Raw genomic sequence first — 57,671 nt, forward strand, 5'->3', positions numbered from 1 at the left:
AGGTGGACGGCGGCGCCGTGGAGAACGTCTACCGCATGCAGGTGATGAACGCCGCGGAATCGGCGCAGACCTACACCGTCACGGCCGAGGGACTGCCGGGGCTGGCGCTGGCCGAGCCGGTGGTGCTCAAACTCGGCCCGGCCGAGGCGCACTGGGCCACCATCGCGCTGCGCGTACCGCCGGAGACGGCGGCCGCCACGCCACCCGGCGCGCACGAGATCCACTTCACCATCGAGCGCCAGGCGCACGGCGGCGAGGCCGTGCACAGCGTGGTGGAGAAGTCCACCTTCATGCTGCCGCGCTGAGTTGCCATCGCGACCAAGAGTGCGGCCATGCCCGCGAAGGCGGGCCTCCACGCGGACCGCGACGCCGCCCAGGGCCCCCCGTGGACACCCACCCTCGCGGGTATGACGGCGTTTTCAAGTCACTTTCCTGGATTGGAGTCAGGGCGCCGCAGGCGCCCTTTTTCCTTGGCCGAGCCCAGCCACGGGTTCCGGGCATCTCCCGGGGCCTTCGAGCATGCTGCAGGGCACAACGTTTGCCGCACTTGCTGACTACAAACAGGAGAGCACATGCCGGTAAACGATCTTGCGCGCACGCTTGAATTGCCCAAGCGGGCGGTGGCGCTGGTGTTGGCAGGCGGCCGGGGGACGCGGCTCAAGCAACTCACCGACCGGCGTGCCAAACCGGCCGTGTACTTTGGCGGCAAGTTCCGCATCGTCGATTTCGCGCTCTCCAACTGCCTGAACTCCGGTATCCGCCGCATCGGCGTCATCACCCAGTACAAGAGCCACAGCCTGCTGCGCCACCTGCAGCGCGGCTGGGCCTTCCTGAAGGCGGAGATGAACGAGTTCGTGGACCTGCTGCCGGCGCAGCAGCGCATCGACGAGGAAAACTGGTACCGCGGCACGGCCGACGCGGTCTACCAGAACCAGGACATCATCGACAGCTACCGGCCCGACTACGTGGTCGTCCTCGCCGGCGACCACGTCTACCGGATGAACTACGCCGTGATGCTGGCCGACCACGTGGCCAGCGGCGCGGAGTGCACGGTGGGCTGCATCGAGGTGCCACGCGCCGATGCCAGCGGCTTCGGCGTGATGGCGGTGGACAACGACTGGCGCATCACGGACTTCGTCGAGAAACCCGCCGACCCGCCGCCCATGCCCGGGCAGCCCAACACCGCGCTGGCGAGCATGGGCATCTACATCTTCAACCGCGAGTACCTTTTCAAGGAGCTGGAGCGCGACGTGCAGGACGAGGCCTCCGGGCACGACTTCGGCCATGACGTGATCCCGCGCGCGGTGCGCCAGGGCGTGGCGATGGCGCATCCCTTCAGCCGCAGCGGCGTGGTGGGCGGCGGCGGCGAGCCCTACTGGCGCGACGTGGGCACCATCGACGCGTACTGGGACGCCAACATCGACCTCACGGCGGCGCGCCCGCTGCTGGACCTGTACGACCAGCGCTGGCCGATCCTGACCTTCCAGCCCCAGCTGCCGCCGGCCAAGTTCATATCCGAGGGCCGCCCGGACTGTGGCAGCGCCACGGACTCCCTGGTGTCCGGCGGCTGCATCGTGGCCGGGCGCGTGACGCGCTCGGTGCTGTTCTCCAGCGTGCGCATCGACGCCGGCGCCCAGGCCGAGCACAGCGTGATGCTGCCCTATGTGCAACTCGGTCGCGACGTGCGCCTGAAGCGCGTGGTGATCGACCGCGGCTGCGTGATTCCGGACGGCATGGTCATCGGCGAGGACCCGGCGGAAGACGCGCGCCGCTTCGAGCGCACCGACCAGGGCATCACGCTGGTGACGCGGGAGATGCTGGCGAGGTTGTGAGCTCACGCCCGAGCACTGCGGCGGAAGCCGGCCTGCAGGCCCCCTCCCGCCACCATCGGCCTCACTCCCTCATCGCTGCCCGCGCCTTCCCTTCCAAGTGCACCGCCGGCACCCGTGTCGCCATCCAGGCGCCGAAAGCCACGCACACCGCCAGCACGCCATAGACGACGTGAAAGGCGCGCGTGAGCGCCTGCGGCGGCAGGTCCACTGACAGCGCCGCCGGCGCCGCGCCCTCGCCGCCCGGCGCCACGCGCAGGAGCACGAAGGCCAGGCCACCGAAGATGGCGGTGCCCAGCGAGGCGCCCAGCGAACGCGTGAGCGCCACCAGCCCCGCGGCGGCGCCCAGGCGCGCGGGGCCGGCCAGCACCTGCGTGGCCAGCTGCGCGCTGGCCATCACGGTGCCGAAACCCAGCCCCACCACCCCCGAGGCCGCGGCCAGCAGGTGCGGCGATGGCGGTGCCAGCGCCAGCACGCCCAGCGCCACGGCGGCCAGCGCCAGCCCGTAAGGCGGCGTGCGCGTGGGCAGCGCGGTGCGCGCGGTGATGCGGCCGTTGAGCGTGGAACCAACCACCAGCCCCATGGTCAGCGGCAGCATCTGCAGCCCGGCATCGGCGGCGCTGGCGCCATGCCCCAACTGGAGCTGGATTGGCAGCAGGAACACCAGCGCGAACATGCTCGCGGCGAACACCAGCACCGTGCCGCAGAGCCAGCCCACGCCCGGCAGCCGCAGCAGGTCCAGCGGCAGGAACGGCGCCGGATGGTGCCGCTGCTGGCGCAACAGCAGCGCGCCCGCGACGAGGCCGCCCAGCACCAGCGCCACGCTGGTGGCCGACAGCCAGTGGAAGCGGTGCCCCGCCAGGCTGAACCACAACAGCGCCGCCACGGCGGTGAGCACGAACAGCAGCACGCCCCAGGGGTCGGTGGGCGCGCCGCGCAGCGCCAGGTGCGGGCTGGACGGCAAGCGCCACACGCGCCAGGCCGCCAGCGCGCACAGCGGCACGTTGGCCAGGAACAGCCAGCGCCAGTCGGCGTGGTGCACCACCAGCCCGCCGATCACCGGCCCGCCCACGCTGGAGGCGGTGAAGACGATCGCGAAGTAGGCCTGGTAGCGCGGACGCAGGCGCGGCGGCACCAGCTCACCGATGAGTGACTGCGACAGCACCATCAGTCCGCCACCGCCCAACCCCTGCAACAACCGCGCCGCCACCAGCTGGCCCATGCCCCGCGCCAGGCCGCAGGCCAGCGAGCCCAGCGCGAACACCGCCAGCGCGGCCAGCAGCATGTCGCGGCGCCCGAAGCGGTCGCCCAGCCGGCCGTACACCGGCGCCATCACGGTGGCGGCGATGAGGTAACCGATGGCGATCCAGGCCGAGTCGCCCAGATCCTGGAAGTCCGCGGCGATGCGCGGCGTGGCCGTGGCCAGCAGCGTTTGGTCCACCGCGGCGAGGAACATGGGCAGCATCACCGCGCCGAACAGCGCCAGCACCGCCTGCCGCGACGGTGCCCCGTCGGGCGCGGAGGGGGCCAAGGCGGGCGGCTGCGGCGGGTTCAGCGTGGGGGGCATGCGGGCGTGGTTGCAAGCCACATGCCGGGGCCACGGGCATGCGCTATTTCCCGTCACGGTGCCGCCATTCAAATGTCCACGGCCATTGAACGCGGGTTGCCGAAGCGCCCCGGCCCGGCCAAATCGGCATGCAAGGCCAATTAGCGCGCAGTTTTTCACTGCATGCGCCGCGCTTCCAAACGGCCCGAACACTGTTGATGCACGTCAAGCGTGCCGGCCGTGCCACGCCTCAGCATGCGGACCGCCGCACCCCGGACCGGCCGCGCGCCTCGCGAGCTCGGCTGCGGCATCAACCGAATATTCCCGGCGGCGCATATGCCAAGCATTGCACCGCAACATGAAATTGGCGGCATTTAGCGGGCATTTTGACTTTTTGCTCTCCCGCAATGCATTCATAGTCCCGCCACCGACCCTTTCGATATTGATCGATGTCCAGACAGCGACGAACGATGCCCGAACAACAGCAATCCCCTGGCAGCAATACCGCCGCGATCCTGCCCACGATCCAGGCACTGGCCACGATGCCCCTCCCGGCGAAGGCCGCGCCCGCGGCGCAGCCGGCCGGCGCGAGCCCCGGCAAGGCTCAACTGGCCGCGCAGCAGCTCGACGAGACGGCGCATGCGCTGCTGTCGCGGGCAGCGCTGGGCCTGTCGCCCATCAGCCTGGCGCTGGCCTGGGCCGACTGGGCGATGCACCTGGCGGTCTCGCCGGGCCGGCAGTCCATGCTGGCGCAGCAGGCGGTGCGGCTGACGGCCGATTTGTTGCCGTCACAACCCGGCACCGCCCAGGCACCCGAACGCGACGACCGCTTCCGCGACCCGGCCTGGCAGCAGTGGCCCTTCCAGCAGCTCAAGTCCGGCTACCAGGCCGCCTGTGCATGGTGGGAGCAGGCGGTGAAGGTCGAGGGCGTGGCGAACCACCACGCGCACCTGGTGAACTTCTTCACCCGCCAGTGGCTGGATGCGGTCTCTCCCTCCAACTTCGCCCAGACCAACCCGCTGGTGCTGCAGGCCGTGCGCGAGACCGGCGGCAGCAACCTGGCGCAGGGCGCGCAGCTGCTGGCCCAGGACCTGGCGCGGCAGGCCGCCAAGGGCGCGCAGGCCGACGCCCCGCTGCAGCCGCTGCCCTACGCCGTGGGCGTGGACGTGGCCGTGACGCCGGGCAAGGTGGTCTATCGCAACCACCTCATCGAGCTCATCCGCTACGAGCCCACCACCGCCACGGTGCATCCGGAGCCGGTGCTGATCGTGCCCTCGTGCATCATGAAGTACTACATCCTGGACCTCTCGCCCGGGAACTCCATGGTGCGCTACTTGGTGGGCCAGGGGCACACGGTCTACATCATTTCCTGGCGCAACCCCGACACCGCCGACCGCGACCTGGGCATGCGCGACTACTTGCGCAGCGGCGTGATGGACGCCATGGCCGCGGTGGCGCACACCAGCGGCGCGCGCCGCGTGCATGCCGCGGGCTACTGCCTGGGCGGCACCTTCCTGGCGATCGTGGCGGCGGCGCTGGCCGGCCAAGCGGCCGCCGCGCCGGCCGAGGCGCACCCGCTGCGCCGCCATGGCGACATCGCCGACCTGCCCGCGCTGGCCAGCATCACGCTGTTGACCACGCTCACCGACTTCAGCGAGCCTGGCGAGCTGGGCGTGTTCATCGACGACGACCAGCTGCGCACGCTGCGCGAGGAGATGGCGCGCACGGGCTTCCTCAGCGGGCGCCAGATGGCCGGCACCTTCCAGTTCATCGGCTCGCGCGACCTGATCTGGACGCGCAACGTGCGCCGCTACCTGCTGGGCGAGCAGGAGCGTCCCAACGACCTCATGAGCTGGAACTCTGACGCCACGCGGCTGCCCGAGCGCATGCACTCGGAGTACCTGCAGTCGCTGTACCTGAACAACGCGCTGGCCACGGGCCGCTACCGCGTGGGCGACGTGGCGGTGGCGCTGTCGGACATCCACGCCCCGCTGTTCGTGGTGGGCACGGCGCGCGACCACGTGGCGCCGTGGAAGTCGGTCTACAGGATTCACCTGCTCACCGACACCGACACCACCTTCGTGCTGGCCAGCGGCGGGCACAACGCGGGCGTCGTCTCCGAGCCCGGGCATGCGCGGCGCAGCTACCAGATGGCCCAGCGCGCGCGCGGCCAGGGCTACGTCACGCCCGAGGACTACGCCGCCACGGCGCCCATGCACGAGGGATCGTGGTGGGAGGCGTGGAGCGCCTGGCTGGCCGAGCATTCCGGGCCGCGTGTGGCCGCCGAGCCCATTCCCGCCGACATGGCATTGGAGGATGCCCCGGGCCAGTACGTGCACCAGCGCTATGCGGACTGAGGCCCACACCGCGCTGCTGGGCGAGCGCCCCGACACCGACCTCGTGCACCGGCTGGAGGCCGAGCTGCGCACGCTGCAGGGGCGCATCCAGCAGCTCGCCCTCGCGCTGCGCGCGCCGCTGCAGACCGACGCCGACGTGGAACGGATCCTGCAGCGCGCGCCCGCGCCGCCGGTGGCGGTGGAGCGGCGCAGCGAAGGCGGCGCACGCAACTATCGCGGCCCCGAGCGGCGCACGGCCCACCTGTGGGACGAGCTGCGCGCGCTGCTGGTGCTGCGCTACCAGCTGTGCAGCCGCCTGGTCGCCGCGGTGGGCGCGCCCGCCGTGCGCGACCTGCTGTCCGCCGCCGATGCCCAGCTTCAACGCGAAGGTTTCAGCGGCACCCCGGCGGGCATGGCGCTGTAGCCCAGGGCTCACCTTCACCGACCCGGGAATGCCGGCCGCGCGCCGCGCGGCCGGCATTCCGTGTTCGACCACACCGTTTCCTTCCGGGAACCCTCAACCCAACTATTACGAGGACACCATGGACCAAGCCATCAACACCGCCTCCCTCACCAACGACGTGACCCAGCGCCTGTCGCGCCTGGGGCTCGCGGGCAAGAAGGGCCTCGTCGTGGGCGTCGCCAACGAGCACAGCATCGCCTGGGGCTGTGCCGAGCTGGCCAAGCTGCAGGGCGCCGAGGTGGTGGTTTCCTGCCTCAACGAAAAGGCCATGCGCTTCGTGTCGCCGCTGACCGAGCCCGCGGGCATCCCGCTCAAACCCTGCAACGTCGAGAACCCCGGCGAGCTGCAGGCGCTGGTGGACTTCGCCATCGAGAAGCTGGGCCGGCTGGACTTCATCGTCCACTCCATCGCCTGGGCGCCGCTGGAGGATCTGCACGGCCGCGTCATCGACAGCTCCTCCACCGGCTTCGCGCGCGCGATGGAAGTTTCCTGCCACTCGCTGGCCGAGCTGGCCAAGCTGTGCGCGCCGCACATGACGCGGGGCGGCGCCATCGTGACCATGAGCTACCTGGGCGCCGACGAGGCCGTGCCGCACTACGGGCTGATGGGCCCGGTCAAGGCGGCGCTGGAGTCGCTGGTGCGCTACATGGCGGTGGAGCTGGGCCCGCAGGGCATTCGCGTGCACGCGGTCTCGCCGGGCCCGATCCACACCCGCGCCGCCTCGGGCATCGCCGGCTTCGACGAGCTCATGGCCAGCGCCGTGGCCAAGTCGCCGCTGGGCCGCGCCGTGACGCTGGACGAGATCGCGCAGCTCACGAGCTTCCTGTGCAGCGACGCGGCCTCCGGCATGACGGGCCAGACCATCTACGTGGACGCCGGCTGCCACGCGGTAGCTTGAGCAACTTGTTTCCCCGTTCGCCCTGAGCCCGTCGAAGGGCCTGCAGCCCCGCCGTGCGGCAGGGCTTCGACAGGCTCGGCCCGAACGGGATACAGAACAACGATCAACAGGACATGAACCCATGAACGCCCTGCACGACACCGAGTACATCGAGAACGTCACCTACGACGAGATCAGCGTTGGCCAGACCGCCAGCCTGACGCGCACCATCACCGGCGAGGACATCCAGGCCTTCGCCGCCGTCTCCGGCGACACCAACCCCGCGCACCTCAACGCCGAGTACGCCGCCGACACCCTGTTCCACGGCGTCATCGCCCACGGCATGTGGGGCGGCTCGCTGATCTCCGCGCTGCTGGGCACGGTCTTCCCCGGCCCGGGCACCATCTACCTGGAACAGGACCTGCACTTCACCAAGCCCGTGCGCATCGCCGACACGCTCACCGTCACGGTGAAGGTCGCGACCAAGGACGACGCCAAGAAGCGCATCGAACTCGACTGCGAGGTCGTGAACCAGAAGGGCGCGTGCGTGCTCTACGGCAAGGCGCGCGTGCTCCCGCCCACCGCCAAGGTCAAGCTGCCGCGCGACAAGGCGCCCAAGATCCACCTCTTCGACGCCCAGGCGCGGCTGCGCGCGCTGCTGGCGCTGGGCGCGGACATGCCCGCGGCCAAGTGCGCGGTGGTGCACCCCTGCGACGCCGACTCGCTCTCCGGCGCCATGGACGCGGCCAAGCTCGACCTGATCGACCCGGTGCTCATCGGCCCGGAGCTGCGCATCCGCCACGTGGCGCAGGAGGCCGGCATCGAGCTGGGCGACGTGCGCATCATCGACACGCCCTACTCCGAGGCCGCGGCCGAGAAGGCCGCCGAGCTGGCGGCCAAGGGCGAGGTGGAGATGCTGATGAAGGGCAGCCTGCACACCGACGAGCTCATCCACGCCGTGCTGGGGCAGAAGGCGCTGCGCACGGGCCGGCGCATGTCGCACGTGTTCCGCTTCGACGTGCCGCTGTACCGCAAGCCCCTGCTCATCACCGATGCGGCGCTCAACATCCAGCCCACGCTGCTGGAGAAGAAGGACATCATCCAGAACGCCATCGACTTCGCGCGCACCATGGGCGTCGAGAAGCCCAAGGTCGCCATCCTGGCGGCGGTGGAGACGGTCAACCCGGCCATGCCCTCCACGCTGGACGCCGCGGCGCTGTGCAAGATGGCCGACCGCGGCCAGATCAACGGCGGCGTGCTCGACGGCCCGCTGGCCTTCGACAACGCGATCTCGGCGCAGGCCGCGTCGATCAAGCACATCGAATCGCCCGTGGCCGGCGACGTGGACATCCTGGCCGTGCCCGACCTGGAGGCCGGCAACATGCTCGCCAAGCAGCTGGAGTACCTGGCCGGCGCCAGCGGCTCCGGCGTGGTGCTGGGCGCGCGCGTGCCCATCGCGCTGACCAGCCGCGCCGACGGCCCGGACGCGCGCGTGGCCTCGGCGCTGCTGGCCAAGCTGGTGGCGCACAACGCGCGGCGCGACCACGCGCGCAAGAACTGGCACAAGGAGGGCTGAAGCGATGAGCGTCCTTTCCGTCAACGCCGGCTCCTCGACGCTGAAGTTCGCCGTCTATCCGCTGCACGACGGCGAGGTGCAGCCGGCCCTGATGAGCGGCAGCTTCGAGGGGCTGGAGCCCCAGGGGCAGCTGCGGCTGAGCTGGAGCGTGGGCACGCGGCGCCAGCAGCGCGAGCTCTCCGCCGGCGCCGACCCGTTCGCGCAGGCGCTGGTCAGCTTGAGCGAGCTGCTGGAGACCGAGACCAGCGCCGGCTCCACGCTGCGCATCGAGGCCGTGGCGCACCGCGTGGTGCACGGCGGCGCGCACTACCGCGAGAGCGTGCTGGTCGATGAGAAGGTACTCAAGGCGCTGGAGCCGCTGTGCCCGCTGGCGCCGCTGCACCAGCCGCACAACCTGGCGGGCATCCGCAACTTCATGCGCGTGCTGCCCGGGCTGCCGCAGGTGGCCTGCTTCGACACCGCCTTCCACGCCCAGCTGCCCGAGGTCGAGTACAGCTTCGCGCTGCCCAAGGCGCTGCGCGAGCAGGGCGTGCGCCGCTACGGCTTCCACGGCCTGTCGTACCAGTTCATCCTGGGCGAGCTGCTGCGCCACGGCGCGCCGGCCCAGGGCCGGCTGTTGATGGCGCACCTGGGCAACGGCGCGAGCCTGTGCGCCGCGCGCGAGGGCCGCAGCATCGCCACCACCATGGGCTTCTCCGCGGTGGAGGGCCTGATGATGGGCACGCGCTGCGGCACGCTCGACCCGGGCGTGCTGCTGTACCTGATGGAGCAGGGCTGGACGCACGACCGCATCCAGAAGCTGCTCTACAAGGAAAGCGGCCTGCTGGGCGTCTCGGGGCTGACGGCCGACATGCGCCGGCTGCACGACAGCGACAGCGCGGACGCGCGGCTGGCCATCGACATGTTCGCCTACCACGTGGTGCGCGAGGCCGGTGCGCTCACGGCCTGCCTGGGCGGGCTGGACGTGCTGGCCTTCAGCGGCGGCATCGGCGAGCACGACGCGCGGCTGCGCGCCGGCGTGGCCGACAAGCTGGCTTACCTGGGCGTGAAGCTGGACGCGCAGGCCAACACCCGCGCCACGGGCGAGGAAGCCATGGCCATCCACGCCGACGACAGCGCGGTGCAGGTGTGGGTGGTGCCCACCGACGAAGGCCGCGTCGCCGCGCAGGACGCGGCGCGGCTGGTGGCGCTGCCGGCCAACGGGTGAGCCAGCGCAGCGCTGGCGCCGGGCCCGGGGCCCGGCTTGCGCGGCTCGCCTGCAAGGTTCTTGCAGCAGCCGAAAGCCGACACGCCGCGCACCCAACTCCATCATGCCCGCGAAGGCGGGCATCCACGCCAGCCGGGATGCCGCCCGGCGTTCGTGGACACCCGCCTTCGCGGGTGTGACGAAGTTATTTCAGTGAGCAGGACAAGCGGAGATCAAGCCTCCACCCCCGCCGCCTTCCCCTGCTCCACCTTCACCCCGGCCAGCACGAACTCCAGCATCCCGCGGTCCACGGTTTCCTTTTCCAGCAGCAGCTGCGCCAGGGCTTCGAGCCGGGATCGGTGCTCGGTCAACGTGGCGCGGACGCGGACGCGCGCCTCCTCCAGCAGCCGCTGCACCTCCGCGTCGATGGCCTCGGCCGTGCGCTCGCTGCACTCGCGCTGTTCCGGCGCGCCCGGCACGCCCAGGAAGGCGGCGCGCGGCGAGGCCTCCCAGGTCGCCAGCCCCAGCGCCTCGCTCATGCCGTACTGCGTCACCATGTGCCGCGCCATGTCGGTGGCGCGCTGCAGGTCGTTGGCGGCGCCGGTGGAGATGTCGTTGAAGACCAGTTCCTCCGCCACCCGCCCGCCCAGCAGCACGTCCAGCCGGTCCAGCAGCTCGCTGCGGCGCAGCAGGTAGCGGTCCTCGGTGGGCGACTGCTGGGTGTAGCCCAGCGCGCCGATGCCGCGCGGGATGATCGACACCTTCGCCACCCGGTCGGCGCTGGCGCGGTACTCGGCCACCAGCGCATGGCCGGCCTCGTGGTAGGCCACGAAGCGGCGCTCCTCGGGGTTCATGACGCGGTTGCGCTTCTCCAGGCCGGCCACGATGCGGTCCAGCGCCTGCTCGAAGTCCTGCATGTCCACCGCGTCCTTGCCCCGGCGCGCGGCGTGCAGCGTGGCCTCGTTGACCAGGTTGGCCAGGTCCGCGCCGGCGAAGCCGGGGGTGCGCGCGGCCATGGAGTCCAGGTCCACCGCGGGCGCGAGCTTCACGTTCTTCACGTGCACGTCCAGGATCTGGCGCCGGCCCTTCATGTCGGGCTTGTCGATGGACACGTGCCGGTCGAAGCGCCCCGGGCGCAACAGCGCCGGGTCCAGGATCTCGGGGCGATTGGTGGCGCCCATGATGATGACGCCGCGGTTGCTGGTGTCGAAGCCGTCCATCTCCACCAGCAGCTGGTTGAGCGTCTGCTCGTGCTCCTGGTGCCCGCCGCCCATCAGCCCGGGGCTGCGCGCCCGGCCCAGGGCATCGAGCTCGTCGATGAACACGATGCACGGCGCCTTGGCCGCGGCCTGCTCGAAGAGATCGCGCACGCGCGCGGCGCCCACGCCCACGAACATCTCCACGAACTCCGAGCCGCTGAGCGAGAGGAAGGGCACGCCGGCCTCGCCCGCCACCGCCTTGGCCAGCAGCGTCTTGCCGGTGCCCGGCGCGCCCACGATCAGCACGCCCTTGGGGATCTTGCCGCCCAGGCGCCGGTAGCGCTCGGGCGTCCTGAGGAACTCCACCACCTCCATCAACTCGTCGCGCGCCTCGTCGATGCCCGCGACGTCCTTGAAGGTGACGCCGGTTTCCTGCTGCAGGTAAACCTTGGCCTTGCTCTTGCCGATGGACATCAGCCCGCCCGCGCCGCCGGGGCCGCCCATGCGTTTCATCAGCAACCACCAGATGCCGAAGAACACCAGCGCCGGCGCCACCCACGACAGCAGCAGCGGCAGCAAGGTGCTGCGGCGCACGCTGCCGTAGCGCACCTTAGCCGCGTCGAGCTGCGGCACCAGCGTCGGGTCATCGACCAGCACGGTGACGAAGCGCTGTTCGCCGCCGTCGGTCCGCAGGCGTTCGAGCTTGTCCGGCGGCAGCACCTTCTCCAGCGCGTCGGGCTTGAGCGTGCCCTCGGCCATGCCCTCGGCCAGCACCAGGTCCTGCACGCCGCCGGCCACGACGGCCTGCTTGAACTCGCTGTAGGAGAGCGTGAGCGTGTGGCGCGCGCCGATGACGTCCTGCAGCAGGCTGATGAGGAACAGGGCGCCGAGCAGGTACCAGATGGAAAAGGTTTGCTTCTTGTCCAGGACAGGGGTGGGCATGGCCGGGCCTCCGGGCGGTGCAGGGACGCGGCCTGATTTTGCAAGCCGCGCCCGGCAACGGCGGGCGTGGCGGCTTGACCGGCATCAGCCGGCACCGGCGTCATGCCGCCGCGACGCTTGCACGTGGTGTTCCCGCCCGCTGCGTCAGAGCGCATCGCCGGTTGTCGCAGCTGCGCCGCGTGGCGACGGCGCCTGTATGCGCGGCTGCGCACAATGGCGGCGCATCGGGCCGGCCGCCGCCGGCACCGCCGCGACAAGAGGACAGCATGAGCACGAACACCGGCACCGCCACGGCATTCCTGAACATCGGCGAGGCCGCCGCGCGCTCGGGCGTGTCGGCCAAGATGGTGAGGCACTACGAATCGCTGGGCCTGCTGCCGCACGTGCGGCGCACCGAGGCCGGCTACCGCCAGTACGGAGAGACCGAGGTCAACACGCTGCGCTTCATCCGCCGCGCGCGCGACCTGGGCTTCAGCATGGCCGAGATCGCCGAGCTGCTGCGGCTGTGGCAGAACCGCCGGCGCAGCAGCGCCGAGGTCAAGCGCATCGCGCAGGCGCACGTGGCGGACCTGGAGCGGCGCATCGCGGAGATGGCGGCCATGAAGCAGACGCTGCAGCAGCTCGTGAGCTGCTGCCACGGTGACCAGCGGCCGGAGTGCCCGATCCTGGACGACCTGGGGCAGTGAGCCGGGTTTACTGGTGCGCCTGCAGCCACTTGTCGAGCTGGGCGATGTCTTGATGCTGGCCCAGGGCCGGCCGCGTCAGGCCTCGTCCGCCACGCCGAACACCGGATAAGCCTCCAGGTACTGCCGGGCGTACTCCAGCTCGCCGCGCGCCTGCGCGTGCAGGGTCAGCAGCGGCTGCCCCGGCGCCACGCGCTGGCCCAGCTTCACGTGCAGCTCCAGCCCGGCCTCGGCCACGTTGGGCGCGCCGGCCAGCGCGGCCAGGCGCGCCAGGCGGCGGCTGTCGATGGCCGTGACCACGCCCTCGAAGCGCGCCAGCGCCGGCTCGCGCAGCAGCGCGCGCGGCGGCGCCCGCAGCCCGCCCTGCGCCTCGCAGATGGCCTGGAACTTCAACCACGCCGCGCCGCGCGCCAGCAGCTGAGCGGCAGCGGCCGCGCCCTCGCCCTGCGGCGCCCGGCCGCAGAACTCCAGCAGCGCACCGGCCAGCAGCAGCGACTTGTCGCGCAGGTCCGCCGGGGCGGCGGCGCCTTCGAGGGTGCAGCTCACTCGCCCAGCTCCACCGTGCGCCCCATCAGCGGCACCGTCGCGGGCCAGCCCAGATCGTGCTCGATGCGCTGGCGCAGCGCGTCGGACGCGGCGGGCTCGCCGTGGGTGATGAACACGCGCCGCGGCCGCGAGGTGGTGCGCAGCCACTGCAGCAGCTGCGCCGCGTCGGCATGCGCCGAGAGCCCGCCCAGCGACACCACCTCGGCCTTGACCGGCACGTCCTGGCCGAACATGCGCAGGCTGCGCTCGCCGGCCTGCAGCCGCGCGCCGCGCGTGCCGCCGGCCTGGTAGCCCACCAGCACCACGGTGTTGCGGTGGTCGGGCAGCCGCGCCGCGAGGTGGTGCAGCACGCGCCCGCCGGTGGCCATGCCGCTGGCCGAGACCACCACCGAGGGATAGCGCACCGAGGACAGCGCGCGCGACTCCTGCGGCGTGCGCGCCATGCGCGCCACCGTGCACATGCCCGCGCACTCCTGCGGCGAGAGCCGGTGCTCCTGCGGGTAGTGCTGGTAGAGCGCCGTCATGTCGATGGCCATGGGGCTGTCCAGGAACACGGGCAGCGCCGGGATGGCGCCCTGCTGCCGCAGGCGGTGGATCATGAGCAGCAGCAGCTGCGCCCGGCCCACGGCGAAGGCCGGCACCAGCACCGTGCCGCCGCGCGCCGCGGTGCGGGTGACGACCTCGGCCAGCGCGGCCATCGGGTCCTCCGGCGAGTGCAGCCGGTCGCCGTAGGTGGACTCGATGACGATCCAGTCCGCGCGCGGCGCGCCTTCGGGGGCGCGCATGAGCGGGTCGTCCGGCCGTCCCAGGTCGCCCGAGAACAGCAGGGTGCGGCCATCGGCCTCCAGCGCCAGCGAGGACGCGCCCAGGATGTGCCCGGCGCGGCGCAGCTCGGCCGTGAGGCCGGGGAGCACCTCGGTGCGCGTGTGCGGCGGCAACGTCTCGAAGTGGTTGAGCGCGCGTTGCGCGTCGTCCATGGTGTAGAGCGGCTGGGCGGGGTGGTGCTTGGAGGTGTGGTGGCGGTTGGCGAAGGCCGCATCCTCCTCCTGGATGTGGGCGCAGTCGGGCAGCAGCAGCCGGCACACGTCGGCGGTGGCGGGCGTCGCCAGCACCGGCCCGGTGAACCCCTGGCGCACCAGCAGCGGCAGCGCGCCGGAGTGGTCCAGGTGGGCGTGGGTGAGCAGCACCGCGTCGATGTCGCGCGCCCGGAAGGGCAGCGGCTCCCAGTTGAGCTCGCGCAGCGCTTTCCAGCCCTGGAACAGGCCGCAATCGACCAGCAGCTTCCTGCCGCGGTGCTCGACAAGGTACTTGGAGCCGGTGACGGTGCCGGCGGCGCCGAGGAAGGTGAGCCTCATGGCTGCCCTCCACGGACCGCAGGCGTGGTGCCTCGCGGGGTGCCGTCAGGCCGGCTGCGCCGGCCGGCGGCCGGACCGAGGGCGTATTGCATGGCTGCGCCTCCTTGGTTTTGTCCCGCGGCGCCCGGCGGACGGCGGCGACCGTCCGCTCTCCTCTGCGGGGCCGGGGCTGGCGGAGTCAGCTTATAGGGGTGTGCCGGGCGGCGGGCTTGAGCGACATCAAGCAGCACGGCAACCGCAGCGCCGCAGGGATGCTCCCGGCACATGGGCATGCCGTTCGCTGCGCGCAGCGGTACCGCTCTTGCCGCTGCCGGCCGGCATGCGGCCGGGCCGCCCCACGTCGCCCTGTCGCGGCGCCTGTGGCGTGCGCGGCGCAGCAGCCCTGCGACGGGCCCCGGGGCAGGCCGCGCCGGCGCCGACAATCGCCACCCACAGAACACATCGAACAGGACCCGTCCCCATGAGCCAGGACCGCTTCCACAGCCTCTACACCCACGGCTTCGCGCGCGTGGCCGTCTGCGTGCCTAAGCTGAAGCTCGCCGACCCGCGCCACAACGCGCGGGAGACGCTGTCGCTGCTGCGCGCCGCGCACGAGCAGCGCGCGGTGGTGGCGCTGTTCACGGAGCTGGGGCTGGCGGGCTACACCTGCGACGACCTGTTCCACCAGCGCGTGCTGCTGGACGACTGCGAGGCCGCGCTGGCGCAGCTGCTGCGCGACTCCGAGGACCTGCCGATCCTGGGCGTGGTGGGCCTGCCGCTGCGCGTGGACGACCGGCTCTTCAACTGCGCCGTCGTGTTCCAGCGCGGGCGCCTGCTGGGCGTGGTGCCCAAGACGTACCTGCCCAACTACGGCGAGTTCTACGAGGCGCGGCAGTTCAACGCCGGCTTCAACGCCGTCTCCGACGAGGTGACGCTGGCCGGGCAGACGGTGCCCTTCGGCTCGGAGCTGATCTTCCAGGCCGAGGACCAGCCGCTGCTGAAGCTGCACGTGGAGATCTGCGAGGACGGCTGGGTGCCCATCCCGCCCTCCACCTACGCCGCGCTGGCCGGCGCCACGGTGCTGCTGAACCTCTCGGCCTCCAACATCACCATCGGCAAGGCCAGCTACCGGCACGAGCTGGTGGGCCTGCACTCGGCGCGCTGCCTGGCGGCCTACCTCTACAGCGCCGCGGGCCCGGGCGAGTCCAGTAACGACATGGCCTGGGACGGCCACGGCCTGGTGTACGAGAACGGCACCCTGCTGGCCGAGACCGAGCGCTTCGCGCAGGACCACCAGCTCATCTATGCGGACCTGGACCTGGAGCGGCTGCTGCACGAGCGCATGCGCATGACCACCTTCGGCCAGACCGCGGGCCGGCACCGCGACGCGCTGGCCGGCTGGCGCATCGTGAGCTACCGCGCCGAGCTGCCGACGGAGGAGCGGCTGCCGCTGCGGCGCTACGTGCCGCGCATGCCCTACGTGCCGGCCAACCCGGCGCAGCGCGACGAGCGCTGCCGCGAGGTGTTCAACATCCAGGTGCAGGCGCTGGTGCAGCGGCTGCGCGCCGCGGGCATCACCAAGCTGGTGATCGGCGTCTCCGGCGGGCTGGACTCCACGCACGCGCTGCTGGTGTGCGCCCGGGCGGTGGACCTGATGGGGCTGCCGCGCTCGAACATCCTGGGCTACACGATGCCGGGCTTCGCCACCAGCAGCCGCACGCTGGACCAGGCGCTGCGGCTGATGGCGGCCATCGGCTGCTCCTCGCAGCAGATCGACATCCGGCCGAGCTGCCTGCAGATGCTCAAGGACCTGGGCCACCCGGCGGGCAACGGCGAGCCGGTGTACGACGTGACCTTCGAGAACGTGCAGGCCGGCGAGCGCACCAGCCACCTGTTCCGGCTGGCGAACCTGCACGGCGGCATCGTGATCGGCACCGGCGACCTGAGCGAGCTGGCGCTGGGCTGGTGCACTTACGGCGTGGGCGACCACATGTCGCACTACGGCGTGAACGCCAGCGTGCCCAAGACCCTCATGCAGTACCTGGTGCGCTGGGTGGCCGAAACGGGCCAGGTGGGCGAGGCCGGCAGCCAGGTGCTGCTGGACATCCTGAACACCGAGATCAGCCCGGAGCTGGTGCCCGGCGGCGCCGAGGGGCAGCAGCCCGCGCAATCCACCGAAAGCGCCGTAGGCCCCTACGAGCTGCAGGATTTCAACCTCTTCCACCTGCTGCGCTACGGCTACGACCCGTCGAAGATCGCCTTCCTGGCGCACCACGCGTGGGCCACGGGCGACGACGCCAAATACACGCTGGCCGAGATCTGCAAGCACCTGCAGACCTTCCTGCGGCGCTTCTTCCCCAACCAGTTCAAGCGCACCTGCGTGCCGAATTCGCCCAAGGTCGGCTCGGGCGGCTCGCTGTCGCCGCGGGGCGATTGGCGGGCGCCTTCCGACGCCTCGTCTGCCGCATGGCTGGCGGAGCTGGAGAGGAACGTGCCGCAGGCGTGAACCGCGTGGCGGTGCAGGCCCAGGCCACCCTGGCCGAGGCCAACGAGGCCGACGTGGTGCTGGTGGGCAGCGGCATGGAAACCCGCGAATTCGCCAGCGACCCGGCGCTCATCGGCGGCCTGAAAACGGACAGGAACCACCCGGTTTCGGACATCCGTGAAGTGCTTCACAGCCGCATCGCCGCCTCCCATGAGCCAATGAAACCTTCGCGGTGCCAGGGAGGTTTCGCGGGGTTTTTCCTCATGATTGGAAAGGCAGTCTCCACATGCCCGCATAAAGTCTCTCGGGGTTCGGCCGTGGTTTTCAGAAACCACGACAAAGCACACGGGGAGCATTTGGAAAGCGACAAGAACAGGGCATCCATAGTCAGATGAAAGGCCAGCCCCACGTGATCAGCATCACCAAGCGCTGAGCCTGAGCCGGGTTCGACCCGGATGTGGCGGCTTTCCACGAAAGCCGCCGCTTTTGTTTTCAAGGCGACCTGGAAATCAGCGGCGCCATGCCCGAAGCCCGCCCGGGCCGACGCTGCGCCATCATGGCTGCCCCGCGATCCCAAGGCTGACAGCATGCTCGACCTCCGCTTCAACGTCTTCGGCCAGCTCGTCCAGATCACCGGCTCGCCGGGCCACTGGACGGCCTGGCTCCTCGGCGCCGACGGCAAGCGCCGGCCCGCGAATTTCGTCGTGCCGGACTTCGTGCAGGAAGATGAGCTGGAGCAATACCTGGCCGACCTGTTCCACGAATCGGCCACGCCCACGAACGGCTCCGTGTTCCGGCTGAAATAGGCACGCTATCCATGGAAAACCGCTTGCCGGGCCGACGGCATGGCGGCCCGGCAAGCAGGGCCTGAATTCATCGAGGAACAGGCCTCAAAACACCCGCCATCGAGGGAAAAGCCCGCATGAAATTCGCACTCCGCGCCAGCGCCACCACCTGGGCCTTCCTGCTCCTGCTGACCGCCTGCGGTGGTGGCGGTAGCGACGGCGGCGGCGAGAGCAGCGGCAATACGACCTTTTCGTCACTGCAGGACATTTCCGAGCCCGTGGCGCCGGCCGTGGCCAACGGCCCGCAGGCGGCGGCGCTGGCCGACTGCGTCTTCAACGCCACCCGCGCGCAGTCCTGCACGCTCACCCAATTGCCCTTCATCGGCGCATCCACCAGCACCGTGACGGTTGATGACGTCATGGCCCGGGTCGTCACCTCGCGCCCCTGGATGGCCCAGCGCCTGCGCGAATTGCTGCAGACCCTGCCGCCCGACCTGCTGCAAATGATGAAACCCGTCACCGCGATCGTGGTCGGGAGCAAGGTGCGGCCGTCGTTCTACTGGCTCGCCACCGGAGCGCTGTATATAGATCCCCAGCATCTCTGGACCACGCCCGAAGAATTGGCCGATGTGGACAAGACACCCGATTACCGCACCGACTTCGGCCAGGCGCTGCAATTCACCACCCTGTGGCGCTACGTCAAGGACGACCATCGCGCCTACCTCTCGTATTCACTCCACGAGACGAATCCGCGCAGCATCGATGACATCAGGATTCAATTTGCGCATCTGATACTGCATGAACTCGCGCACGCGGGCGATTTCGCGCCCCCACGGTTACTGTCCAGTTTGTCCACCGACAAACCGCTGCTGGAGGTGCTGAACCAGGTGGCGGCCCAGCGGATTTCGTCCCGGCTGTACCTCACGAATCCCCTGCGCTCCACGATCTTGAAGGAATTGGGCGAGGCCCTGTTCCGGACCGGCCGGCCCACGGCACAGCAACAGGCCTTGAGCGCCACCGACGTCAGCCGCGAATTCACCGCGGACCGCGCCTCGGACGACTATTCCTATGCCTCGCAATACGAGGACGTGGCCATGCTGGCCGAGGAAGCGCTGATGCGCGTCTATTACGGTGTGTCGCGCGATATCGCCGTCACGCCCAGGCCCACGGTCCCCAACCCGACGGCCAACGATTACATCGTCACCTGGGGAACGCGCGGGCGCATCGGCCAGGAAGGCGTCAAGCAGGCCGCGGCGCAAGTGGTGGATGAACTGCTGCCCCATGCCAACCTCGCGCCGGCCATTCTCGGCCTCCCAGCGCCGACGCCGATGCGCGTTGGCGCGTCGTGGTGGAACAACCTGGTGCTCGATTCGCAGTCCGCCACGGCCGCCACCACGCAGCGCCGGCAGAGCCTGGGCACTGCCCCGTCGGTGGCGGCGGATTTGCTGAAGCCTTATTGAGCCCGTCCTGCGCGGTGCGCGGCCAGACGGCCCGGCGTTGAGGCTCCCGGCCGCGCGGGCCTCTGGCGGCGGACACACGTTTCACGAGGCTGCGCCGCGGCACACCAAGGTGGCTGCGGTTCACACTCCGGGGGTCCGGCCGCCGCACCCGCGCGCCGGCCCGCCAATCCCTACCTTGGAGCGCCCGCCTTGAACGAAGCCGAAGCCCGCACCGTGTTGCTGATCCATGCCATCGAAACCGCCGACGGCGAGGGGCGGCTGCTCACGCCGGCGCAGGGACGCGAGGCTTCGGAGGTGGTGCGCGCCGGACTGCCCAAACCCGGGCGCACGCTGAGGCACCAGGCATGGTCGGAGCGCTTCATCGCCCAGCGCGCGCAGCGGCTGTTCCAGGAGGCGGTCGCGCGCCGCCCCGCGCTGCGCGGCTTCGTCGAAGGCGCCTCGCCCTGGGGCGTGGTGGCGCTGCTGGTGGCGATCGCGGGCTTCGCGGCCGGCTTCGGCTCGGACGCGCTGGTCAACCCGGAGCGCATCAACCTGCTGTCCGCGCCGCTGCTGGCCGTGGTGCTGTGGAACCTGCTGCTGGCGCTGGGGTGGCTGCTGTCCCGGCTGTTCCTGCGGCGCCGGCACGCGCCGCGCTCGCTGTCGGGGCTGCTGGCGGGGCTGGCGGCCTGGCCGGGGCGCTGGCGGCGCGGGGGTGTGGCGGTGGCCAGCCGCTTCGGACGCACCTGGGCCCGCGCCGCGGCACCGTTGTGGCAGGCGCGGGTTCGCGCCGCGCTGCACCTGGGCGCCGCGATGGTGGCGCTGGGACTGCTGGCCTACGTCGGCATGCGGGCGCTGACGCACGAGTTCAACATCGGCTGGGAAAGCCAGCTGATCAAGACGCCGGAGGGCGCGCATCAACTGCTGGGGCTGCTGTTCCTGCCGGTGAGCGCGCTGCCCGGCCTGGGCGGCGTGGCGCCCTTCACGCTGGACGAGGTGGCGCGCATGCACCACTGGGCCGGGGGCGGCCCCGAGCTGGCGGACCGCTGGTTGGCGCTCGTGACCCTGCTGCTGGGGCTGTGCGTGGTGCTGCCGCGGCTGCTGCTGTGCGCGCTGCAGTGGGGCCGGGCGCGGCGGCTGAGCCGGCATTTCCCGCTGGACCTGGCCGATCCCTATTTCGCGCGGCTGATCGCCGACGGCAGCGGCCAGCGCTGGCGCCTGGTGGTGTGGCCCTACGCGCTGAACCTGGATGCCGCGCGCACGGCGGCGCTGACGCACCAGGCCCGGGAGCTGCTGGGCGGCGAGACGGCACTGCACGTGCAGCCCGCGCTGGCCTACGGCGCGCCGCCGCAGGCGCTGGCTGCCAAGCCGGCCCAGGTCGAGGGCGAGGTGCAGGAGAGCGCCGCGCTGCTGTCGCTGGCCGCCACCCCGGAGGCCGAGACGCATGGCGCCTTCCTGCAGCGGCTGGCGCAGGTGGCGGGCGCGCAGGCGCTGGTGCTGCTGGACGCCGGCAGCTTCGCCGCGCGGCTGGGTCAGGGAGAGCGGCTCAAGGAGCGCGAGAGCCTGTGGCGCGAGTTCCTTCGGCCCTACGGCTTCTCGCGCATCCACGTGGTGGAGCTGGGGGCCTGAGCTCTTTTCTTGATGACCGCTGAAATATCTCCGTCACACCCGCTCCCCGCGCAGCCGGGGAGCGGGTGTCCACGAGCTCCGGGCTGCGTCCCGGCCAGCGTGGATGCCCGCCTTCGCGGGCATGACGAAGCTCTTTTGATGGCAATGGAAAACTGGAACGGAACGAGATGACGCAGGAAGCACACGAGGCTGGAGCCGCGCGCATCGAGCTGGTGCTCGTCTCCCACACCAACGTGGGCAAGACCACGCTGGCGCGCACGCTGCTGGGCCAGGACGTGGGCGAGGTGCGCGACGCGGCGCACGTGACCCTGACGGCCGACCCGCACCGGCTGCTGACCACCGCCGAGGGCGACGAGCTGGTGCTGTGGGACACGCCCGGCCTGGGCGACTCGGCGCGGCTCTACCAGCGGCTGAGCCGGGCCTCCAACCCCATCGTCTGGTTCCTGTCGCAGGTCTGGGACCGCTGGACCGACCGCGCCTTCTTCCTCAGCCAGGAGGCGATGCGCGCCACGCGCGACCACGCCGACCTGCTGCTCTACCCCGTCAACGCCACCGAGGCCCCGGCCGACGCGGGCTACCTGGAGCCGGAGCTGAAACTGCTGGCCTGGATGGACAAGCCGGTGCTGGTGCTGCTGAACCAGACCGGCCTGGCCGGCGCCGGCAGCGACATGGGGCAGGCCGAGCTGCGCCGCTGGCAGCAGCACCTGCAGGGCGCGCCCGCCGTGCGCGGCGTGCTGCCGCTGGACGCCTTCACGCGCTGCTGGGTGCACGAGCAGGCGCTGTTCGATGCGCTGGGCGCGCAGCTGCCGCCGGCCAAGCAGCCGGGCTTCCGCCGGCTGCAGCGGGACTGGCAGCGGCGCAACGTCGAGCGCTTCCGCGCCTCGATGTCGGCCATCGCGGCGCAACTGGCGGCGGCGACGCCCATGGAGCAGGTGGTGGAGCCCGGCACGGCGAACCACGGCAAGGTGCTGGCCCGCCTGGCCGGATCGGACGCCGAGGCGCGGCGCGAGCGCAGCCAGCAGGCGCTGCAGCGCCAGGTGAAGCAGGGCCGCGAGGACACCACGCGCGAGCTGCTGCGGCTGCACGGGCTGCTGGGCCGGGCGGAGGACCCGTTCCTGAAGGGGCTGGACCGTTCGGACCTGGTTGCGCGCGCGCCGCTGGACCGGGTGCGCGCCGGCCTGGGCGGCGCCATCGCCTCGGGCGCGGCCTCCGGCCTAGCCGCCGATGCCGCCGCCGGCGGACTGACCCTGGGTGCCGGAGCGCTGCTGGGCGCGCTGGCCGGGGCCGTGGCCTTCGTCGCCGGGGCCGAAGGACTCAACCGCGCGCGGGGACTGAAGGACGAGCGCCTGCGCCTGAGCGACGCGGCCTTGCGCGGCCTGCTGCAGGAGGCGCTGCTGAAATACCTGGCGGTGGCGCACTTCGGCCGCGGCCGCGGCGAGTTCGAGCACGACCGGCTGCCCGAAGCCTGGGTGGAGCAGGCGCGCTCGCGGGTGGAGGGCGCCGCCGCGGAGCTGGACGCCGTGTTCGCGGCGCAGCGCCTCGGCGACCTCGACACCGAGACGGCCCGCGCGCAGCTGGAAGGGCTGGCGACGCGGCTGGCGCTGGAGCTGCTGGAGTGGCTGTACCCGGAAGCGGCGCTGGACGGGCTGGCCCCGCTCGCCGATGCCGGCGCCGCCGCTCAGTAGTCGCTCTTGAGCAGCCCCTCGATGGCGTGCGCCTGCTCGATGTACTCCAGCTTCTCCACCACGCGCCCGCCCAGGTGGCGGCGCACTTCTTCGGGCAGCGAGGCGGCGTAGGCGGGCGTGAGCTGGATGTCGTGGCGCTCGCCGTTGCGCGCATCGGGCGCGTCCACGCCCACCACCAGCACCGGGCGCGAGCGGTCGGAGCGGTTGGCGGTGCCGCGGTGGATGGTCAGCGCCGAGCGCGCGGAGATGTCGCCCATCTGCGCCATGCGCACCTGGCGCCGCGCCTCGTAGCGCGGGAACCACTCGCGCGGCGGGAACATGCCCAGCTCGCGCCGCCCGGTGGCCTCGGCATCGAGCCCGAACTCGTCCCACTGCGTGCCCGGGGCGACCTCGAAGGGGCCCATCTCCGGCGTGGTGTCCACGGCCGTGAGGTTGAAGGCCAGCGAGTTCAGCCGCCGGCCCAGCCGCGTCGCGTCGGGCATGGGGAAGTCGCGGTGCCAGGGCTGGTCCTGCGCGCCGGGGCCGGGCATGTCGAAGCCGACCTCGATCACCTTGTAGTCCGGCCCCAGCACGGCGCGGCACACGGCCACGAACCACGGGTGCGAGACGATGTCCACGAAGCCGCGCAACCGCTCGGGATGCACCTCCACGTACCAGCGCTCGGGCCCGCGCGGCAGCGCGCCGCGCGGACGCCGCTTGGCCTCCTCGAACAGCGCCTCGATGTCCTCGCGCAGCCGCTCCACCCAGGCGCGCTCGAAAGCGCCGCGCAGGGCGATGATGCCGTCGCCATAGAGGCCGCCCATGATCGCGGCCGTGTCGTACTGCTGCTGCGGCGGCGCGGCGCCGCCGGCGGTGGGGGTGTTCATGCGGGGGTCTCCTGCTCGCAAAGCGCGCACCGGGACCAGGGTGCGCCGACCTCGCGGGCGGGGCAGGCAGCGGGCCTGCTCACGCCGCCCCGTAGCCGCCCCCTCCCGGCGTCTCGATCACGAAGCAATCCCCCGCCTCCATCTGCACCGAGCCGATGTGCCCCAGCTCCTCCACCCGCCCGTCGGCGCGCAGCACCGCGTTACGCCCGGGCGCGCCGGGCTGGCCGCCGGCCAGGCCGAACGCCGGATGGATGCGGCCGTTGGACAGGATCGACGCCGTCATCGGCTCCAGGAAGCGCAGCACCCGCGTGCCGCCATCGCCGCCGCGCCAGCGCCCCGCGCCGCCTGAGCCCGCGCGGATGGCATAGCTCTCCAGCCGCACCGGGAAACGCAGCTCCAGCACCTCCGGGTCGGTCAGGCGCGAGTTGGTCATGTGCGTCTGCACGACCGAGGTGCCATCGAAGCCGCCTTCGCCATCGCCCTCTCCGCCAAGCGCGACCCCGGCCCCGGAGCCGCCCGACACCGTCTCGTAGTACTGGTACTTCGCGTTGCCGAAGGTGAAGTTGTTCATGGTCGGCTGCGCGCCCGCGAGCACACCCAGCGCGCCGTAGAGCGCGTTGGTGACGCACGTTGAAACCTCCACGTTGCCCGCCACCACCGCCGCGGGCGGCCGCGGGTTGAGCATGGAACCTTCGGGCACGATCACCTCGATGGGTTTCAAACAGCCGGCGTTGAGCGGGATGTCGTCCTCCACCAGCGTGCGGAAGACATAGAGCACGGCCGCCATCGCCACGGCCTTGGGCGCGTTGAAGTTGTCGTCGCGCTGCGCCGAGGTGCCGGTGAAATCCACCACGGCCGAGCGCGCCTCGCGGTCGATCTTCAACGCCACCTCGATGCGCGCGCCGTTGTCCAGCGGCAGGCTGAAACGGCCATCGCGCGTGAGCGCCGGGTCCAGCCGTGCGATGGCCAAACGCACGCTTTCCTCGGCGTTGTCCTGCACGTGGCGCATGTAGGCCTGCACGGTCTGCAGCCCGAACTGCGCCACCATCGCGCGCAGCTCCTGCACGCCCTTCTCGTTGGCGGCGATCTGCGCGCGCAAGTCGGCCAGGTTCTGCGCCGCGTTGCGCGCGGGGTACGGGCCGCCGTTCAGCAGCGCCAGCATCTCGTCCTCGCGTAGCCGCCCGCCCTCCACCAGCAGCACGTTGTCGATGAGCACGCCCTCCTCCTCGATGCGGCGCGAGAAGGGCGGCATCGAGCCCGGCGTGATGCCGCCGATGTCGGCATGGTGTCCGCGCGAGGCGACGTAGAACAGCACGCCGGACTCGTCGGCGTTCCACACCGGCGTCACCACCGTCACGTCGGGCAGGTGCGTGCCGCCGTGGTAGGGATCGTTGAGCACGAACACGTCGCCCGGGCGCATGCCCGGGTTGCGGGCGATGACGGTCTTGATCGACTCGCTCATCGAGCCCAGGTGCACGGGCATGTGCGGCGCGTTGGCGATGAGGTTGCCCTCGCCGTCGAAGAGCGCGCAGGAGAAGTCCAGCCGCTCCTTGATGTTCACCGAGTAGGCCGTGTTCTGCAGCCGCAGCCCCATCTGCTCGGCGATGTTCATGAACAGGTTGTTGAACACCTCCAGCATCACCGGATCGACCTCGGTGCCCACGGCGCGGGCCGCGGCGCGCGGCAACACGCGCGTGAGCAGCAGGTCCTCCAGCCCGGTCAGCCGCGCCTGCCAGCCGGGCTCGACCACGGTGGTGGCGTTGGCCTCGGCAATGATGGCCGGGCCGTCGATCAGCGCGCCGGGCAGCAGCTGCTCGCGGCGGTAGAGCTTGGCGTCGCGCCACTGCCCTTCCGCGTGCACGCGCACTTGCGCCAGCGCCAGCGGGTGGTGCGGGCGCTCGGCCTGGGCCTGCCGCGCCGGCAACGCGCCCGGGCCCACGGCCTCCACCGCGGCGCTCTCGATCACCAGCGCCCGGCCTGGCATCAGGAAGGCGAAGCGCGTGCGGTACGCGGCCTCGAAGGCGGCGCGCACGACGCCCTCGTCGCCATGCGGCACCTCCAGCGCCGTGTCCGTGCCCAGGTAGCGCACGTGCAGCCGGCGCAGCAGGCGGATGTCCTGTGGCGCGAAGCCCTGGGCCTCGATCTCCGCCGCCGCATCGGCGCCCAGGCGCTGCAGCGTGGCCTCGGCCGCGGCCAGCCCATCGGCATCGAGCACGTGCTCGACCGTGGCCTCGCGCAGCGCGAGCTGGTCCGCCAGGCCCATGCCGTAGGCCGAGAGCACGCCGGCCAGCGGGTGCACGAACACGCGCGACATGCCCAGCGCATCGGCCACCGCGCAGGCGTGCTGCCCGCCCGCGCCGCCGAAGCACTGCAGCGTGTACTGCGTGACGTCGTAGCCGCGGGCCACGGAAATCTTCTTCACCGCGTTGGCCATGTTGGCCACGGCGATCTGCAAAAAACCCTCGGCCAGCGCTTCGGGCGTGACGGTGCGGCCGGTCCGGCGCGCCACCTCCACCGCCAGCGCCGCGAAGCGCCGTTGCACGCTCACCCGGTCCAGCGGCTCGTCGGCCTTGGGGCCGAACACGGCCGGGAAGTGCGCCGGCTGCAGCCGGCCCAGCATCACGTTGGCGTCGGTGGTGGTGAGCGGGCCGCCGCGGCGGTAGCAGGCCGGGCCGGGGTTGGCGCCGGCGCTGTCCGGGCCCACGCGCAGCCGCGCGCCGTCGAAGTGCAGGATCGAGCCGCCGCCGGCCGCCACGGTGTGGATGCTCATCATCGGCGCGCGCATGCGCACGCCCGCCACCTGCGTCTCGAAGGCGCGCTCGAACTCGCCGGCGAAGTGCGACACGTCGGTGCTGGTGCCGCCCATGTCGAAGCCGATGACCCGCTGCTGCCCGCCGGCCTGCGCCGTGCGCGCCATGCCCACGATGCCGCCGGCCGGGCCGGAGAGGATGGCGTCCTTGCCGTTGAAGCGCTCCGCGCGCGTGAGCCCGCCCGAGGACTGCATGAAGTACAGCGGCACGCCCGGCATCTCGGCCGCGACCTGCTCCACGTAGCGGCGCAGGATGGGCGACAGGTAGGCGTCCACCACCGTCGTGTCGCCGCGCGAGACGAATTTCATCAGCGGGCTGACCTCGTGCGAGGCCGACACCTGCGTGAAGCCGATCTCCCGCGCCAGCGCCGCGGCCTGCTGCTCGTGCGCCGGGTGGCGCCACGCGTGCATGAGGACGATGGCGCAGGCGCGCAGGCCGTCGTCGAAGGCCGCCTGCAGCGCCGGGCGCAGCGCGTCCAGGTCCAGCGGCAACACCACGGCGCCCTGCGCGTCCAGCCGCTCGGACGCTTCCACCACGCGCTCGTACAGCAGCTCGGGCAGCACGATGCGGCGGTCGAACAGGCGCGGGCGGTTCTGGTAGGCGATGCGCAGCGCGTCGCGAAAGCCGCGCGTGGTGACGAGCAGCGTGCGCTCGCCCTTGCGCTCCAGCAGCGCGTTGGTCGCCACGGTGGTGCCCATCTTCACGCCGGCCACCTGCTGCGCCGGGATGAGCGCGCCGGGCGCCAGGCCCAGCAGCCGGCGGATGCCTTCCACCGCCGCGTCGCGGTACTGCTCGGGGTTGTCGGAGAGGAGCTTGGCGGTGGCCAGGCTGCCGTCGGGGCGCCGCGCCACGATGTCGGTGAAGGTGCCCCCGCGATCGATCCAGAACTCCCAGCGCTGTGCTTCCATGATTCGTTGCGCCCTCGCCGGCACGCCGATGTGAAGAGGTGAAAGCCAGCATAGCGGCAATCGCGACCCCCCTCAGGCAGGCGGTCCGCCACGGCGGATGAGGGCTTTTGCCTCCGCAGAATCCCTGATCGAACCCGTAGCAACGACAAGGAGTCTCGATGTTCAAACCTCTGCTGGCCTCGCTGGCCCTGGGCGCCGCGTCGCTGGGCGTGTCGGCGCAGACCAACGCCACTGCCGCCACCCCGACCGCCGCCAGCGCCACGGCGACCACCATCACGTGGCAGGTCGCCACGCCCACCCCCGACACCAGCCTCCACACCGAGAACCTGATGGAGTTCGCCAAGGAGGTTGAGCGCGCATCGGAGGGCAAGCTCAAGATCAGCCTCAAGTCCGACCCGGCGCTCAAGGCCCCGGCGGTGCGGCGCGCGGTGGCCGACGGCAAGTCGCCGCTCGGGGAGTTGCAGCTGGCGGCGCTGCAGCCGGAGTGGCAGACCTTCGGCCTGGACAGCATCCCCTTCCTCGCCAGCGGCTACCCCGAGGCGCAAAAGCTCTACCAGGCGCAGCGCGTGGCGCTGGGCAAGAAGCTCGCGGCGCAGGGGCTGGTGATGCTCTATTCGGTGCCCTCGCCGCCGCCGGGGCTGTTCCTGAAGAAGCCGGTGGACAAGCTCACCGAGCTGCGCGGCCTGAGCTGGGCCGCCTACAGCCCCACGACCGAGCGCATGGCCAAGCTGCTGGGCGCCAAGCCCGTGGCGGTGCCTGAAGCGCAGCTGACGCAGGCGGTGACGCAGGGGAAGGTGGACGCGGCGCTGGCATCGGCCGACGGCTTCAGCGCCGAGGCCATCGAGGGCATGGAGGTGTTCGTGGACCTGCGGGCCTGGCTGCCGCGCCACGCGGTGCTGATGAACCTGAAGGCCTTCGAGCAGCTGGACCAGGCCACGCGCAAGGCGTTGGTCAAGGCCGCCATCGCGGCGGAGCAGCGCGGCTGGAAGCAGTCCGAGGCCAGGCACCAGCGCTTCCTGGGCGCGCTCAAGGACATGGGCGTGGCCGTGGCGCCGCCCTCCGAGGCGCTGCGCACCGGGCTGCGAAAGACCGTGGGCGAACCCATGCTCGACGAGTGGCTGCAGCGCACCGGGCCCGAGGGCAAGCTGCTCATCGACGACTACCGGCGCTGAGCGGGCGGCGGCCGGGGCGCTCCAGGCACCGGCCGCATCGGGGCCGACCCGAATGTGTAGATTTCACGCTCCGCGCCGCCAGTCCTCCGGCAAAACCCTCCTTTTCGCTGCTGGACGGCCCCGGCCAGCTCAAGCCCCCGGCACGGCTGCCGAACATTGGGCAGCAAGAGAAGAGACGGCGTTGAGGGATTCGGATCGTGACGGGCACATCGCAAGGAGGGCATGGCGGCGCCGCGGCGGAAACGGCCATCGACGCGGGCGCGGCGCTGCGCAGGCTGGCCGACGAGATCATGGTGCTGGTGTGGGCCGTGGACGAGCAGGGCCGCTGCGTGCAGCTCAACCGCCAGGCGCGCGCCTACTTCGCCTCGCACAGCGCGTTCTCCCTGGCCGACTGGTACGGCTGCATCCACCCGGAGGACCGGCCGCTGGTCGAGGACGCCGTCACCCGGGCCACGGCGCAGCGCGAGGACTACCAGCTCGAATACCGCATCGTGCGCAGCGACGGCGGCGTGCGCTGGATGCTGGGCGTGGGCGCGGCCTGCTTCGACGCGCAGGGCCGCTACAGCGGCTACGCGGGCAGCATCACCGACATCTCGGCCTCGCACGGCCTGCAGCAGCGGCTCGCGCGCAGCGAGGCCGAGCACCGGCTGCTGACCGAGAACGCCAGCGACCTGATCTCGCGCCACGACGCCAACGGCCGCTACATCTACGCCTCGCCCGCGTGCGAGCACCTGCTGGGCTACCGGCAGGAGGAGCTGCTGGGGCGCAACGCCAACGATCTCATCCACCCGGAGGACGTGGCGGCCGTGCGCGCCGAGGTCGAGGCGCAGTTGCGCCACGGGCGCCGGCCGGCGCAGATCGAGCTGCGCCTGCGCCACCGCGACGGGCATTACGTCTGGGCGGCCACGGCCACGCGCGTGATGGCCGATGCGCGCACGGGCGCGCTGACCGGCACCGTGGCGGTGTCGCGCGACATCTCCGCCGAGAAGGCCATGCGCCAGGAGCTGCAGGAGCGCGAGGAGCGCTACCGCAGCCTCACCGCGCTGCTGTCGGACTGCTACTGGGAGACCGACGCCGAGGGCCGCTTCACCGTCATGGGCCCCGAGGCCGCGGCCTGGCTGGGGGTGGCCCCGAGCTACCTGCTGGGCAAGACGCGCCTTGAGATCGCCGAGGACCCGCAGGACCCCGGGCTGCTGGAGTACCTGGCCCGGTTCGAGCGCCGGGAGCCCTTCCGCGACCTGCAGTACTGCGTGAAGTCGCTGCTGGGGCGTGCGCCCTACTACCTCTCCATCGCCGGCGAGCCGATGCTGCGCGACGGCGTCTTCGTCGGCTACCGCGGCATGTCGCGCAACGTCACCGAGCAGCGCCGCATCGAGCGGCAGCTGCGCGCCCTGAGCGACGAGAACCGCAACCTGATCCAGAACTCGCTGGACATGGTGTGCGCGCTCGACAGCCGGGGCTGCTTCACGCGCGTGAACCCGGCCACCTGCCGCATCACCGGCTATGCCGAGGAGGAGATGGTGGGGCGCACCTGGCACGGCTTCGTGCACCCGGAGGACTACGCGCCCACGCTGCTGCGCTACAGCGAGGCCTTCCTCTACGGCCACGGCGAGATCCACGACCTGGAGAACCGCTGGCGCACCAAGAGCGGCGGCGTGGTGTACCTCTCCTGGTCGGCGAAATGGGTGCCCGAGCAGCAGGTGATGTACCTCACGGCGCGCGACATCACGCAGCGCAAGCAGGCCGAGCAGCGGCTGCGGCAGCTCGCCACCTGCGACTCGCTCACGCAGCTGCCCAACCGCGCGCGGCTCAACGAGCACACCGACCACATGCTTGCCCAAGCGGCGCGCGACGGCGGCTCGCTGGCGGTGATGTTCGTGGACCTCAACCGCTTCAAGGAAGTCAACGACTCGATGGGCCACGAGGCCGGCGACCTGCTGCTGCAGGAGGTGGCGCGGCGGCTGCGCGCGAAGCTGCGGCCCGAGGACCTGGTGGCGCGGCTGGGTGGCGACGAGTTCGTGGTGGTGCTGCCGTGCACGCACGGCGAGCGCTCGGCCACGGCGGTGGCGAGGAAGCTGCTGGCGCAGTTCGACGAGCCCATGCAGGTGAAGTCGCAGGAGGTGTTCGTGGGCGCCTCCATCGGCATCGCGCTGTACCCGCGCGACGCCGCGACCAAGGAGGCGCTGTTCCAGTGCGCCGACAGCGCGATGTACCGCGCCAAGCTCGCGCACGGCAACGGCTACCGCTTCTTCACGCCGGAGATGCACGAGGAGGCGCGCACGCGGCTGACGCTGGAGAGCGCGCTGCGCCGCGCGCTGGAGCGCCAGGAGTTCGAGGTCCACTACCAGCCGCGGCTGGACGTCACGACGCTGGAGGTGGTGGGCATGGAGGCGCTGCTGCGCTGGAACCATCCCACGCTGGGCCGCGTGCCGCCGGTGCGGTTCATTCCGCTGGCCGAGGAGACGGGGCTGATCGGCGCCATCGGCAACTGGGTGCTGCGCGAGGCCTGCGCGCAGACGCGGCAGTGGGTGCAGGCCTTCCAGCGGCCCTTGAAACTCTCGGTCAACCTCTCGCCGCGCCAGTTGCACGACCCGCAGCTGGTGACGACGGTGCGGCAGGCGCTGCGCGAGACGCATCTGCCCGCGCAGATGCTGGAGCTGGAGCTGACCGAGGGCACGCTGATGCAGGACCCGCGCGCGGCCGCGCAGGTGCTGGGCGAGCTCAAGCAGCTGGGCCTGAGCCTGGCGGTGGACGACTTCGGCACGGGCCACTCCTCGCTGGCCTACCTGCGGCGCTTCCCGGTGGACGTGATCAAGCTCGACCGCACCTTCCTGCCCAGCCTCACGGAGGTGGCGCGGGAGGACAACGTGCACCGGCTGGCGCGCGCCATCCTGCACCTGGCGCGCACGCTGAACCTGCGCCTGGTGGCCGAGGGCGTGGAGACGCGCGAGGTGTTCGACTTCCTCAAGGACGCGGGCTGCGACGAGGTGCAGGGCTACCACTTCTGCCGCCCCATCCCGGCGCGCGAATTCGAGCAGTACCTGCGGCTGAACCTGGAGGCGACGGCGGAAGGGGCGACCGTCTGAGGCGGGCGCCGGCGGGGTCACAATCCACTCCCGCGCCAGCCGGCCGGGACGACCCGCTTTGGAACATTCCCGCTCATGCCACTGCTGCCACCTCCCAGCGTCGAGTCGCTGGACGACATCCTTCCCCAGGAACCGCTGCTGATGATGGGTGCCGGCCCCGTGCCGATCCCGCACAAGGTTGCCCACGCCAACTCCATCGTCATCAACCACCTGGGCGAGACGATGAACAAGGTCATCGAACAAGTGAAGGCCATGGGCCGCTACGTGTTCCAGACCGATTCCGGCCACGTGCTGGGCGTGGCCGGCCCGGGCTCGGCGGCCATGGAGATGGCCATCGCCAACCTGGTGGCGCCGGGCGAGAAGGTGCTGGCGATCTGCAACGGCTACTTCAGCCGCCGCATGGCCGAGATGGCCACGCGCGTGGGCGGCGAGGTCACGGTGCTGGAAGTGCCCAACTTCGAGGTCGCGAGCGCCGCGCGCGTGGAGGAGGTGCTCAAGGGCGGCGACTACAAGGTCGTCACCATCGTGCAGGGTGAGACCTCCAACACCGTGTTCAACCGCGAGCTGGAGGCCATCACGCGGCTGGCCGACGCGCACGGCTGCGTGGCGATCGTGGACGCGGTGTGCACGCTCAGCACCATGCCGCTGGAAATGGACGCGTGGAAGGTGGACGCGGTGATCACGGGCGGGCAGAAGGGCCTGTCGTCGATTCCCGGCGTGTCGCTGCTGGCGCTGTCGCGCAAGGCCTGGCGCAAGATCGAGCAGCGCAAGCACCGGATGGCGCACTGGTGCCTGGACGCGCTGCTGGCGGACAACTTCTGGAACAAGAAGTCCTACCACTACACCGCACCGGTCTCGGGCGTGCTGGCGATCCACGAGGCGCTGCGCCTGGTGTGCGAGGAGACGCTGCCGCGGCGCTTCGAGCGCCACCTGGTGTGCTCCAGGGCGCTGCAGCGCGGCATCGAGGCGATGGGGCTGGAGCTGCTGGTGCCGCAGGCGGCGCGGCTGAACTCCGTGATCGGCATCAAGGTGCCCGAGGGCGTGTCGGCCGATGCGGTGCGCGACACCATGTCGCGCGTGCACCGGGTGGAGATCTCGGGCTCCTTCGGGCTGGAGATCGTGCGCATCGGCCAGATGGGGGAACAAAGCCGCGCCCACAACCTGTTCCGCACGCTGCACGCGCTGGGTTCGAGCATCCAGGGCGCCGGCGCCCCGCTGGACCTGCCCGCGGGCATCGCCGAGCTGGAAAAGGGGCTGGCGCAGGAGACGGTGACGGTGGCGTGACAACGCCAGCGCGATGCCGGCCTGGCGCTGCGGCCCCGCTCGCGGCGCCTTACTTGCGCTTGGCCGGCGCGTCCACCTGCTTCGAGGCCGGTGTGCTGCCGCCGGAGACGCCCAGCGTGCCGCCCGTGCCCAGGCCGCCGCGCACGGTCTGCGCGCGGTAGTTGCGCACCGCGCGCACGAGCTGGTTGTAGCTGTCGGCGAAGGCCGTGACGATGATCTTGCCCTCGGGCGTGTTGGAGTAGCCGCCGCCACCGCCGCCCAGGCCACCGCCGAAGAGCCCGCCAAAGACGTTGAAGTCCATGTTGCGCGCGCTGCCCTCGGCGGCGGCGAGCTGAACGCCGGAGCGGTTGTCGATCATGATCAGCGTGGTGGAGGCCTCGTTGGTCTTCATCCCGCCGGCCACCGTGCCCAGCAGGCCCAGGCGCCCGCTGAGGCCTGCCAGCCCCGCCGTGGCGCCGCCGGTGTTCTGGTTGAAGTTGATGCTCGGGCTCATGGTGTAGTCCGCCGCCACCATCTGCCCGCGCTGGAAGTTGCTGCCGGCGCGCATCTCGCCGCTTTGCTGCAGCTGGCGCTCCATGTTCATGTTGGCCATGGCCGCGCCGCGCTCCACGATCACGAAGCAGTTGCTCTGCTGGATCATCATGCGCAGCACCGGCACCGTGGAGCCGAGCTTGTAGTTGCGCAGGTACTGGTACCAAGCGGCGCTCTGGTCCTCGACGATGCCCAGCGTGCCCAGCGACTGGTCGCAGCGTTCGAGCTGGCTGTTGGCGTTCTCGGCGGTGGCACCGCCCGCCGCGCCGGAGACAGCCGACTTGGTCCCTCCTCCGATCTCCGGCGTGGTCGCCAGGCAGCCGCCCAGCGCCAGCGTGGCGCCGGCGAGCACGGCCGTTCCCCAGGGGCGCAACGTCTCGGCCGCGAGATGTTTCTTGTCCATGATTGGTCCTTCACTCCGAGTCGGGCTGCCGACGCGCCGCTGCAAACCGCCATGCACCACCGCAAGGCATCCAGGCACCTCGCCCGACATGGAAGGTGAGGTGGACGCGGCCTCCGAGCCGCGCGCGGGCGTCGCCTGCGTCATACCGCGCTGACCACGGGTTGTTGCATACCGTCCCCGCAAACGGGGCAGGCCGTAGGGCACATGTCAGGAACATTCCGGCAAACGACCCGCGTCCGGGACGGGCAGCCGCGGCCCGCTAGCATCGCCGCCCATGTCCGAAACCTCCTCGCGCCGGGCCGGCGCGCCCGACCCGCCCGCCGCCGGCACGCCCTCCACGCCGATGAAATACCTCGCCGGCTATCCCGAGCCGCTGCTGGCGCAGGTGCACACACTCATCGAGCAGGACAAGCTCGCCGGGCTGCTGGCGCGGCGCTATCCGCAGGCGCACACCGTGCGCACCGACCGCGCGCTGTGGGACTACGTGCAGGCGCTCAAGGCCCGCCACCTGCGCAGCAGCGAGCCGCTGTCCAAAGTGCAGTACGACCCGCGGATCCGCCTGCTGCAGCAGGCGCTGGGCACGCACCGCATGGTTTCGCGCGTGCAGGGCGGGCGGCTCAAGGCCAAGCGCGAGATCCGCATCGCCAGCCTGTTCCGCGACGCGCCCGAGGCCTTCCTGCGCATGATCGCCGTGCACGAGCTGGCCCACCTGCGCCACCAGGAGCACGACAAGGCCTTCTACCAGCTGTGCACCTACATGGAGCCCGACTACCACCAGCTCGAATTCGACCTGCGGCTGTACCTGACGCAGCTGGAGCTGGAGGGGAGGCTGGCGGGTTAGGCGCTGCCGGGCAGCGCAACCGGCCGAGAAAGCAAAGCGCCGCCCCGGCCACGGCAGGCCGGCGGCGGCGACGCGGTTGAAGAGAGCTTGGTGCGGTCTCCGCTCAGGGCCTCTTCGTGCCGGAGCTCTTTGGTGCGGAGCCCTGGTTGTTGCGGTCACTGACATGCGCATCGCGCTCGGCGGTGCGCGCGCCGCGGGTGTAGCTGCCGTCCTCGTCCTCGGGCGTGCTCAGTTCCTCCAGTTCCTCGCGCTCGGTTGCGGCTTCGCGCCGCTCGGTGGTGGATTTGCCGGGACCGGCAGGGCTTTTTGCGTCTGGCATGTAGCGTCCTTTGCTGTGGGTCTGGCGCGGACCAGCACGTCCGCCGGCCGGTCGCGGCAACCGTCGTGCCGTCAAGCCCCGGACCACGGCAAGCGCACCGGCCAGAATGAGCCGGCCTGCCCTCCGGGGCCCGGCCACCAAGACACAGGAGATCCCGCATGAGCACCCACCCCGCCCCCGGCCCGCTCGCCGGCTTGCGCATCGTCGAATTCGCCGGCCTCGGCCCCTGCCCCTTCGCCGGCATGCTGCTGGCCGACATGGGCGCCGACGTCATCGTCATCGAGCGCGCCGCCGCCGGGCCGGGGCTGGAGCGCGCGGCCACCGACCGCGGTAAACGCTCCGTCGTGCTGGACCTCAAGCAGCCCCGGGAGCTGGAAGCGGCGTGGCGGCTGCTGGAGTCGGCCGACGCGCTGATCGAGGGCTTCAGGCCCGGTGTGATGGAGCGCCTGGGCCTGGGCCCCGAGCCCGTGGCGGCGCGCAACCCGCGCCTGGTGTACGGGCGCGTCACCGGCTGGGGCCAGGACGGCCCGCTGGCGCAGGCGGCCGGGCACGACCTCAACTACGTCGCGCTCACCGGCGCGCTCTCGCTCTCGCAGCGCGACGACGCGCCGCCCGTGATCCCGCCCACCCTCGTGGGCGACATGGCCGGCGGCGCCATGTTCCTGGCCTTCGGCGTGGTGTGCGCGCTGCTGGAGGCCCGGCGTTCCGGACGCGGCCAGGTGGTGGACGCGGCCATGGTGGACGGCGTGGCCGCGCTCTCGGCCCTGGTGCGCCACATGCGCGGCAGCCCCTGGTGGCCCGAGGAGCGCGCGCACAACCTGCTGCTGGGCAGCGCGCCCTTCTACGACGTGTACGAATGCGCCGATGGCCGGCACGTGACGCTGGGCGCCATCGAGCCGCCCTTCTACGCCGAGCTGCTGCGCCGCCTGGAGCTGCACGACGAGGACCCGGCGCGCCAGCACGAGCACGCGCGCTGGCCGGCGCTCAAGGCGCGCATCGCGGCGCTGATCAGGACCCAGCCGCGCGCCCACTGGTGCGCGCTGCTGGAAGGCACCGACGCCTGCTTCGCCCCGGTGCTGGACCTCGACGAGGCCGCCGCCCATCCCCACCACGCCGCGCGCGGCACCTACGTGCAGGTGGACGGCCGCACGCAGCCCGCGCCCGCGCCACGCCTGTCGCGCACTCCGGCGCGCACGCCCGGGGCCGCGCCGCGCCGCGGCCAGCATACCCAGGAGGTGTTGCGCGAGCTGGGACTGGATGACGTGAACAAATACTGAGGCGGGGCAAATCGCTCGCAGCGGCTCGGTGCCGCGCCCATACGGGGCGCTTTAGCATCTGAACACATCACTGCTCACGAATACATGAACGACGCCCTCCCGCCTCGCGGAGGGTGCCTTGACCGCCGGCAGCGCCCGTCGCCCGTCCGTTGTGGGAAGGCCATGCGTCCGGCCTCCTTTTCCATGACGTTTCAACAAGCCCCAGTCCTTCCCGAGCTGAACGCCGCAATGCCAGTGTGGCGTCCACGCGGCTGGGTGGCGCTGGTGGTGCTGGTCACGCCGCTGCTGTACGCGCTGGCCTGGCCCGGCGGCGCACTGGACTTCGTGCTGCCGCGGGCGGTGTTCCTGTCGATGCACACGCTGCTGGAGATGATGGCGGTGGTGGTGAGCATGCTGGTGGCGCTGACCGCGCGCTACGTGCTCGACGAGCGGGAGCGGCAGCTGCACGGCGTGGTGGCCGCGGGCTTCCTGGTGGTGGCGGGCATGGACGTGCTGCACCTGCTCTCCTACGCCGGCATGCCGGACTTCGTCACGCCGAACTCCACACACAAGTCCGTCGTGCTGTGGCTGCTGGGGCGCATGGTGGCGACGGGGGCGCTGATCGTGTGGTGCGTGCCCTGGCCCGCGGCGCTGGAACGCAGCCGCGCCGTGGGACGGGCCATCAGCGCCGGCCTGCTGCTGTGCGCGCTGCTGGGCGCGGCGGCGGTGCTGAACCCGCAGGCGTTTCCGAGCACCTTCGATCCCGAGACGGGACTCACGCCGCTGAAGCTCGCCATCGAGGGCGCCATCATGGCCTGCCTGACCCTGGCGCTGGCCGGGCAGTTGTGGCGCATGGCTGCGCTGGACGCCAGCGAGCGCGGCGACGAGGAGCCGGTGCGCGACGCCCTGCTGCTGATGCTGCTGGGCGAGTTCTTCTTCCTGCTCTATGGCAAGGAGGTCACCACCAGCGCCAACCTGCTGGGCCATGTCTACAAGGTGCTGGCTTACGCCTGCCTGTACCACAGCGTGGTCCTGCGCCGCGTGCAGCGGCCCTACCTGCGCATGCAGCAGGCGCGCCAGGACGTGGAGCAGCACAGCGCCGAGTACCGCGAGCTGCTGGAGCTGGCGCCCGTAGGGGTGGTGGTGACGGACGGGCAAGGCTGCATCCTGCTGGTCAACCGCGCGCTGGAAGAGATGTTTGGTTATGCACGCACCGAGCTCACGGGCCGCCCGCTGGAGGTGCTGCTGCCGCCGGCCCTGTGCGGGCGGCACCGGGCGCACCGAGAACGATGGATGGGCAGCGAACGGCCCATTCCGCACAGGCGCAACGGGCTGCAGGGCCAGCGCAAGGACGGCACGCTGCTGGACGTGGAGGTGGCCATCGAGAAGACGCGCTTCGCCGAAGGCTGGCGCATCACCGCGTGCGTGAGCGACGTGTCTCACCGGCGTACCCACGAGGCCGAGCTCCAGCACCGCGCCGCGCACGACCTGCTGACCGGGCTGCCCAACCGCTGGCGTTTCATGGACGAGCTGGGGCGCGTGGTGGCCAGCGCCCGGCCGGGTGGCGGCGCGGTGGGCCTGGCGCTGCTGGATCTGGCCGGTTTCAAGGAAGTCAACGCGCGCCACGGCAGCGCCGTGGCCGATGCGCTGCTGCGCGAGGTGGCGCATGCGCTGCGGGCGGCCTCGGCGCCGGTGGAGTTCGTGGCGCGGGTGGAAGGCGACGTGTTCGGCGTGATCGCACGCGGCGTGGCGGCGGGCGAGCCGCTGGCGGCGCTGCAGCACCAGCTGGCGGCCCTGCTGGCGCCGGGCGTGCACGTGGGCGCCACGGAGTGGCCGGTGGCCGCGGCCATGGGGCTGGCGGCCTTCCCGATGGACGCGGCGGACGCCGAAGGGCTGTTGCGCTGCGCGGAGGTGGCGCTGGACGAGTCCAAGCGCCAGGGGCGCGCGCAGGCCACGCGCTACGACACGGCATTGGGCCAGCGCACGCAGCAGGAGCAGCGCGTGCAAGCACGGCTGCAGGCCGCGCTGCGCGAGGGCACGCTGGCGCTGCACTACCAGCCGCAGGTGGAGGTGGCCAGCGGCCGGGTGCATGGCTTCGAGGCGCTGGTGCGCTGGACCGATGAAGAGCTGGGCGTGGTGTCGCCGGTGGTGTTCATCCCCATTGCCGAGAACAGCGGGCTCATCGGCGCCCTGGGCGAAGCGGTGCTGGTCATGGCCTGCCGGCAGTTGCGGCAGTGGCGCGAGCAGGGGCTGCACACGCGTGTCTCCATCAACCTGTCGCCGCGCGAGTTCCGCCACCCGGGGCTGGTGGCGCGCATTGCGCAGGAGCTGGCACGCCACGACCTGCCCGCGAGCAGCCTCGCCGTGGAAGTGACGGAATCGGCGGTGATCGACGACTTCGATGCCGTGGCCGAGCAGTTGCGCGCGCTGGTGGCGCTGGGCCTGGAGGTGCACCTGGACGACTTCGGCACCGGCCACTCCTCGCTGGCGTGGCTGCGGGCGTTCCCGATCAAGGCCATCAAGATCGACCGCTCCTTCGTGCGCGACATGGTGCAGGACGCCAATGACGAGGCGATCGTGCGCGCGGTGATCGGGCTGGGGCACACGCTGGGCTGCCAGATCGTGGCCGAGGGCGTGGAGCGCGAGGACCAGCTGCAGCGGCTGCGCGCGCTGCGCTGCGAGGCCTACCAGGGCTGGCTGTTCAGCCCCGCGCTGCCGGCGGACAAGGCCACGGCGCTGCTGCGGCGGGAGTGCGAGGAGGCACGGGAGGCGGGGTGAGGAGGCCGGGGAAACGTGCATCCCCGCTCAGCGGCGCGCCCCCCGTCCCTCACCCCGCCGCCCGCGGCCGCTCGCCCGCCAGCACCACCTGCCCCACATCCCGCAGCACCGCGCGCGTGGCCTTCAGGCACAGGCCGCGGTCGAGCTGTTCGATGGCCAGGCCGGGCCAGTCGGTGGGCGGCAGCAGCGCGCGGCCGCGCGTGTCCAGCGCCCACAGCACGCCGCCATGGCCGTGGTCGGTGCCGCCGTTGGCGGTCGGCGTAGACGTTGGGGTGGTTGAGCCAGAAGTCCACCAGCAGTTCCTGGAGCTGCCAGCGGCTGTAGGCGGCGCGGCGGAGCTGCCGGGGTAGCCGATGCGCAGCCGCGCCTGGCGCAGCGCCTGGGCCAGGCGGGGGTCGTCATCGGTGGGCTGGAGCTGCTCCTCAATCCAGCCCCGGGCGCCGACCTTGGCGGCATAGTCCAGCTCGGCGGGCCTGGCGCCGAAACTCAAGCGTTCATGCAGGCCGGGGAGCATGGGCGGGATTATGGTGAGCCCCCATGCAGGCCCCGATCGCTCCGCCCCCGCCGCTCCCGCGGGCCGTGAAGCCTCGCACGCAAGGGGCGCGGCTGCGCGCGGGCCGGAACGGGTGGTCGCGCGCGCAACGGAGCGCGCGCGTGGCGGCGGCCGGGGCTGGCGGAGGCAACGCATGACGGCCTGGCCCTACGCGCTGGCGGCCGAGGCGGTGGTGGTGCTGCACCTGCTGTTCATCGGCTTCGTGGTGCTGGGCGCGGCGCTGCTGCCGCGCTGGCCGTGCCTGGTGTGGCTGCACGTGCCGGCGCTGCTGTGGGGCATGTACGTGGAAGCCTCGGGCAGCCCGTGCCCGCTCACCCCGCTGGAGAACCACCTGCGCGCGCTGGCCGGCGCGCGCGGCTACGGCGGCGGCTTCATCGAGCACTACCTGCTGCCACTGATGTACCCGGCGGGGCTCACGCGCGAGCTGCAGTGGATGCTGGCGCTGGGCGTGGCGGGGGTGAATGTGGGGCTGTACGGGTGGTGGGTGGTGCGGCGCAAGCGGCCACGCTGAGCCGGCCGCCCTCGTGCCTCACCTCCCCTTGAACACCGCCCGCCTCTTCTCCTGCCTCGCCTGCACGCCCTCGCGCAAGTCGTCCAAGGTGTTGACGCAGGCGATGTCGCACGCCAGGACTTGCAGTTCACTCTTTCGCCGGCCCGGCGTCCGAGAAGCTGAATTTCTCAGCTGCCTATCCGGCAGTTCACCCGGCCCTTGGATTAGCGGGCCTTACCCGAGAGTTTCTCAGCTGCCTATCCGGCAGTTCACGCGATGTGGGTGTGTTGATCGGCTGCCGGGCTTTTCTCAGCTGCCTATCCGGCAGTTCACTTCCGGCGCTGCGCGTCGCTTGGCTGCAGCGTTTTCTCAGCTGCCTATCCGGCAGTTCACACCCAGTCCTGCGGGGTCATGGACGTTCGGAATTTCTCAGCTGCCTATCCGGCAGTTCACGACATGAGCTTGGGCGAGCGGCTGCAGCTTGTTTTCTCAGCTGCCTATCCGGCAGTTCACAACGTCTCCGGGCGGTTCGACATGATCCACCCTTTCTCAGCTGCCTATCCGGCAGTTCACACCCTGCTTGCGGAAATAGCCGATCACCTGCATTTCTCAGCTGCCTATCCGGCAGTTCACATCCAGTTGTTGGGCTGCACAGACGCGACCCATTTCTCAGCTGCCTATCCGGCAGTTCACGCCGCTCTTGGTGTGCTCGCTGGCCCGGGCGATTTCTCAGCTGCCTATCCGGCAGTTCACAGCGCGTCGTAGTAGGGCCGGTCTGCGGCGTATTTCTCAGCTGCCTATCCGGCAGTTCACCGCTGGAACACCGTTTTTTTGCGCGGGCTCAATTTCTCAGCTGCCTATCCGGCAGTTCACCTCCAGTTCAACGCCGTCGTGCGTCGCCGGCATTTCTCAGCTGCCTATCCGGCAGTTCACCACGTCAACGGCTTGCAGTGCTGCTGCGCGCATTTCTCAGCTGCCTATCCGGCAGTTCACCTCAGCGCCTCGCGCAATGCATTCAGGGCCATTTTCTCAGCTGCCTATCCGGCAGTTCACGGGAGTTCGAAGGCACGGGCGGCTTCTCGCTTTTTCTCAGCTGCCTATCCGGCAGTTCACGAGCGCCTCCTCGGCCACGAAGGCGGCTTCGTTTTCTCAGCTGCCTATCCGGCAGTTCACCCGTCCGTTCCACAGCACGACGGCTTCGGCCTTTTCTCAGCTGCCTATCCGGCAGTTCACTGTGGTGCGCGTCGCGGCCACGGTCGAAACCGTTTCTCAGCTGCCTATCCGGCAGTTCACGTCATCAACATCCAGGCCGAGAATGTGCAGCTTTTCTCAGCTGCCTATCCGGCAGTTCACCGCTCGCTGGCCAAGCGGCTCTACACCGCGCATTTCTCAGCTGCCTATCCGGCAGTTCACAACAGGGTCAGCAGCCCGGCGGTTGCTGTGATTTTCTCAGCTGCCTATCCGGCAGTTCACCTGGCGACCGGCAAGCGCGTCTGGATGCCCAATTTCTCAGCTGCCTATCCGGCAGTTCACGTCACCACGTCGGGCACGCTGACCGCCTCAGATTTCTCAGCTGCCTATCCGGCAGTTCACGCAGGAATGCCTGATTGCTGGTGAATCGGACTTTTCTCAGCTGCCTATCCGGCAGTTCACGCATCGACAACAGGCCGTCCGCTGCGATCCTGTTTCTCAGCTGCCTATCCGGCAGTTCACACCCACATCGCAGGCCACCCCGAGGTTGGTGTTTTCTCAGCTGCCTATCCGGCAGTTCACACCCTGCTTGCGGAAATAGCCGATCACCTGCATTTCTCAGCTGCCTATCCGGCAGTTCACGCGAGCGATCCGCAGGATGACCCGATCAGCGTTTTCTCAGCTGCCTATCCGGCAGTTCACGCGGGGCTCAGTGCAGATCCGGGCTTCGTGGTTTTCTCAGCTGCCTATCCGGCAGTTCACGAATACCGAGCCATCCCACTGCACCCCGATCATTTCTCAGCTGCCTATCCGGCAGTTCACGCGCCAGAAACGCCGATGTCCGCGATGCCGATTTTCTCAGCTGCCTATCCGGCAGTTCACTCTCATGAGCGGCCCTCCCTGAGCCTGTTGTTTTTCTCAGCTGCCTATCCGGCAGTTCACCGCCTAAGCCGCTCAGCGAGTAACAGCACCAATTTCTCAGCTGCCTATCCGGCAGTTCACGCAACGCTGCCGCTGCGCTACGACGCCACCAATTTCTCAGCTGCCTATCCGGCAGTTCACCTTCGCTTCCGCGTCGGTGGTCAGCTCGATCTTTTCTCAGCTGCCTATCCGGCAGTTCACCCCACTCTCCAGCGATCCACTCCACACCCTTGTTTCTCAGCTGCCTATCCGGCAGTTCACTTCCGGCGGAACGTGGCATTCCTCCACCAGCATTTCTCAGCTGCCTATCCGGCAGTTCACGGGCCGCCGGCAAGTGCGAGCCCGCGGGCGATTTTCTCAGCTGCCTATCCGGCAGTTCACAAAGACCCTGCGGGCGCCGCCGCCTACGCGATTTTCTCAGCTGCCTATCCGGCAGTTCACGTGGTGGCCGGCGTGGTGTAGCTGGCCGACGTTTTCTCAGCTGCCTATCCGGCAGTTCACGCGCGGCAGGCGCGCAAGGCTGGCCGCGACATTTTCTCAGCTGCCTATCCGGCAGTTCACACTCGATGCGGTAGCGACCAGCGCCAGCGGTGTTTCTCAGCTGCCTATCCGGCAGTTCACGCCAGTGATGACGCCAGTTGCGGTCTGCCCCATTTCTCAGCTGCCTATCCGGCAGTTCACGTGCCAACGTGCTGCCGCCGTCGCGGGCCATTTTTCTCAGCTGCCTATCCGGCAGTTCACGTGCTCACGCGCTTTCGCCACCTGTGGGACGATTTCTCAGCTGCCTATCCGGCAGTTCACGACGCGGCGCTGACCGCCGGCTGACGCGGGCTTTTCTCAGCTGCCTATCCGGCAGTTCACGCCGCCGTCAACGACGGCCCAGCGGAACCTGTTTTCTCAGCTGCCTATCCGGCAGTTCACGGCATCAACATCGGTCTGACGTTCCGCGGCGTTTTCTCAGCTGCCTATCCGGCAGTTCACTTGCGTGCGCGTAACCAGCGGGACCAGCGGTATTTCTCAGCTGCCTATCCGGCAGTTCACGGCTCTGCTGCGACTGCAGCCGATGCGGCTGATTTCTCAGCTGCCTATCCGGCAGTTCACAGCACCTCGGTGACAAACGGAGCCCAGGCGCTTTTCTCAGCTGCCTATCCGGCAGTTCACATGCCCGTCAGTCACCCTTCAGCGCTTCCGGCTTTCTCAGCTGCCTATCCGGCAGTTCACGGCCAGGATGGCGGCCTCGATTGCGGCGGGCATTTCTCAGCTGCCTATCCGGCAGTTCACAAGAGCACCTGGAGCGCATGGAAGCGCGTGGTTTTCTCAGCTGCCTATCCGGCAGTTCACACCGTGGCCGAGACGCGCATTGAGTCGACGATTTTCTCAGCTGCCTATCCGGCAGTTCACCACCTGGCCGGCAGCGTCCGCAATCGCCCAGCTTTCTCAGCTGCCTATCCGGCAGTTCACCTCAAGCTCGACTACCTGCGCGAGAAGGGCAATTTCTCAGCTGCCTATCCGGCAGTTCACGCGGGCGGTCAGGCGGTAGCGCGAGGCTTGAGTTTCTCAGCTGCCTATCCGGCAGTTCACCCGCCCGCCCCTTGCTCCCAGGCTTCGCGCATTTTCTCAGCTGCCTATCCGGCAGTTCACATGCCCGGTCAGTAGCCGTGGGCCGTCAGATATTTCTCAGCTGCCTATCCGGCAGTTCACCTGACGGTGACGTGTGGACCATGAGTTCCGATTTTCTCAGCTGCCTATCCGGCAGTTCACCTTGCACCTCGCGTGATTCGCCACCAGCTGCATTTCTCAGCTGCCTATCCGGCAGTTCACCATTCACGGTGTCTGCCACCAGCCGCCCAAAATTTCTCAGCTGCCTATCCGGCAGTTCACGCGCCAGCCGATACGCCGTGCTGCGCCCGGTATTTCTCAGCTGCCTATCCGGCAGTTCACGGTGGCGGATGCTGCGACCAAGCCGCCGGCCTTTTCTCAGCTGCCTATCCGGCAGTTCACTCGCACTGCTGTCGTCCATCGCAAGCCTGTTTTTTCTCAGCTGCCTATCCGGCAGTTCACGAGAACCGCGGCCGCCAAGCGCTGTCTCCATGTTTCTCAGCTGCCTATCCGGCAGTTCACTGTTTTCGTCGCGTAGTGCCGCACGGCGTAGATTTCTCAGCTGCCTATCCGGCAGTTCACCCGAGTACCTGCGCGCGCTGGCCGGCATCCAGTTTCTCAGCTGCCTATCCGGCAGTTCACATGCCGCTCTCTACGTCAACGGTACCGAGGTCTTTTCTCAGCTGCCTATCCGGCAGTTCACACCGTCTGCGCTGGAACACGGTTTTTCTGCGTTTTCTCAGCTGCCTATCCGGCAGTTCACCCGCGAATGGACCCGGCGGCCACGGCCGGCAATTTCTCAGCTGCCTATCCGGCAGTTCACTTTCTGCTCCGAATCCATTGCGGCCGCACTCGTTTCTCAGCTGCCTATCCGGCAGTTCACGCTCAATACCTGATCGAAAACCTGCGCAGCCGTTTTCTCAGCTGCCTATCCGGCAGTTCACATGGGCGCCGCAATGGCCCGCCGCCTGGAGTCTTTCTCAGCTGCCTATCCGGCAGTTCACTGCGAGATCGACCCGTCCACGGATGCGGCCATTTTCTCAGCTGCCTATCCGGCAGTTCACACCAGCGGCTGCATTGCGGTCGTTTTCGCCCTTTTCTCAGCTGCCTATCCGGCAGTTCACAAGGGCACGGCGTATTACGAAAATGCCATGACTTTCTCAGCTGCCTATCCGGCAGTTCACTTCGCCACTGGTCTGACCGCGGCCGAGCTTGATTTCTCAGCTGCCTATCCGGCAGTTCACATCGGCCTGGCCGCGAGTGCGCTGGCCACGCTTTTCTCAGCTGCCTATCCGGCAGTTCACGGCACGCTGGCCGCCACCGGCGCCGTGACGCTTTTCTCAGCTGCCTATCCGGCAGTTCACCCCTCGGGGGAACCGGTGCCGCCGCAAACCACTTTCTCAGCTGCCTATCCGGCAGTTCACCACCCCGGGCTGTGGGAGCTGTTTCGTATCAATTTCTCAGCTGCCTATCCGGCAGTTCACGTTTTCAGGCCGATTCCAAGCTTTCCGGATAGTTTCTCAGCTGCCTATCCGGCAGTTCACTCTGCGCGCGGCTGGTGGACCTTGGGCAGCAATTTCTCAGCTGCCTATCCGGCAGTTCACGTACGTGGCCGGTGCCCCGGACGGCTCGGCGTTTTCTCAGCTGCCTATCCGGCAGTTCACGTCGAACGCCAGCAGCGGGCTATCCGCGCCCATTTCTCAGCTGCCTATCCGGCAGTTCACTGGCTGGCGGCACGTGCACGCTCACCGTGGCGTTTCTCAGCTGCCTATCCGGCAGTTCACCGTTTTCAACCCAAGCCCGGGTTTGCCGGCAATTTCTCAGCTGCCTATCCGGCAGTTCACCCCTCTTGGCGATATGCCCGGTCAGTAGCCGTTTTCTCAGCTGCCTATCCGGCAGTTCACCCATGCGGCCTGGATCTGCACGCTGCCCTTGATTTCTCAGCTGCCTATCCGGCAGTTCACTTGGCGTGGTCATGCTCATTCGGTATTCCCCATTTCTCAGCTGCCTATCCGGCAGTTCACGCGCAGTGGGACGGCTGCGAGTGGGACGACGTTTTCTCAGCTGCCTATCCGGCAGTTCACACCGGCGCCCCACCTGCCTTGCATGGAGGGCATTTCTCAGCTGCCTATCCGGCAGTTCACAAGCACCTCTGAAGTCTAAGTCCAAGTTGTTAAAGATCTTTCTGGCTCTCGGCCCCTTTTGACCCTTTTCAGACGGCCGCGCACAAGTGCTTGATGCATCAGGCACTTGCGCGCGGTGCGGAAAAAAGGGTCAGAAGTGCGGCACGGTGGCCGTGGTGCTCAGCCCGTAGGCACTGAAGCTGCCGGGCCGGGGCTCTGGCACCAGCGGCCCCTGGCGCAGGAACAACCGGAAGCTCTGGCCCGTGCTCATGCTGCTCAGCACCACGAAAGGCAGCGCCAGCCGCTCGGCCGCGGCGTCCGGAATGCGCGCCAGCGCCTGCACCTCGTCCAGGCCTTGGCGCTTCATCAGCCGCCGCCGCAGCCGCTCCGGGCTGCTCTTGGCCTGCACCCGGCGCAGCGTGCGGTGCCGAGCCAACGCCGGCACCAGCGCGATGCCCAGCACTTGGCTGTGGTCGCGCATGCCCTTGAGCCAGTCCTGTGCCATCAGCCGCGCCAGCTCGCCCTCCGGCCCCACCAGCCGCATGCGGCTGCCCAGGGTGGGTACACACTCGTCATAGCCGGGAAAGCACACGCCAATCGCGTCGTGTGCGCCCTGCGCCAACGCCCGGTGCAGCTTGGCGTACAGCGCCGCCATGAGCTGATGCACCGGGAATTCCGGGTCGGGCAGCAACTCGATGTCCACGTAGTGAAGCATCGCCGCGCCTCACTCCGCGTCGCCGAACACGCCGCCGCGGATCAGCGTGGCCATCACGAAATGCTGCTGCTCCACCGGAGGCGCCTTGTCCTTGAGCAGCCAGTTGTCGAGCAGGTTGTAGAAGTCGTCCTTCGCCTTGGGCTGGCGGCAGGCCTTGCCCAGCGTGGTCACGGAGCCGTAGGGCTCCACGGCGATCGGGCCCAGCGGCCCCGCCTCCACATGCCAGGTGTCGATGGTGCGCAGTGCGTTGCCGATCTTCTGCGAGTGCACGCCAGCCACCTCGCCCACCTTGTAGAGCGTCTTGCTCTTCTTGTCGTTGTTGGTGCGATCGAGGATGAGCTCCTGCGACGGAAACACCTCCTGCCCGCCGCCTACGCGCACGAACGCCGTCACGCCCAGCAGTACGTGCGACTCGCCCGAGAGGCCCTGCTCGATGAGCTGCGCCACACCGTCCAGGGCTTCCGTCAACTCGCCCGGCGCGTCGAAGTGGCGCAGCGAGAGCTTCAAGGCGTCGAAGGTCCAGGTCTTGTCCGCACGGCCCTGCACCAGGTGCTCGATGCGCACCTCCACCTCTTCCGCCCCCGTGCGGTTGCGCCACAGCCAGCGGCCATTGGCCAGGTTGTGGGCGTAACGGCGCGACAGCTCGGTGAAGCCATGGGCCTTGACGTAGCCCTCCACCGTCTGGCGCAGCTTGGCCTGGTAGGCGGCGTTGTTGCACGCCGAGGGCGTGCCCGCGCCCTGCAGCACGCGCAGCGTGAAGGCGACCTTGAGCGTGTCGGCATCGGCCGGCAGCGCGGCCACGTCCACGGTCTGCAGGTTGGGCTTCTCGATCTGGGCATCGAGCTTGGCCGGGTCCATGTCCTTGGTCTTGAGGCGATTGGAGATCGTGCCGCGCACGGACTTCGTGCGCACCGGCACGGGGGCCCAGTCGCGCGAGGTGTCGCGCTGCTCCCAGCGCCCGGCGCTGAAGAGGGCGTCGGAGGGGTCGAGCTTGCGCTCGAAGGCCAGGACGGAAGCGGTCTTGAGATCGGCGTCGGCGGTCTTGGTGGCCATGGTCAAAGGCTCCTTGCGGGATTCAGGATTCGGAAACTGCGGTGGAGGGAACAGCGGAAGGGGACGGCTTGAAGCCGTTGGAACAGCGGTACAGGTTCAGCGCCTCGTCGTAGTCGGCGGACCAGAACAGGTCTTCGAAGCGGCGCAGGCGGTGCGGGCTGATCCACTGCCCGATGCCGTACACGCCTTCGACGAAGCGCAGCGGCGTGGTGGCGTCGCGGGCGCCCGCCACCGTGCCGGGCTCGTGCAGGGCGGAGAGCCCGGCAAAGCCCAGCGGGATCGGCACCAGCCAGCCGTCGCGGCTGTCGGTGCGCCACTCGACGCGCTCGTCCACGCTGCCGTCGGCCTTGGTGTGCTTCACCAGATGAGCGCGGAACGTGAGGCGCGACAGGTCCAGCCAGGCGTCCAGCGGGGTGGCATCCACGTCGGCCTCGCGCAGCGCCTGGAGCCGCGCCTGCAGCAGGTCGTCACGCGCGACCAGCGCGAAGCCAGGCAGGCAGCGGCGCATGAGGCGGCGGAACTGCTGACTGGCGTCATCCGTCCCCTCCTCGGCCAGCAGTTCCAGCAGCGGCGGGGCGGCGCGGCGTCCGCCGGACAGCGCCGGCATCACGCTGCCACCGGCGATGCGCATGCCCTGCACGACGTGCGCGATGCGCTCGGCCAGCGCCTTGCGCTCGTCCACGGCGTCCACCTTGGCGGCGGCGTGCACACCGGAGAGCTCCACGTCGAGCACCAGCGTGACGTCCAGGTGGACACGCCCCTCTTCCACGATGGCCGCCGTGTTGCCGTTGGGCAGGATGGGGTTGCGCGTGAGCCGGAAGCTGCGCGTGTGGCCGCCGGTGGTGACCTGGGGTTCGAAGCCGTGGCAGACCACGCCCACGCCGTAGAAGCGGATGCCCGCATCGGGGCCCAGACGCCGCTCCAGCGCCGTCGTGGCGCCCAGGAAAGCCGTCATCGCCGGGAAGCCCCAGGTCATCGGGCTGGAAATGGCGTTGGCGTTCTGGATGCGCAGCCGCGGCAACAACAGCACGGCGCGGCGCCAGCCGGTGGCGTCCTGCGGTACGTCACTCATATGCCACCTCCATGTCGTAGGCCTTCACTTCCGCCAGCACGCAGTCGCGCCACTCCTTGAACTCCGGGTCGGCGAAGTCGAGCTTTCCGCGCAACTGCGCGTTGAGCCAGTTGGCGAAGCCGGCGGCGATGCGCTCCGTCACGGTGTCGATGGGCAGCCGCTCTTCCTCGGGCACGCCCGACGCGTCGAGCCAGCATTTCTCGGCCTCGCCGAGGCGGCATTCAGCATCCTGGCTCCAGCCCTCGGGCAGGTTGCGCAGCTCGGCGGTGAACTGGATGAATTCCTCCACCAGCAGGTCCACCAACTTGGCGCGGTGCTCTTTTGCTTCCTTGTTCTTTTTGACCTCGACTTCCAGGAACGCACGCAACTGCGGCACCAGCCGGCGGACCTGTTCCCGGTAACCGAAGACCTTGAACAGGGTTTCCACTCGCAGCAGCGGACGCACGGGCTTACTAAGCCATTTCGGTGGCAGGGAGGCGAGTAGAGGACTGTCACCTCGGTGTTCAGTATTGAGCTGACCTATGACCTGTGGCTTTGTCCCGCCAAGCTTTCGTATTGCCAGATTGGGATACTCATGTACCGGCTGCTCCGAAAATCTTCGTTCACGACGCGCCTCCCGTGCAGCCTTCGCTACCTCACCAAAGCGATCCTGCTGAAGCTGCAAATACAGCTGATGAACCAACGAAGCTGGATACAGCGGTGCCAATAGGTGGTAGGAGTTTTCACTGAAAACGTCGTCACCAATCAGCCAATAAACCTGCTTAGCTGTCGTATGGGTTGAAGTCTTTCCTCTCGGCTCGGTCAAGCCTGCAAAAGCAGCCAATAGAGAATTCGCGACGCTCAGGTCATCGCACAGCGCTGCTGCAAGATCTGGATCTCGTTCTTGTGACAACTGAAGGAGCGTCTTTCCCCCATATTCCAGTTTCAAGAACTTATAGACATCAAGCGAACCTGCATTACCGACAACATCCAATTCAAACGGATGACGCAGGCAGTGACTTCCAACAAACGAGATAAGGGGCAAGGACGAAGGGCGAATCAACAAATTCGTGCCCTTTGCGTCTGGATGCATTGGCTTAAGCGAGTGCGTCACCGCCTGGAGCTGCGAGACGCGGCGCGCAGCGTCGGCGAGCCAGGTGCCGGGCTGGTACTGCTGGCGCAGCTCGGCGCGTTTGGGGCTGTCATCGGGCAGGCCGTCGAGCTTGTCCTTGAGCCGGTCGTTCAACCAGCCTGAGACGAGCGAAGCCAGTTCTGCCCGACGCGTTGGTGATGGCGTTGGCATGGAGTCCAGTTCGTCGATGGAGCGGCCTTGGGCCGCGAAACATGGGCTCCGCTGCAACTTCTCGGAGCACCGGTTGGACCTTCACTGCAGGCCCAGGCGTAACGGTCAGGTTTGAGGCAGCACGACTTCCCTCCTGAGATCGTCAGTCATGGTTGTTGAAGTTCAGCCCATACAGGCTGCTGTGCCGCAGTGCTTGCCGACATGTAAGGCACTGTATCTGAGTCAAGAGAGGAATTCAACACAGCATAGCTACAAGTCTTGTGGCTCACCAATCGAACTGAGGGCCTGGTCAGGAGATCGGTACGATCTCCCCTCTGCCGCATAGGCAGCTGAGCAAACAAGGCTTGTGGCTTTGGAAGCCTCTTTACTGCCGCATAGGCAGACCAAGCGAAGTACAGGACTTACACCCCTGCCTTCGCAAACCCCAGGGCTGGATGAAACCTCCAGCCCTGGGCGTTCCTCGGCACCGTCACCGCCCCATAGCGCAAGGCGCACTCGAACAGGCTCATCTCCAGCTCCTGCGCCAGCCGCTGCAGCTCCTCCAGGTAGTCCGTGACGCCCCAGGGCGCGATGCCGGGGCCTTGCACGGCCTCGTTCGGCACAGGCTTGTGTTGCGCCTCATCGACTTCCAGCCAGGGCCGCTCGCGATCGCCCCGCCTGCGCTCATCGACCATCTCCACCAGCGCATAGCGCTCGCCCTCCTCGTCGGGCATGAGCCGCAGCTCCGCTTCCGGCGCTCCGCTGTCGTCCCTGAAGCGCTGCTGCTGCGGCAGGAAGGCGGTGGTGAGCGCGTCCTGCGGCGGCTCACACCACCAGCTCGCGGCGTTGAGCCGGCGCTGCGGCGCTTGCGCCGAGCCGCGTGTCCGCCGTCCTGCCGGCACCGGCGAGGCCGACGCCGGCAGCGTCGGCAGCACCTCGGCCGCCGTGCGCGCGTGCTCCAGGTCCGCCAGCCGGAGTTGCTGCCGCAGCGGCGCCGCCTCCACGATGCGCGGCCGGGCATCCAGGTGCTCCACGTCCAGCCCGTCCAGCAACTGCCGCAGGTCGTGGCTTTCCAGGTGGAACTCGCCGTCGTCCCGCTCGTAGCCCGGACGGCAGAAGGCCGCCCGGCCCGGCTGCTCGAAGTGCCGCAGGTTGTGGCTGAACACGTGCACGTTGGGCTCGCCGCAGGGCCCGGGCTGGTGGCGGCGCACGCGGCCCAGCAGCTGGATGAGCGAGCGCAGCGACGAAGGTTCGGCCACGGCCCAGCGGTACGAATGGTCTCTTCCGACTTCAGTAACGCTGGTGCCCAGCACGATGAACAGGTGCTCGGCTTCCGGGTACTCGTCAATGCGCGGGCGCACGTCGGGCCGCTCGAACACTTCCTTGGGCTCATGCCGCTTGAGTGCCGCGTCGAGCTGCTGCTCGATGGCCGAGCGCACCAGCAGCGGGAACTGCGAGTGGTACACGCACAGGTGGATGCGCAGCCCCTCGGGCGCCCCCAGCCGGTACAGCGCCAGCGCCACCTCGTACAGCGGCTCGATGTTGGCCATGCGCACCAGGCCAAAGCTCACGCGCTTGCCGCTCCTGGAGTCCGTCTCGGCGTGCCGCCGGTGCAGGGTTTCGGCTGACGCTAGCACCTGCTTCGCGAAGCCCTCGTAACGTGCCTTGTCGCCGCGGGCCCCGGACAGGTCCAGCCCGATCAGCTCCACCCGGCGCCGCGCCTCGGTAGCCGCCAGCTTTGCGAGCTGCTGGTACCGGCCGCGTGCGAAAGCTCCGTGCGCCTGCGCGAAGGCCTCGCGCGATGCGCAGTCCGCCTGCACGCGGTCGAACTCGTCGATCCACAGGCAGCACACCGCCGGCGGTGCGTCGGTGCCGGAGGGACGGTCGCTGCGGTGCCGGCTGAAGTGCTCACGCCCGTGGCGGTAGGCCTCGAACAGGCCCAACACCAGTGACGGCGGCAGCGTCGCGGAAGAGAGCAGCACGCGGCTGCCCAGCAGCCCGGCCCAGTGCACCAGGCGCGTGAGCGCCGGCAGATCCTTCAGGCCGAAGTCGTCGGGCTCGTCCAGCACCAGGTCACCGCTGAGCAGGCGCAGCATGGGCGCGATCTGCCGGCCTCCGCGCTGGCTTTCCGTCGCGGGCGTGAGGTGATCAACGGTGCACACCAGCACCGGCGCCAGCAGCAACTTGCGCGCGTTGGGGTCGCGCAGGACACGGCGCAGCAGCGGATGCCCGTCCTCGCGGCCTTCGCTGAAGTCCACGTCGGCATCCTCGTCCAGCAGATCCTGCCGCGAGGCCGAGCCAGTCCTCTCGGCCTCGGCCTCGTAGTACTCGAACAGTTCCCGACTGGCCGCGCCGCCCACGCGGATCGCCAGCTCGTCGTCACCCAACCCCAGCTTGGCGCGCATCTCACGCCCGGTCTGCAGCGTCAGCGTGCGCAGGCCCATGGCGAAGGCACAGCGCAGGCCCTTCACGGGGTCGGCCAGTGCGTACATCACGCGCGCGTTCGCCAGCGTCTTGCCGCAGCCGGTGGAGGCCATGTTGACGATGAAGGCACCCTGGCGCCGGCTGCGCTCGCGCAGGCCGGCGGCGAGGTCGGCCGCCTTGTCCTGCCATCTGAAACGCTCCTGGCTCGCGCGCTGGCGCAGCGCGCGGCACTTGAGCAGGCGCGGCAAAGCCTCGTCGAAGCGCGGCAGCGCGTGGGCAATGTCGCGGCTGACTTTCGCGACGCCGATGAGGTGTTCATCGAGCGTCTGGCCGCCACGGCCGTCCTTCACGGTGTTGGCCTGCAGCGGGTAGCCCTTGGGCACTTCCACCCGCTCTGCATCCTTGATCTTCAAGCTGGAGTAATGGTGGTCCGCCAGCATCAGCGTCAGCCGCGACAGGTGCATCACGTAGGGCTGGCGCAGCCAGTGGTAATCCGCGCCGCGGTCCGGGCGCTGCACGAGCTTCAGCAGCCGCTGGGCAATGCGGGCGGCCTGGCGCTGCCAGTGGGGCGTGGTGACGGGCAGGCCGTGCTCGAACTCCCAGTAGCGCTTGAGCCGCTTCGGGTCGGGGCTTTGAGGAAGCTCGTTCCAGGTGGACTGGATCTTGAACAGCACGTCCTTGAGATCCTGGGCCGCGGCCACCTTGACTCTTGAACCCAGTGGTGCGGGGCTGCCGTCGTCTTTCGTGGTCGGCATCACCGGCAGACGGTGGTGCGTGACGACCAGCCAGCCCACGGCCTGCGCCAGCGGCGCGTTCACCATGGTCGTGAAAGGCGACTGGAAAGCGCTCTCGGGCTGGTCGCACCGCAGACGGTCCTTGCCGAGCCATGCCTCCAGTCGTCCTGCCTCGGGGCCCGCCAACCGGGCCAGCCACGTGGCGTCGTCGTCCTCGCCCACGAAAGCCTCGAACAGCCGCAGTGACACCCATTCGTGCCGGTAGTCGTTCCTGCCGTCCCATCGGCCCTCCAGCCGCTTCTGGAAGGCTGCGCAGGCCTTGCCCAGGTCATGCAGCAGGGCCGCCATCGCGGCCAGCAAGTCGATGTCCTGGCCGCTGTGCCAGTCGTTCTCGTCCTGCGCGCGCAGCACGTTGCAGCGGGTGGTGTTGGTGGGCACGGCGCCCTGGGCGTTGAAGCGGCTGGCGTCGCCCACGGTCCACAGCAGCTCGCTGTGGTCCAGGCCGCGGATCCAGTGGCAGGCAACGGCCGTGTTCTTGCGCGCGGTCTTGCGCAACAGCCGCCGCAGCGTGTCCAGCCCGTCCTGCGTGATGGGGGTCTGCCACGTGCGCTCGCCGCGGCGCTCGGCGAACTGGTCCAGGATGCGCCGCGTCTCGGTCAGCGCCCGCTTCTCGCACTGGGAGATCAGCAGCACGTTCATTCGGCACTCCCGGGCTGCGACCGCGCTGCCGCCTCCTCGGCCGCCAGGCCGATGCGCTGCGCCGTGTCCTTGAGCACCTCGATCATGAAATCCAGCGCCGCACTGCGCGTCAGGGCCTCGATGCAGGCGTGGCGGAATTCCTGCTCGGTGTGGCCGCGCATGGCCGAGAGAAAGGCCTGCGGCAGGATGACCGCGTCCTTCACCAGGTCCGCTACGTCGAACACCAGCCCGCCCTTGCGCGTCTTGCCGTGCAGCACCGCCAGCCCGTGCGGCAGGCCCAGCACCCACGCGGCGGTGGCGCCCAGGCCATAAGCCAGGTAGTTGCCGTGGTCCAGGAAGCCGTTGGCCGCGTCCTGCCCCTCGCCACGCTTGGCGCGCGTGAACTCGCCATGTCCCGTGGCCTGCGCCACCAGCCGGTACAGGTGCTTGGTCAACCGTGCCTCCTCGGTCAGCAGCGCGTTGTTGTCCGGCGCGCCCACGATGGCCGAGCGCGAGGCGTCCAGCAGTGGCTGCAACAGCGCGCCGTCCACGCCGAAGCCCTGGTCCTTCAGGTTCTTGTTGCCGGTCCATTCCTTCAGCAGCCGCTCCAGCCGCGCAAGCTGGAAGCGCTTGGCCGCGGCCAGCCTCCAGTGCTCATCGAACCAGAAGCGCACCCAGCGCTGCAGGTATTCCGTGGGACGGTACTCGCTCTGGCCCGGGATCCAGGCCACCTCCAGCGCCTGCTCGGTGCCGGCAAACAGCGGCGTGCCGCCACCACCGCAAAAGCCCAGCATCACGCCGGCCTTGGCCAGCTCGCGCACCGCCGCTTGCGTGATGGAAGTGCCCGTGCCCAGCAGCACGGTCGTGGTGTTGGCGATGGGAATGTTCCAGTAGAGCGACTGCTTGCCCTTTTCCGTCACGTACTCCACACGCCCGCCGTTCACGAGCACGCGGCAGTGCTCCAGGTAATAGATGTTGGCGCGCTTCGAATGCAGGATCGTCTTCAGGTCGCCGGCGGCGATGTCATCCATGGTCTGGCCTCCCTGACGGGCATGATGCCGGGCCAGGTGGCTCACCACGTGAGCCTGCGCAAGCTTCGAAGCGTGAAAATGTGGCGGTTCTGAACAGGCAGGCGATGAAGCTTCCCGAGCACGCATGCGGCATGCCGGAAGCGGCTGCGAGCGTGGATGAACCGCTCGCCATCGAGCCGCTGGGCGTGAAGCACGCTGGATCTGGCGGACCTCGTGCTCACGCACTGAGCCTAGGTCTGGCCGGCGCCATGTCGGCGCCGGTCCGCACGGTGGCTCAGCGCCCGCGAAACACCGCCGCCCTCTTCTCCTGCCACGCCCGCACGCCCTCGCGCAGGTCTTCCGAGGCGTTGACGCGGGCGATGTCGCGCGCCAGGGCTTGCGTGTCCAGCGCGCCACGGGCGATGCCGTTCAGGTGGCGCTTCATGCCCAGCAGCGCCAGCGGCGCCATGCCGGCCAGGCGCTCGCACCACGCCTGCCCGGCTTGCGCCAGCTCCTCGGGCCCGACCATGCGGTCCAGGTAGCCCAGCGCCAGCATCTGCCGCGCGTCCAGCTTCTCGGCCGCCAGCAGGATGCGCCGCGCCACGGGCAGCCCCAGCCGCGCCACGAAGCGCTCCATGCCGCCGCGGTAGAACAGCAGCCCCAGTTGCGCCGCGGGCACGAACATCTCCGCCGCCGTGGTGGCGATGCGGAAATCGCAGGCCAGCGCCAGGTCGGTGGCGCCGCCGTACAGGCCGCCGTTGATCACCGCCACCGTCACCGGGCGCGCGGCCTCCAGCGCCGCGGCCAGCGCCTCGAAACGCTCGGCGGCCGTGGCGATGTGCTCGCCCGCCTCGCCCAGGTTGAAGCCGCTGCAGAAATGCCGTCCCTGCGCCTGCAGCCGCAGCACCAGCACCTCCTCGCGCGCGTTGACCTCGGCCAGTTGCGCCTGCAGCACGTCCAGATCCGACAGCTCCAGCCGGTTGGCCACCGCCGGGCGGCGCAGCGTGATGGTGGCGATGGCGCCGTCGATGGCGAGAACGGGCGGCTGGCCGGCGGGTTCGGTGGGCGTAGTCATGTCAGCGAGGGAAGTCGGGGAAGGTGGACGCGAAGGCCGCGCGGCCCCCCGGCGCCCAAGCAGGGCCGGGGCCCGCCACGGGCGCGGCGATGATACGCAGCGCCCTCGGCCTCCCTGCCGCCAGCTCCGCGGGCACCGCCTCGGCCAGGCATCGATTCGCTATCGCTTGCTGAGAGAGTTTCACCAGGGCCGACATAAAACCCAAGGCGCCTGACGCACAAGATTTCAGACGACCCCAATCGCCGTTGAGCACTCCATGCGCTTGAACTTATGCCGTGCCTCACGCACAAGAATCTCGCCGGCATTCATGCACCTTGCCTGGGCAGCCGGGCGTTACACCTCCGACCTGAGCACACCGAACGATTTTCGGTTTTCCAAGACGCCCTCTGCATTTGTCATGAAAGGTTCTGAGAATGGCTCGATCTCTTCCTTCAATGGATTTATTCATTGGCTTTGAGGCAGCAGCCAGGACGCTCCTGCCGTCCTGCGTCGAGCCCGAATCCGGCAGTTGCCCTCGCCAACATGCCCGCGGCATCCCGTGCGGGAAATTGCGCCGGCCTGGGCAGCCAGTGCGGGCCGCCGGCATCCTCCCGGACACCGGTGGCGGGCCTGCGTTCAGGCCGGGGACTGAATGAGCCCGCGGTTGATCTCGTTGATCTTGCGCGTCAGGCGGTACACGCCGCGCAAACGGCGTGCTTGTCACGCACCGGCTTGGGCATGACATTTGTCCTGCCCGTCCGGATTTCCGGCCACGGCCCCTGCCATTCCTGCTATTGACAAACCGGTCCAGACAGCCGAAATACCGCACCCAATTCGGATGCTGCGGCGCAACACCGGATTATCCCTAAGGAGGCGCAATAAGCGCTTGGGAGGCTTCCCAGGCCGTTGACGCCCGATTGGGGGGTCGCTAATCTCTTGTCCCAACAGGGTCTTTTTTTTATGGGGATGACGGGGGAGCAAACCTGCCGCAAGCCGAGATCCGGCCGGTAATGGAACTGACTGCTTTGCAGTTCAGGTTAGCCGGCATGGCTCGCGCGGAATTACTCCTTGCGTTTGTTTCGAACAAGAAATTTAGTCACCCAGGGTGACTGCGAATTTACTCATTGCCTGAAGTATTTCGCGGCAGTTATGTCGGAAAAGCCGTTGCATCAGGTTTTTTCGATATTGGACGCCAACACGACGCCGGTCATTTGTCAGCGCATTGCGCTTGGCCTTCGGGCGGATTTTGTCCAGACGTGTGGTGGCGGCTTTGATGGGTGCCCAGCCCCCGGGCGGCGCCCTGCTCCACCCCTGGAAGGGATTGCTCATGCGTATCAACGAGCCCGTCACCCAAGCGGAATTCCGCTTCCCGAGCAACGCAACGCTGATGTCCACCACGGACACGCGTGGCGTCGTCACCTACGCGAACGATGCATTCGTCGAGGTCAGCGGCTTCGCACGCGAGGAAATCGTGGGCAAACCGCACAACATCGTGCGCCACCCCGACATGCCGCGCGAAGCCTTCGGCGACATGTGGGCCACGCTCAAGGGTGGCGAACCGTGGACCGCCATCGTCAAGAACCGCCGCCAGAACGGCGACCACTACTGGGTGCGCGCCAATGCCGTGCCGGTGGTGCGCCACGGGCGCACGGTGGGCTACATGTCCGTGCGCACCCAGCCTTCGCGCGAGGAGATCGCGTCGGCCGAGGGGCTGTACGACGGGATTCGCAAGGGCAGCGCGCGGCACAGGCTGCACAAGGGCGTGCTGCTGCGCACGGGCTTGCTGGCCTGGACCTCGGTGTTCCAGCTCATGCCGGTGCGCTGGCGCATCCGCATGGCGTTCATGGGGCTGGTGCCGGTGATGGCCGCCGCGTTCTGGGTGCAGCAGTCGTGCACGGCGCCGGTGGCGCTGATGAGCACCGCGGTGGCGATGGCGCTGCTGCTGACCTGCTGGGCGCTGGAGCTGCAGATCGCGCGGCCGCTGGAGCAGCTGCGCGAGGAG

At 69.6% G+C, this 57,671-nt stretch carries 39 protein-coding genes and 1 CRISPR repeat array (1 of these 40 running past the window's edge); of the genes, 22 read left to right on the forward strand and 17 right to left on the reverse strand.

From position 1 onward, the window contains the following. A partial coding sequence (locus tag Q0741_RS05130; RefSeq protein WP_298232117.1) for a FixG Ig-like domain-containing protein occupies nt 1–305 on the forward strand: 305 nt, incomplete at its 5' end. A 267-nt stretch (nt 306–572) separates the two neighbouring features. Further along, nucleotides 573–1,832 (forward strand): glucose-1-phosphate adenylyltransferase, encoded by a 1,260-nt coding sequence (gene glgC / locus Q0741_RS05135; RefSeq protein ID WP_298232118.1) that lies wholly within the window; start codon nt 573–575, stop codon nt 1,830–1,832. A gap of 61 nt (nt 1,833–1,893) precedes the next feature. Here the strand turns inward: glgC and Q0741_RS05140 are convergent, their stop codons facing one another. After that, nucleotides 1,894–3,396: an MFS transporter gene (locus Q0741_RS05140; RefSeq protein WP_298232119.1), complete on the reverse strand. Its 1,503-nt coding sequence runs from the start codon at nt 3,394–3,396 to the stop codon at nt 1,894–1,896. 449 nt (nt 3,397–3,845) lie between these two features. On the opposite strand from Q0741_RS05140, the gene Q0741_RS05145 reads away from it, so the two are divergent. The 5 genes from Q0741_RS05145 to Q0741_RS05165 all read left to right on the forward strand — a co-directional run bounded on the left by Q0741_RS05145 (nt 3,846) and on the right by Q0741_RS05165 (nt 9,834). Further along, on the forward strand, nt 3,846–5,732 hold the full coding sequence (locus Q0741_RS05145; protein ID WP_298232120.1) for an alpha/beta hydrolase: 1,887 nt from the start codon (nt 3,846–3,848) through the stop codon (nt 5,730–5,732). After that, on the forward strand, nt 5,722–6,135 hold the full coding sequence (locus Q0741_RS05150) for a hypothetical protein (protein WP_298232121.1): 414 nt from the start codon (nt 5,722–5,724) through the stop codon (nt 6,133–6,135). Before Q0741_RS05145 ends, Q0741_RS05150 begins: the two co-directional genes overlap by 11 nt. A 118-nt stretch (nt 6,136–6,253) precedes the next feature. Then, nucleotides 6,254–7,072 carry an enoyl-ACP reductase FabI gene (fabI, locus tag Q0741_RS05155; RefSeq protein WP_298232122.1) on the forward strand — a complete coding sequence of 273 codons (819 nt, stop codon included), beginning with the start codon at nt 6,254–6,256 and terminating at the stop codon, nt 7,070–7,072. Between the two features lie 121 nt (nt 7,073–7,193). Continuing rightward, nucleotides 7,194–8,627, forward strand: a complete 1,434-nt coding sequence (locus Q0741_RS05160; RefSeq protein ID WP_298232123.1) for a bifunctional enoyl-CoA hydratase/phosphate acetyltransferase — start codon at nt 7,194–7,196, stop codon at nt 8,625–8,627. Nucleotides 8,628–8,631: 4 nt separating this feature from the next. Further along, entirely contained in the window at nt 8,632–9,834 is a 1,203-nt protein-coding gene (locus tag Q0741_RS05165; protein ID WP_298232124.1) for an acetate/propionate family kinase, read from the forward strand. A 212-nt stretch (nt 9,835–10,046) separates the two neighbouring features. Here Q0741_RS05165 and ftsH read toward each other — a convergent pair whose 3' ends face one another. Beyond that, nucleotides 10,047–11,954 (reverse strand): ATP-dependent zinc metalloprotease FtsH, encoded by a 1,908-nt coding sequence (ftsH, locus tag Q0741_RS05170; protein ID WP_298232125.1) that lies wholly within the window; start codon nt 11,952–11,954, stop codon nt 10,047–10,049. Nucleotides 11,955–12,220: 266 nt separating this feature from the next. Between ftsH and cueR the strand changes: the two genes are divergently transcribed. Further along, nucleotides 12,221–12,640 (forward strand): Cu(I)-responsive transcriptional regulator, encoded by a 420-nt coding sequence (gene cueR, locus Q0741_RS05175; protein ID WP_298232126.1) that lies wholly within the window; start codon nt 12,221–12,223, stop codon nt 12,638–12,640. A gap of 75 nt (nt 12,641–12,715) precedes the next feature. Here cueR and Q0741_RS05180 read toward each other — a convergent pair whose 3' ends face one another. Together Q0741_RS05180 and Q0741_RS05185 are read right to left on the reverse strand one after the other, a co-directional pair. After that, the gene (locus tag Q0741_RS05180; RefSeq protein WP_367184067.1) at nt 12,716–13,183 is read right to left on the reverse strand and encodes a hypothetical protein; all 468 of its coding nucleotides are present in this window, start codon (nt 13,181–13,183) and stop codon (nt 12,716–12,718) included. Then, nucleotides 13,180–14,538, reverse strand: coding sequence for an MBL fold metallo-hydrolase (locus tag Q0741_RS05185; RefSeq protein WP_298232127.1), 1,359 nt, complete (start codon nt 14,536–14,538; stop codon nt 13,180–13,182). Before Q0741_RS05185 ends, Q0741_RS05180 begins: the two co-directional genes overlap by 4 nt. Before the next feature lie 460 nt (nt 14,539–14,998). On the opposite strand from Q0741_RS05185, the gene Q0741_RS05190 reads away from it, so the two are divergent. From Q0741_RS05190 to Q0741_RS05215, 6 genes are all read left to right on the forward strand, one after another. Continuing rightward, on the forward strand, nt 14,999–17,023 hold the full coding sequence (locus tag Q0741_RS05190; protein WP_298232128.1) for an NAD(+) synthase: 2,025 nt from the start codon (nt 14,999–15,001) through the stop codon (nt 17,021–17,023). Next, complete coding sequence (locus Q0741_RS05195) at nt 17,020–17,397, forward strand: hypothetical protein (protein WP_298232129.1); 378 nt, start codon at nt 17,020–17,022, stop codon at nt 17,395–17,397. Before Q0741_RS05190 ends, Q0741_RS05195 begins: the two co-directional genes overlap by 4 nt. Nucleotides 17,398–17,589: 192 nt before the next feature. Then, entirely contained in the window at nt 17,590–17,808 is a 219-nt protein-coding gene (locus Q0741_RS05200; protein ID WP_298232130.1) for a hypothetical protein, read from the forward strand. 116 nt (nt 17,809–17,924) lie between these two features. Beyond that, nucleotides 17,925–19,247 carry a hypothetical protein gene (locus tag Q0741_RS05205; protein ID WP_298232131.1) on the forward strand — a complete coding sequence of 441 codons (1,323 nt, stop codon included), beginning with the start codon at nt 17,925–17,927 and terminating at the stop codon, nt 19,245–19,247. Between the two features lie 189 nt (nt 19,248–19,436). Beyond that, nucleotides 19,437–20,852 (forward strand): DUF2868 domain-containing protein, encoded by a 1,416-nt coding sequence (locus Q0741_RS05210; protein WP_298232132.1) that lies wholly within the window; start codon nt 19,437–19,439, stop codon nt 20,850–20,852. Between the two features lie 167 nt (nt 20,853–21,019). After that, on the forward strand, nt 21,020–22,537 hold the full coding sequence (locus tag Q0741_RS05215) for a GTPase domain-containing protein (protein WP_298232133.1): 1,518 nt from the start codon (nt 21,020–21,022) through the stop codon (nt 22,535–22,537). On the opposite strand, the gene Q0741_RS05220 is transcribed toward Q0741_RS05215, so the two are convergent. Together Q0741_RS05220 and Q0741_RS05225 are read right to left on the reverse strand one after the other, a co-directional pair. Continuing rightward, nucleotides 22,531–23,403 (reverse strand): phytanoyl-CoA dioxygenase family protein, encoded by an 873-nt coding sequence (locus tag Q0741_RS05220; protein WP_298232134.1) that lies wholly within the window; start codon nt 23,401–23,403, stop codon nt 22,531–22,533. The two genes, Q0741_RS05215 and Q0741_RS05220, sit on opposite strands and share 7 nt — an antisense overlap. A 79-nt stretch (nt 23,404–23,482) precedes the next feature. Continuing rightward, nucleotides 23,483–27,121, reverse strand: a complete 3,639-nt coding sequence (locus Q0741_RS05225) for a hydantoinase B/oxoprolinase family protein (RefSeq protein WP_298232135.1) — start codon at nt 27,119–27,121, stop codon at nt 23,483–23,485. 158 nt (nt 27,122–27,279) lie between these two features. Between Q0741_RS05225 and Q0741_RS05230 the strand changes: the two genes are divergently transcribed. The 3 genes from Q0741_RS05230 (at nt 27,280) to Q0741_RS05240 (ending at nt 32,663) form a co-directional block, all read left to right on the forward strand. Then, entirely contained in the window at nt 27,280–28,293 is a 1,014-nt protein-coding gene (locus tag Q0741_RS05230) for a TRAP transporter substrate-binding protein (RefSeq protein ID WP_298232136.1), read from the forward strand. Between the two features lie 197 nt (nt 28,294–28,490). After that, the gene (locus Q0741_RS05235; protein ID WP_298232137.1) at nt 28,491–31,379 is read left to right on the forward strand and encodes an EAL domain-containing protein; all 2,889 of its coding nucleotides are present in this window, start codon (nt 28,491–28,493) and stop codon (nt 31,377–31,379) included. A 75-nt stretch (nt 31,380–31,454) separates the two neighbouring features. Continuing rightward, nucleotides 31,455–32,663: an alanine--glyoxylate aminotransferase family protein gene (locus Q0741_RS05240; protein WP_298232138.1), complete on the forward strand. Its 1,209-nt coding sequence runs from the start codon at nt 31,455–31,457 to the stop codon at nt 32,661–32,663. A gap of 49 nt (nt 32,664–32,712) precedes the next feature. Here the strand turns inward: Q0741_RS05240 and Q0741_RS05245 are convergent, their stop codons facing one another. After that, complete coding sequence (locus Q0741_RS05245; protein WP_298232139.1) at nt 32,713–33,597, reverse strand: CsgG/HfaB family protein; 885 nt, start codon at nt 33,595–33,597, stop codon at nt 32,713–32,715. A gap of 343 nt (nt 33,598–33,940) precedes the next feature. Between Q0741_RS05245 and Q0741_RS05250 the strand changes: the two genes are divergently transcribed. Continuing rightward, nucleotides 33,941–34,438 (forward strand): YgjP-like metallopeptidase domain-containing protein, encoded by a 498-nt coding sequence (locus tag Q0741_RS05250; protein ID WP_298232154.1) that lies wholly within the window; start codon nt 33,941–33,943, stop codon nt 34,436–34,438. 103 nt (nt 34,439–34,541) lie between these two features. Here the strand turns inward: Q0741_RS05250 and Q0741_RS05255 are convergent, their stop codons facing one another. Next, on the reverse strand, nt 34,542–34,757 hold the full coding sequence (locus Q0741_RS05255; RefSeq protein WP_298232140.1) for a hypothetical protein: 216 nt from the start codon (nt 34,755–34,757) through the stop codon (nt 34,542–34,544). 158 nt (nt 34,758–34,915) lie between these two features. Here Q0741_RS05255 and Q0741_RS05260 point away from each other — a divergent pair, with 158 nt between their 5' ends. Next, nucleotides 34,916–36,034: a CaiB/BaiF CoA-transferase family protein gene (locus tag Q0741_RS05260; RefSeq protein WP_298232141.1), complete on the forward strand. Its 1,119-nt coding sequence runs from the start codon at nt 34,916–34,918 to the stop codon at nt 36,032–36,034. A gap of 228 nt (nt 36,035–36,262) precedes the next feature. Then, on the forward strand, nt 36,263–38,791 hold the full coding sequence (locus tag Q0741_RS05265; RefSeq protein WP_298232142.1) for an EAL domain-containing protein: 2,529 nt from the start codon (nt 36,263–36,265) through the stop codon (nt 38,789–38,791). 49 nt (nt 38,792–38,840) lie between these two features. Here Q0741_RS05265 and Q0741_RS05270 read toward each other — a convergent pair whose 3' ends face one another. Continuing rightward, nucleotides 38,841–39,305 (reverse strand): hypothetical protein, encoded by a 465-nt coding sequence (locus Q0741_RS05270; RefSeq protein ID WP_298232143.1) that lies wholly within the window; start codon nt 39,303–39,305, stop codon nt 38,841–38,843. 172 nt (nt 39,306–39,477) lie between these two features. Between Q0741_RS05270 and Q0741_RS05275 the strand changes: the two genes are divergently transcribed. Continuing rightward, nucleotides 39,478–39,855: a DUF2784 domain-containing protein gene (locus Q0741_RS05275; protein ID WP_298232144.1), complete on the forward strand. Its 378-nt coding sequence runs from the start codon at nt 39,478–39,480 to the stop codon at nt 39,853–39,855. 163 nt (nt 39,856–40,018) lie between these two features. Further along, nucleotides 40,019–45,689: direct repeats of the CRISPR family, unit length 28 nt; unit sequence TTTCTCAGCTGCCTATCCGGCAGTTCAC. A 130-nt stretch (nt 45,690–45,819) separates the two neighbouring features. Here Q0741_RS05275 and cas6f read toward each other — a convergent pair. From cas6f to Q0741_RS05315, 8 genes are all read right to left on the reverse strand, one after another. After that, nucleotides 45,820–46,383, reverse strand: a complete 564-nt coding sequence (gene cas6f, locus Q0741_RS05280; protein ID WP_298232145.1) for a type I-F CRISPR-associated endoribonuclease Cas6/Csy4 — start codon at nt 46,381–46,383, stop codon at nt 45,820–45,822. Nucleotides 46,384–46,392: 9 nt separating this feature from the next. Then, nucleotides 46,393–47,436, reverse strand: a complete 1,044-nt coding sequence (gene csy3 / locus Q0741_RS05285; protein ID WP_298232146.1) for a type I-F CRISPR-associated protein Csy3 — start codon at nt 47,434–47,436, stop codon at nt 46,393–46,395. Nucleotides 47,437–47,458: 22 nt separating this feature from the next. After that, nucleotides 47,459–48,508 carry a type I-F CRISPR-associated protein Csy2 gene (csy2, locus tag Q0741_RS05290; protein WP_298232147.1) on the reverse strand — a complete coding sequence of 350 codons (1,050 nt, stop codon included), beginning with the start codon at nt 48,506–48,508 and terminating at the stop codon, nt 47,459–47,461. Next, nucleotides 48,501–49,790 (reverse strand): type I-F CRISPR-associated protein Csy1, encoded by a 1,290-nt coding sequence (csy1, locus tag Q0741_RS05295; protein WP_298232148.1) that lies wholly within the window; start codon nt 49,788–49,790, stop codon nt 48,501–48,503. The genes csy2 and csy1 overlap by 8 nt, the downstream gene beginning before the upstream one ends. A gap of 401 nt (nt 49,791–50,191) precedes the next feature. Next, complete coding sequence (gene cas3f, locus Q0741_RS05300) at nt 50,192–53,626, reverse strand: type I-F CRISPR-associated helicase Cas3f (protein ID WP_298232149.1); 3,435 nt, start codon at nt 53,624–53,626, stop codon at nt 50,192–50,194. Continuing rightward, the gene (gene cas1f / locus Q0741_RS05305; protein WP_298232150.1) at nt 53,623–54,636 is read right to left on the reverse strand and encodes a type I-F CRISPR-associated endonuclease Cas1f; all 1,014 of its coding nucleotides are present in this window, start codon (nt 54,634–54,636) and stop codon (nt 53,623–53,625) included. The genes cas3f and cas1f overlap by 4 nt, the downstream gene beginning before the upstream one ends. A gap of 274 nt (nt 54,637–54,910) precedes the next feature. Beyond that, nucleotides 54,911–55,690, reverse strand: a complete 780-nt coding sequence (locus tag Q0741_RS05310) for an enoyl-CoA hydratase/isomerase family protein (RefSeq protein ID WP_298232151.1) — start codon at nt 55,688–55,690, stop codon at nt 54,911–54,913. Nucleotides 55,691–56,761: 1,071 nt separating this feature from the next. After that, the gene (locus Q0741_RS05315) at nt 56,762–56,998 is read right to left on the reverse strand and encodes a hypothetical protein (RefSeq protein ID WP_298232152.1); all 237 of its coding nucleotides are present in this window, start codon (nt 56,996–56,998) and stop codon (nt 56,762–56,764) included. Between Q0741_RS05315 and Q0741_RS05320 the strand changes: the two genes are divergently transcribed. Beyond that, on the forward strand, nt 56,997–57,671 hold part of the coding region annotated (locus Q0741_RS05320; protein WP_298232153.1) for a PAS domain-containing methyl-accepting chemotaxis protein (this coding region is incomplete at its 3' end). Its footprint extends 479 nt past the window's final position; 675 of 1,154 annotated nt are visible. The genes Q0741_RS05315 and Q0741_RS05320 overlap by 2 nt on opposite strands.

Source organism: uncultured Azohydromonas sp. (assembly GCF_937926365.1).
Classification (GTDB): domain Bacteria; phylum Pseudomonadota; class Gammaproteobacteria; order Burkholderiales; family Burkholderiaceae_C; genus Azohydromonas.

Coding starts and splice junctions, on each gene's coding strand:
- glgC (WP_298232118.1), top strand. CDS start 573: ATGCCGGTAAACGATCTTGCGCGCACGCTTGAATTGCCCAAGCGGGCG.
- Q0741_RS05140 (WP_298232119.1), bottom strand. CDS start 3,396: ATGCCCCCCACGCTGAACCCGCCGCAGCCGCCCGCCTTGGCCCCCTCC.
- Q0741_RS05145 (WP_298232120.1), top strand. CDS start 3,846: ATGCCCGAACAACAGCAATCCCCTGGCAGCAATACCGCCGCGATCCTG.
- Q0741_RS05150 (WP_298232121.1), top strand. CDS start 5,722: ATGCGGACTGAGGCCCACACCGCGCTGCTGGGCGAGCGCCCCGACACC.
- fabI (WP_298232122.1), top strand. CDS start 6,254: ATGGACCAAGCCATCAACACCGCCTCCCTCACCAACGACGTGACCCAG.
- Q0741_RS05160 (WP_298232123.1), top strand. CDS start 7,194: ATGAACGCCCTGCACGACACCGAGTACATCGAGAACGTCACCTACGAC.
- Q0741_RS05165 (WP_298232124.1), top strand. CDS start 8,632: ATGAGCGTCCTTTCCGTCAACGCCGGCTCCTCGACGCTGAAGTTCGCC.
- ftsH (WP_298232125.1), bottom strand. CDS start 11,954: ATGCCCACCCCTGTCCTGGACAAGAAGCAAACCTTTTCCATCTGGTAC.
- cueR (WP_298232126.1), top strand. CDS start 12,221: ATGAGCACGAACACCGGCACCGCCACGGCATTCCTGAACATCGGCGAG.
- Q0741_RS05185 (WP_298232127.1), bottom strand. CDS start 14,538: ATGAGGCTCACCTTCCTCGGCGCCGCCGGCACCGTCACCGGCTCCAAG.
- Q0741_RS05190 (WP_298232128.1), top strand. CDS start 14,999: ATGAGCCAGGACCGCTTCCACAGCCTCTACACCCACGGCTTCGCGCGC.
- Q0741_RS05200 (WP_298232130.1), top strand. CDS start 17,590: ATGCTCGACCTCCGCTTCAACGTCTTCGGCCAGCTCGTCCAGATCACC.
- Q0741_RS05205 (WP_298232131.1), top strand. CDS start 17,925: ATGAAATTCGCACTCCGCGCCAGCGCCACCACCTGGGCCTTCCTGCTC.
- Q0741_RS05215 (WP_298232133.1), top strand. CDS start 21,020: ATGACGCAGGAAGCACACGAGGCTGGAGCCGCGCGCATCGAGCTGGTG.
- Q0741_RS05220 (WP_298232134.1), bottom strand. CDS start 23,403: ATGAACACCCCCACCGCCGGCGGCGCCGCGCCGCCGCAGCAGCAGTAC.
- Q0741_RS05225 (WP_298232135.1), bottom strand. CDS start 27,121: ATGGAAGCACAGCGCTGGGAGTTCTGGATCGATCGCGGGGGCACCTTC.
- Q0741_RS05230 (WP_298232136.1), top strand. CDS start 27,280: ATGTTCAAACCTCTGCTGGCCTCGCTGGCCCTGGGCGCCGCGTCGCTG.
- Q0741_RS05240 (WP_298232138.1), top strand. CDS start 31,455: ATGCCACTGCTGCCACCTCCCAGCGTCGAGTCGCTGGACGACATCCTT.
- Q0741_RS05245 (WP_298232139.1), bottom strand. CDS start 33,597: ATGGACAAGAAACATCTCGCGGCCGAGACGTTGCGCCCCTGGGGAACG.
- Q0741_RS05250 (WP_298232154.1), top strand. CDS start 33,941: ATGAAATACCTCGCCGGCTATCCCGAGCCGCTGCTGGCGCAGGTGCAC.
- Q0741_RS05255 (WP_298232140.1), bottom strand. CDS start 34,757: ATGCCAGACGCAAAAAGCCCTGCCGGTCCCGGCAAATCCACCACCGAG.
- Q0741_RS05260 (WP_298232141.1), top strand. CDS start 34,916: ATGAGCACCCACCCCGCCCCCGGCCCGCTCGCCGGCTTGCGCATCGTC.
- Q0741_RS05265 (WP_298232142.1), top strand. CDS start 36,263: ATGCCAGTGTGGCGTCCACGCGGCTGGGTGGCGCTGGTGGTGCTGGTC.
- Q0741_RS05270 (WP_298232143.1), bottom strand. CDS start 39,305: ATGCTCCCCGGCCTGCATGAACGCTTGAGTTTCGGCGCCAGGCCCGCC.
- Q0741_RS05275 (WP_298232144.1), top strand. CDS start 39,478: ATGACGGCCTGGCCCTACGCGCTGGCGGCCGAGGCGGTGGTGGTGCTG.
- cas6f (WP_298232145.1), bottom strand. CDS start 46,383: ATGCTTCACTACGTGGACATCGAGTTGCTGCCCGACCCGGAATTCCCG.
- csy3 (WP_298232146.1), bottom strand. CDS start 47,436: ATGGCCACCAAGACCGCCGACGCCGATCTCAAGACCGCTTCCGTCCTG.
- csy2 (WP_298232147.1), bottom strand. CDS start 48,508: ATGAGTGACGTACCGCAGGACGCCACCGGCTGGCGCCGCGCCGTGCTG.
- csy1 (WP_298232148.1), bottom strand. CDS start 49,790: ATGCCAACGCCATCACCAACGCGTCGGGCAGAACTGGCTTCGCTCGTC.
- cas3f (WP_298232149.1), bottom strand. CDS start 53,626: ATGAACGTGCTGCTGATCTCCCAGTGCGAGAAGCGGGCGCTGACCGAG.
- cas1f (WP_298232150.1), bottom strand. CDS start 54,636: ATGGATGACATCGCCGCCGGCGACCTGAAGACGATCCTGCATTCGAAG.
- Q0741_RS05310 (WP_298232151.1), bottom strand. CDS start 55,690: ATGACTACGCCCACCGAACCCGCCGGCCAGCCGCCCGTTCTCGCCATC.
- Q0741_RS05315 (WP_298232152.1), bottom strand. CDS start 56,998: ATGAGCAATCCCTTCCAGGGGTGGAGCAGGGCGCCGCCCGGGGGCTGG.